At 63.5% G+C, this 50,215-nt stretch carries 51 protein-coding genes and 1 pseudogene; 18 read left to right on the top strand and 34 right to left on the bottom strand.

Annotation, left to right across the window (positions count from 1 at the left end; all coding sequences use genetic code 11):
• Positions 1-162 precede the first annotated feature (162 nt).
• From ACIQ2A_RS11520 to ACIQ2A_RS11495, 6 genes are all read right to left on the bottom strand, one after another.
• Complete coding sequence (locus tag ACIQ2A_RS11520; protein ID WP_398479062.1) at positions 163-2,391, bottom strand: TonB-dependent receptor; 2,229 nt, start codon at positions 2,389-2,391, stop codon at positions 163-165.
• Positions 2,392-2,608: 217 nt separating this feature from the next.
• Positions 2,609-3,619 (bottom strand): hypothetical protein, encoded by a 1,011-nt coding sequence (locus ACIQ2A_RS11515; protein WP_398479060.1) that lies wholly within the window; start codon positions 3,617-3,619, stop codon positions 2,609-2,611.
• A gap of 191 nt (positions 3,620-3,810) precedes the next feature.
• On the bottom strand, positions 3,811-6,777 hold the full coding sequence (locus ACIQ2A_RS11510; RefSeq protein WP_398479058.1) for a bifunctional [glutamine synthetase] adenylyltransferase/[glutamine synthetase]-adenylyl-L-tyrosine phosphorylase: 2,967 nt from the start codon (positions 6,775-6,777) through the stop codon (positions 3,811-3,813).
• Positions 6,774-8,213 (bottom strand): sensor histidine kinase, encoded by a 1,440-nt coding sequence (locus ACIQ2A_RS11505; RefSeq protein ID WP_398479056.1) that lies wholly within the window; start codon positions 8,211-8,213, stop codon positions 6,774-6,776. The genes ACIQ2A_RS11510 and ACIQ2A_RS11505 overlap by 4 nt, the downstream gene beginning before the upstream one ends.
• 116 nt (positions 8,214-8,329) lie before the next feature.
• Positions 8,330-9,070, bottom strand: a complete 741-nt coding sequence (locus tag ACIQ2A_RS11500) for a winged helix-turn-helix domain-containing protein (RefSeq protein ID WP_398479054.1) — start codon at positions 9,068-9,070, stop codon at positions 8,330-8,332.
• A gap of 216 nt (positions 9,071-9,286) precedes the next feature.
• Complete coding sequence (locus ACIQ2A_RS11495; protein WP_398479052.1) at positions 9,287-10,870, bottom strand: Do family serine endopeptidase; 1,584 nt, start codon at positions 10,868-10,870, stop codon at positions 9,287-9,289.
• 302 nt (positions 10,871-11,172) lie between these two features.
• Here ACIQ2A_RS11495 and ACIQ2A_RS11490 point away from each other — a divergent pair, with 302 nt between their 5' ends.
• The 4 genes from ACIQ2A_RS11490 (at position 11,173) to ACIQ2A_RS11475 (ending at position 16,043) form a co-directional block, all read left to right on the top strand.
• Positions 11,173-12,054, top strand: coding sequence for a helix-turn-helix domain-containing protein (locus ACIQ2A_RS11490; protein WP_398479050.1), 882 nt, complete (start codon positions 11,173-11,175; stop codon positions 12,052-12,054).
• Between the two features lie 78 nt (positions 12,055-12,132).
• Positions 12,133-12,783 (top strand): 2Fe-2S iron-sulfur cluster-binding protein, encoded by a 651-nt coding sequence (locus tag ACIQ2A_RS11485; protein WP_398479048.1) that lies wholly within the window; start codon positions 12,133-12,135, stop codon positions 12,781-12,783.
• A 2-nt stretch (positions 12,784-12,785) separates the two neighbouring features.
• Positions 12,786-13,766 carry an FAD binding domain-containing protein gene (locus tag ACIQ2A_RS11480; protein WP_398479046.1) on the top strand — a complete coding sequence of 327 codons (981 nt, stop codon included), beginning with the start codon at positions 12,786-12,788 and terminating at the stop codon, positions 13,764-13,766.
• 9 nt (positions 13,767-13,775) lie between these two features.
• Positions 13,776-16,043: a molybdopterin cofactor-binding domain-containing protein gene (locus tag ACIQ2A_RS11475; RefSeq protein ID WP_398479044.1), complete on the top strand. Its 2,268-nt coding sequence runs from the start codon at positions 13,776-13,778 to the stop codon at positions 16,041-16,043.
• 10 nt (positions 16,044-16,053) lie between these two features.
• Here the strand turns inward: ACIQ2A_RS11475 and ACIQ2A_RS11470 are convergent, their stop codons facing one another.
• The 5 genes from ACIQ2A_RS11470 to ccmI form a co-directional block, all read right to left on the bottom strand.
• The gene (locus tag ACIQ2A_RS11470; RefSeq protein WP_398479041.1) at positions 16,054-17,397 is read right to left on the bottom strand and encodes a methyl-accepting chemotaxis protein; all 1,344 of its coding nucleotides are present in this window, start codon (positions 17,395-17,397) and stop codon (positions 16,054-16,056) included.
• A 131-nt stretch (positions 17,398-17,528) separates the two neighbouring features.
• Positions 17,529-18,011 (bottom strand): cytochrome c-type biogenesis protein, encoded by a 483-nt coding sequence (locus tag ACIQ2A_RS11465; RefSeq protein ID WP_398479039.1) that lies wholly within the window; start codon positions 18,009-18,011, stop codon positions 17,529-17,531.
• Positions 18,012-18,014: 3 nt separating this feature from the next.
• Positions 18,015-19,997 carry a heme lyase CcmF/NrfE family subunit gene (locus ACIQ2A_RS11460; RefSeq protein WP_398479037.1) on the bottom strand — a complete coding sequence of 661 codons (1,983 nt, stop codon included), beginning with the start codon at positions 19,995-19,997 and terminating at the stop codon, positions 18,015-18,017.
• Positions 19,994-20,503, bottom strand: coding sequence for a cytochrome c maturation protein CcmE (ccmE, locus tag ACIQ2A_RS11455; RefSeq protein ID WP_398479035.1), 510 nt, complete (start codon positions 20,501-20,503; stop codon positions 19,994-19,996). The genes ACIQ2A_RS11460 and ccmE overlap by 4 nt, the downstream gene beginning before the upstream one ends.
• A 6-nt stretch (positions 20,504-20,509) precedes the next feature.
• The gene (gene ccmI, locus ACIQ2A_RS11450; protein ID WP_398479033.1) at positions 20,510-21,616 is read right to left on the bottom strand and encodes a c-type cytochrome biogenesis protein CcmI; all 1,107 of its coding nucleotides are present in this window, start codon (positions 21,614-21,616) and stop codon (positions 20,510-20,512) included.
• A 108-nt stretch (positions 21,617-21,724) separates the two neighbouring features.
• Between ccmI and ACIQ2A_RS11445 the strand changes: the two genes are divergently transcribed.
• Positions 21,725-22,087: an iron chelate uptake ABC transporter family permease subunit gene (locus tag ACIQ2A_RS11445; RefSeq protein ID WP_398479075.1), complete on the top strand. Its 363-nt coding sequence runs from the start codon at positions 21,725-21,727 to the stop codon at positions 22,085-22,087.
• On the opposite strand, the gene ACIQ2A_RS11440 is transcribed toward ACIQ2A_RS11445, so the two are convergent.
• From ACIQ2A_RS11440 to ACIQ2A_RS11405, 8 genes and pseudogenes are all read right to left on the bottom strand, one after another.
• On the bottom strand, positions 22,084-23,463 hold the full coding sequence (locus tag ACIQ2A_RS11440) for a hypothetical protein (RefSeq protein WP_398479031.1): 1,380 nt from the start codon (positions 23,461-23,463) through the stop codon (positions 22,084-22,086). The genes ACIQ2A_RS11445 and ACIQ2A_RS11440 overlap by 4 nt on opposite strands.
• Positions 23,464-23,561: 98 nt before the next feature.
• Positions 23,562-24,035, bottom strand: a complete 474-nt coding sequence (locus ACIQ2A_RS11435) for an RT0821/Lpp0805 family surface protein (protein WP_398479029.1) — start codon at positions 24,033-24,035, stop codon at positions 23,562-23,564.
• A 96-nt stretch (positions 24,036-24,131) separates the two neighbouring features.
• Positions 24,132-25,520, bottom strand: a complete 1,389-nt coding sequence (locus ACIQ2A_RS11430) for an ATP-binding protein (RefSeq protein WP_398479027.1) — start codon at positions 25,518-25,520, stop codon at positions 24,132-24,134.
• 180 nt (positions 25,521-25,700) lie between these two features.
• Entirely contained in the window at positions 25,701-26,372 is a 672-nt protein-coding gene (locus tag ACIQ2A_RS11425) for a response regulator transcription factor (RefSeq protein ID WP_233025635.1), read from the bottom strand.
• 78 nt (positions 26,373-26,450) lie between these two features.
• On the bottom strand, positions 26,451-26,975 hold the full coding sequence (locus tag ACIQ2A_RS11420) for a 3TM-type holin (protein ID WP_398479073.1): 525 nt from the start codon (positions 26,973-26,975) through the stop codon (positions 26,451-26,453).
• A gap of 90 nt (positions 26,976-27,065) precedes the next feature.
• A pseudogene (locus ACIQ2A_RS11415) lies at positions 27,066-27,467 on the bottom strand (DUF3168 domain-containing protein); the annotation flags it as partial.
• A gap of 15 nt (positions 27,468-27,482) precedes the next feature.
• Entirely contained in the window at positions 27,483-27,785 is a 303-nt protein-coding gene (locus tag ACIQ2A_RS11410) for a head-tail adaptor protein (RefSeq protein WP_398479024.1), read from the bottom strand.
• Positions 27,786-27,799: 14 nt separating this feature from the next.
• Positions 27,800-28,360, bottom strand: coding sequence for a head-tail connector protein (locus tag ACIQ2A_RS11405; RefSeq protein ID WP_398479022.1), 561 nt, complete (start codon positions 28,358-28,360; stop codon positions 27,800-27,802).
• A 72-nt stretch (positions 28,361-28,432) separates the two neighbouring features.
• Between ACIQ2A_RS11405 and ACIQ2A_RS11400 the strand changes: the two genes are divergently transcribed.
• The 3 genes from ACIQ2A_RS11400 to ACIQ2A_RS11390 all read left to right on the top strand — a co-directional run bounded on the left by ACIQ2A_RS11400 (position 28,433) and on the right by ACIQ2A_RS11390 (position 30,020).
• Positions 28,433-29,203 (top strand): S1 family peptidase, encoded by a 771-nt coding sequence (locus tag ACIQ2A_RS11400; RefSeq protein ID WP_398479021.1) that lies wholly within the window; start codon positions 28,433-28,435, stop codon positions 29,201-29,203.
• Positions 29,204-29,379: 176 nt separating this feature from the next.
• Positions 29,380-29,697, top strand: a complete 318-nt coding sequence (locus ACIQ2A_RS11395) for a hypothetical protein (RefSeq protein ID WP_398479019.1) — start codon at positions 29,380-29,382, stop codon at positions 29,695-29,697.
• Positions 29,698-29,807: 110 nt separating this feature from the next.
• Positions 29,808-30,020 (top strand): hypothetical protein, encoded by a 213-nt coding sequence (locus ACIQ2A_RS11390; protein WP_398479017.1) that lies wholly within the window; start codon positions 29,808-29,810, stop codon positions 30,018-30,020.
• A gap of 28 nt (positions 30,021-30,048) precedes the next feature.
• Here the strand turns inward: ACIQ2A_RS11390 and ACIQ2A_RS11385 are convergent, their stop codons facing one another.
• Together ACIQ2A_RS11385 and ACIQ2A_RS11380 are read right to left on the bottom strand one after the other, a co-directional pair.
• Positions 30,049-30,420: a DUF2019 domain-containing protein gene (locus tag ACIQ2A_RS11385; protein ID WP_398479012.1), complete on the bottom strand. Its 372-nt coding sequence runs from the start codon at positions 30,418-30,420 to the stop codon at positions 30,049-30,051.
• Complete coding sequence (locus ACIQ2A_RS11380; protein ID WP_398479010.1) at positions 30,417-31,364, bottom strand: hypothetical protein; 948 nt, start codon at positions 31,362-31,364, stop codon at positions 30,417-30,419. Before ACIQ2A_RS11380 ends, ACIQ2A_RS11385 begins: the two co-directional genes overlap by 4 nt.
• Positions 31,365-31,409: 45 nt before the next feature.
• Here ACIQ2A_RS11380 and ACIQ2A_RS11375 point away from each other — a divergent pair, with 45 nt between their 5' ends.
• On the top strand, positions 31,410-31,748 hold the full coding sequence (locus ACIQ2A_RS11375; RefSeq protein WP_398479008.1) for a hypothetical protein: 339 nt from the start codon (positions 31,410-31,412) through the stop codon (positions 31,746-31,748).
• 46 nt (positions 31,749-31,794) lie between these two features.
• Here ACIQ2A_RS11375 and ACIQ2A_RS11370 read toward each other — a convergent pair whose 3' ends face one another.
• The 13 genes from ACIQ2A_RS11370 to ACIQ2A_RS11310 all read right to left on the bottom strand — a co-directional run bounded on the left by ACIQ2A_RS11370 (position 31,795) and on the right by ACIQ2A_RS11310 (position 40,534).
• Positions 31,795-33,048, bottom strand: coding sequence for a phage major capsid protein (locus tag ACIQ2A_RS11370; protein WP_398479006.1), 1,254 nt, complete (start codon positions 33,046-33,048; stop codon positions 31,795-31,797).
• Positions 33,049-33,213: 165 nt separating this feature from the next.
• Complete coding sequence (locus ACIQ2A_RS11365; RefSeq protein ID WP_398479004.1) at positions 33,214-33,669, bottom strand: hypothetical protein; 456 nt, start codon at positions 33,667-33,669, stop codon at positions 33,214-33,216.
• 181 nt (positions 33,670-33,850) lie between these two features.
• A complete protein-coding gene (locus ACIQ2A_RS11360) occupies positions 33,851-34,507 on the bottom strand; it encodes an HK97 family phage prohead protease (RefSeq protein WP_398479002.1) in 657 nt (218 codons plus the stop codon).
• 94 nt (positions 34,508-34,601) lie between these two features.
• A complete protein-coding gene (locus ACIQ2A_RS11355) occupies positions 34,602-34,769 on the bottom strand; it encodes a hypothetical protein (protein WP_398479000.1) in 168 nt (55 codons plus the stop codon).
• Between the two features lie 22 nt (positions 34,770-34,791).
• The gene (locus ACIQ2A_RS11350) at positions 34,792-35,016 is read right to left on the bottom strand and encodes a hypothetical protein (protein WP_398479071.1); all 225 of its coding nucleotides are present in this window, start codon (positions 35,014-35,016) and stop codon (positions 34,792-34,794) included.
• Between the two features lie 114 nt (positions 35,017-35,130).
• Positions 35,131-35,787 carry a metallophosphoesterase gene (locus ACIQ2A_RS11345; protein ID WP_398478998.1) on the bottom strand — a complete coding sequence of 219 codons (657 nt, stop codon included), beginning with the start codon at positions 35,785-35,787 and terminating at the stop codon, positions 35,131-35,133.
• Between the two features lie 9 nt (positions 35,788-35,796).
• Positions 35,797-36,972: a phage portal protein gene (locus tag ACIQ2A_RS11340; protein WP_398479069.1), complete on the bottom strand. Its 1,176-nt coding sequence runs from the start codon at positions 36,970-36,972 to the stop codon at positions 35,797-35,799.
• 133 nt (positions 36,973-37,105) lie between these two features.
• On the bottom strand, positions 37,106-38,380 hold the full coding sequence (locus ACIQ2A_RS11335) for a DNA-packaging protein (RefSeq protein ID WP_398479067.1): 1,275 nt from the start codon (positions 38,378-38,380) through the stop codon (positions 37,106-37,108).
• A complete protein-coding gene (locus tag ACIQ2A_RS11330) occupies positions 38,349-39,062 on the bottom strand; it encodes a hypothetical protein (protein ID WP_398478996.1) in 714 nt (237 codons plus the stop codon). The genes ACIQ2A_RS11335 and ACIQ2A_RS11330 overlap by 32 nt, the downstream gene beginning before the upstream one ends.
• Before the next feature lie 34 nt (positions 39,063-39,096).
• On the bottom strand, positions 39,097-39,249 hold the full coding sequence (locus tag ACIQ2A_RS11325) for a hypothetical protein (RefSeq protein WP_398478994.1): 153 nt from the start codon (positions 39,247-39,249) through the stop codon (positions 39,097-39,099).
• A 314-nt stretch (positions 39,250-39,563) separates the two neighbouring features.
• Positions 39,564-39,863 (bottom strand): DUF3551 domain-containing protein, encoded by a 300-nt coding sequence (locus ACIQ2A_RS11320; RefSeq protein ID WP_398478992.1) that lies wholly within the window; start codon positions 39,861-39,863, stop codon positions 39,564-39,566.
• 29 nt (positions 39,864-39,892) lie between these two features.
• Entirely contained in the window at positions 39,893-40,168 is a 276-nt protein-coding gene (locus tag ACIQ2A_RS11315) for a DUF3551 domain-containing protein (protein ID WP_398478990.1), read from the bottom strand.
• Positions 40,169-40,369: 201 nt separating this feature from the next.
• Entirely contained in the window at positions 40,370-40,534 is a 165-nt protein-coding gene (locus ACIQ2A_RS11310) for a Flp family type IVb pilin (RefSeq protein WP_398478988.1), read from the bottom strand.
• Between the two features lie 723 nt (positions 40,535-41,257).
• Between ACIQ2A_RS11310 and ACIQ2A_RS11305 the strand changes: the two genes are divergently transcribed.
• Genes ACIQ2A_RS11305 through ACIQ2A_RS11265 form a run of 9 tightly spaced genes read left to right on the top strand, consistent with a single transcriptional unit; the run spans position 41,258 to position 50,147 of the window.
• Positions 41,258-42,178, top strand: coding sequence for a formylglycine-generating enzyme family protein (locus tag ACIQ2A_RS11305; RefSeq protein WP_398479064.1), 921 nt, complete (start codon positions 41,258-41,260; stop codon positions 42,176-42,178).
• Positions 42,178-43,965 carry an arylsulfatase gene (locus tag ACIQ2A_RS11300; RefSeq protein ID WP_398478986.1) on the top strand — a complete coding sequence of 596 codons (1,788 nt, stop codon included), beginning with the start codon at positions 42,178-42,180 and terminating at the stop codon, positions 43,963-43,965. Before ACIQ2A_RS11305 ends, ACIQ2A_RS11300 begins: the two co-directional genes overlap by 1 nt.
• Positions 43,966-44,016: 51 nt before the next feature.
• Positions 44,017-45,036 carry an HAD family hydrolase gene (locus ACIQ2A_RS11295; RefSeq protein WP_398478984.1) on the top strand — a complete coding sequence of 340 codons (1,020 nt, stop codon included), beginning with the start codon at positions 44,017-44,019 and terminating at the stop codon, positions 45,034-45,036.
• Between the two features lie 29 nt (positions 45,037-45,065).
• The gene (locus ACIQ2A_RS11290; RefSeq protein WP_398478982.1) at positions 45,066-46,079 is read left to right on the top strand and encodes a DUF1254 domain-containing protein; all 1,014 of its coding nucleotides are present in this window, start codon (positions 45,066-45,068) and stop codon (positions 46,077-46,079) included.
• Positions 46,080-46,087: 8 nt separating this feature from the next.
• Positions 46,088-46,327, top strand: coding sequence for a DUF3302 domain-containing protein (locus tag ACIQ2A_RS11285; RefSeq protein ID WP_398478980.1), 240 nt, complete (start codon positions 46,088-46,090; stop codon positions 46,325-46,327).
• Positions 46,324-47,265 carry an HlyD family secretion protein gene (locus tag ACIQ2A_RS11280; RefSeq protein ID WP_398478978.1) on the top strand — a complete coding sequence of 314 codons (942 nt, stop codon included), beginning with the start codon at positions 46,324-46,326 and terminating at the stop codon, positions 47,263-47,265. Before ACIQ2A_RS11285 ends, ACIQ2A_RS11280 begins: the two co-directional genes overlap by 4 nt.
• A gap of 11 nt (positions 47,266-47,276) precedes the next feature.
• Positions 47,277-48,611, top strand: a complete 1,335-nt coding sequence (locus tag ACIQ2A_RS11275) for a DUF1214 domain-containing protein (protein WP_398478976.1) — start codon at positions 47,277-47,279, stop codon at positions 48,609-48,611.
• A 28-nt stretch (positions 48,612-48,639) separates the two neighbouring features.
• Positions 48,640-49,641: a transporter gene (locus ACIQ2A_RS11270; RefSeq protein ID WP_398478974.1), complete on the top strand. Its 1,002-nt coding sequence runs from the start codon at positions 48,640-48,642 to the stop codon at positions 49,639-49,641.
• A 53-nt stretch (positions 49,642-49,694) separates the two neighbouring features.
• Positions 49,695-50,147 carry a hypothetical protein gene (locus ACIQ2A_RS11265; protein ID WP_398478972.1) on the top strand — a complete coding sequence of 151 codons (453 nt, stop codon included), beginning with the start codon at positions 49,695-49,697 and terminating at the stop codon, positions 50,145-50,147.
• Positions 50,148-50,215: the final 68 nt, after the last annotated feature.

Genomic DNA, 50,215 nt, shown 5'->3' with positions numbered 1-50,215 from the left:
CGTTCCTGGAGAAAGAGCTCGATCGCTGGAAGACGGTGGTCGAGGTCGGCAAGGTCAAGCCGGAGCAGTAAGTTCGACGCACGCCTCGTCAATGCAAAGACCGCCGCGACAATGACGCGGCGGTCTGATACTCGGTGATACGCTCCGCTGGGAATGCGGATGTCAGAAATTAAACGTCGTCGACACCATATATGTTCGCGGCGCAGCGAGGATGACGTAGCCGTCATTGGTCGAGGCCTGCCAGTAATTGGTATCGAGCAGGTTCTCGACCGAAAAGCGCACGACTATGGGCTTGGCATTCCAGGGCGATACGAATGTGTAGCGCGCGCCGGCATCGTAGCGGGTCCAGCTCGGGCCGTAGACCTTGTTGGCAGGGTCGGTCCAGTATGATCCCGTATAGATGGCCCGGCCCGTCAGCGTGAAGCCAGGAATGAACGGCACATCCCACTCGCCGCCCAGATTGAGCTGAGTGTCGGGAACGTTGAACGTGCGATTGCCATCATAGGTGCCGTTGTCGGTCCGCTGCTGGCGCGCATCGAGGAACATCACGCCACCCAGCAGGCGGACGCCGTCGGCGACCTCGCCGAATGCATTGAGTTCAACGCCGCGATTGCGGTTCTCGCCGGACTGCGTGAGGATATTCGGCGTGACCGAACGATCGACCAGCTGCATCGGCCGCACAATGTCGAACGCGCTGACGGTGGTCGTGATCCGCCCCCAATCGACTTTCACGCCCATTTCGTGCTGCGTCGTGCGATAAGGCGGCAGCACCTGACCTCGATTTGCATACTGATCGCCGACGATCGTGCCCGCTTCCAGCGCCTCGATATAGTTGGCATAGATCGAGACATTCTCGAGCGGCTTGATCACAAATGCATAGGCCGGCGTGGTCGCAGACGTATCGTAACCGCCGGTCCTCGCTGCGGTACGCATATCGAATGATTCCGATTCCACATATTGGTGCCGCACGCCGACGGTCAGCTGAATGCGTCCGTTCCAGACCGACATGGTATCGGCGACACCAAAGCTGGACAGATTGAACTTGCCAGTCGTGTTGGGGGCGCGAACCGGAACATTCGGCACGGGAGACGGACGGGGGTTGTAGAGGTTCGACGTAAAACGCGTTCCGGTGTCGTTATAGATGCCGGTGTCGGCCCCCGACGCTGATACATTGAAATTGATGGCGTGGTTGACTGGACCGGTATCGACATTCGCCCGGAAGCCACCCTGGGCTGCGACCCGGTCGTGCTCCTGGTTGTTGCGCCGGGGATCGCCGGTGAAATCACCGTTGAGATTGGTGAGCCGGATATCCGAATAGAGGTAGCGCGTGTTGCTCTTGCTGAGTCCAGCTTGCGCATAGGCTGTGAGGTTCTCGGTGATGTCCACCTCACCCTGCACAATGGCGTAACGCGATTCCGACGCCCAGAAGCCCCAACTCGGCATGTAGTTCGCGCGCGCATCGGGCGCCTTCGGGACGGCCGTCAGATTGCCGAGATCGACAAAGCGCGTCATCGCGGTGGCATTGTTGTAATCATAGCCGAGGTCTGCGGACAGGCGTACGCGCTCGCCGCGATAGTCGAGACCGAGGAAGGCGTTGCCGACTTCCTGGCTCTGATTGGCCAGTTCGGTGTTACCGTCCTTGTAGCTGCCATTGAAGCGGACCCCGAATTCCTTGAACTCGCCGAACCGTTGCCCGACATCCAGATGGGTGCCGAATTGGGAGCGCGACGAATAGGTGTTGGTGAGCTGAGCGAATGGTACCTCGCCGGCCCGCTTGGTCACCAGATTGACGCTGCCGCCAACGCCGCCGCCGCTCGGCGGCATGCCGTTGAGCAGGGCCGACGGTCCTTTCAGCACCTCGACCCGTTCGAATGCCCCCAGCGACGATGTCGAGAAAGCCGAGGCGATGCCGTAGAGACCGTTGATCCCGTATCCCGTACTGGACACGCTGAATCCGCGGATATTCACCTGATCGAAGCCGCTGAGACGCGGGACGGTGACGCGCACCGATGGATCATTCGCAAACACGTCGTCGAGCTTGCGCGCCTGCTGATCCTGAATGGTCTGAGCAGTGTAGCTGGTCTGGTTAAACGGCGTGTCCATGACGCCGCGATTGCCGAGCAGGCCGACCTGGCTGCCGGACGCGACCTGGCCGCCGGCATAGGCGGCGGGCAAATTGCCCATGGTGCCGGTCGGTGGTGTGGTCGGCAGACGTGGCGCAACCACGCGCGGCGCTGCCTGCGGCGCGCGCGTGACGCTCGGGCGCGGAACGGCTCTGCGGGTTGCACGCGGCTTCGGCGCATGCACTTCGACGGCAGGAAGTTCACGCGCGGCCTGTGCGGCAGCGTCCCCGCCACCGAGCAGCAGCGCCGTGACGCTGACCGCCGCCATCAGAGAATTTGTATGAAGATTGGACCCGCACGCCATGTGAATTCTTGCCCCATTCCCGGCTGACTTCTGTCAACCAACAAGGGGCGCCTTACAGGATGACACCGTGCGGTCACAATTGCGGTGCGCCTAGATTCTATCTAACTGTTCGCGCCGATCACACCGATACGAGCGGCATGCAACCCGCTTCGGCATTGCGACAGCCGACCTTCCACCGTCGTTATTTACGCTGAGCAGACTGTTCGACACGCCCGACCTGGTTCGCCTGCGACGTGAACCAGATCGTGCCGTTCGGGCCAGTTGTCATTCCGAATGGCTGCGCATTCTCTGTCTTCAGGTCGAAGAACGAGACGACACCAGCCGGCGTGATGCGACCGATCTTGTGCGGCTTGAACGCCGTGAACCACACATTGCCATCGCCGCCGCTCGCGATTCCGATCGGCTTGGTGTCCGCCGGCAGCGGAAATTCCTTGATCTCACCGCTCATCGAAATGCGGCCGATCTGATCCGAGCCGTTCAGCGAAAACCAGAGATGACCATCGGGCCCGACGGTGATGTCGCGCGGTCGCGACTGCGGATTGCTCAGCGCAAATTCCGTGATCTTCCCGGTCCTGATCTCGAGGCGGCCAATCTTTCCCGCGTTGCTTTCCGTGAACCACAGATTTCCGTCTGGTGCCGAGACCACGCCATAGGCCTGCGCATTTTCTGTGGGAATGTCGAATTCCTTGAATTCGCCCGTCAGCGTGATGCGCCCGATCTTGTTTGCCGCCATCTCCGCAAACCAGATCTGGCCATCAGGCCCAACTGTGATCCCGCGCGGCCATGAGCCGGTGTTGAACTTGGTCGGCGTCGTCGCCTGCGACGGAATGACGAACATGCCGTTGAATTCGCCCTTTGGCGAGATTCGCCGGATCGCGTTCTCTTCGCGCGACGTGAACCACAGATTGCCGTCAGGCCCAGCAGTGATGCCCTGCAGAACGCCAACCTTGTCGCCGGGCACACGGAATGCCGTGGCCGTGCCCTCCGGCGTCACGCGAAAAATCTGATGCTTGATGACTTCGGTGACCCACATATTGCCGTCGGGACCGAGAACGACGCCTTGCGGACGCTGTCCTTCGCCCGGCAGCGAGGTCTCGACAAGAGAAATGCTCTCGGCTTTCGCATACGTGGGGGCAACGACTCCGGTCAGGGCCAAAACAACGATGGCGGCGTGAGCGCGTCGAAATGGCATATCGGTTCCTCGATCAGGCAATGAACGCGTCAGCGCGTGCGGCCATCGGGCTGAGCGCGCGACAACATTGCCTGCGTAGAGGAGACGATACAGATGACACAATGGCACGTGTCTGGAATTGATCCAGCCATTCGCGTGCTTGCATTCGCCGACGCTCCGCACAACCGCCCAGGTGCAACAATCCGTCCGCTTCAGCCCTGCACATCCACGATCTGGCGAAACACGTCGCGCACATCGTGCTGGATCTCGCGCACACGCGCTTCCAGCGAGGAGAAATCCGGCTCGTTGCTGACGCGCGCAAGCAGGCGAAGGAGATCGGCGCCTGCGGTCTCGGACTTGAAGCCGTCGCTGACACATAGCCGCAGGATTTGCGTGAGGTCGCTGAACAGCCGCATCGCCCGCCGCAGCACATCGAAATGCTCTGTCTTCAGCACGCCGAGCTTGGCGGCATTTTCCAGCACCTGTTGCGTATTCACGCTCAGGATCGCAGGCTTTTCCGCCGCATGGACGAGCTGCAGATATTGCGCGATGAATTCGATATCGACCATGCCGCCGGCGGCATATTTGATATCCCAGATATCGTCCTCGCCCTTTTCCTCGGCGATGGCCTGGCGCATCTCGGCGACATCATTGGCAATGATGCCATGCTCGCGGGGACGGACCAGCACCTCGCGAATGGCGGCTTCGACCTTGTCGCGAAACGCCGGCGATGCCGAGATGACGCGCGCGCGCGTCAGCGCCATATGCTCCCAGGTCCAGGCTTCGGTCTGCTGATATTCGGAGAAGGAATCGATGCGCGACGCCAGCGGACCCGAGCGCCCCGACGGCCGCAGCCGCATATCGACTTCATACAACACACCGTAATTGGTGCGCGTGGTGAAGGCGCTGATCAGGCGCTGGGTCAGCCGCGCAAAATATTGCGCGCCATGCAGCGAGCGCGGGCCATCGGAATCCGGCGCGTCATGATCGAAGTCGTAGATCAGGATCAGATCGAGATCGGACGACGCCGTCATCTCGCGGCTGCCGAGCCGGCCCATGGCGATGATCGCCGTTTCCTGCCCCTTGATGCGGCCATGCTGGGCGATGAACTGGTCGAGCACGAGGCCGTGCAGCGTCTGTGCGATGCCTTCGGCGACATCGGCAAACGCTGTGCTCGCCTGCGGCGCCGTCACCGTGCCGGACAGGATGCGGGTGCCGATCAGGAACAGGCTCTCCTGCCCGAACAGGCGCAGGCGATCGAGGAATTCTTCGTAAGAGTTGGCGTCTTCGAGTGTCGCCGCCAGGCGCAGCGACAGTTCGCGGCGATCCGGCATCGCGCCAAAGAAGCGCGGATCGATCAGGCCATCGACGAGCTGCGGCTGCCGCGCCAGCATATCCGCAAGCCGCGGCGCCGCACCCAGCACGAGTGCGACGAGTGCCACGAGATCGCGATTCTGGCTGAGCAGCGAGATCAATCGCCCACCGCGCTGAAGCGCCTGCAGGAACCGATCGAAGGCGATCACCGCGCTGTCTGGCTCCTCGGCATCGGCGAGACCGACAATCAGCGTCGGGACGAAATCGAGAAAGGCCTGCCGCGTGGCTTCGACCCGAAGCGCACGATAGTCGTCGTCCAGCATCCAGTGCTGCACCGTCTGCGCCACCATCGCCGGCTTGCGGAAGCCGAGCTTGTTGAGATGTTCGAGCAGGCGTTGATCGGAGGCGCCCGCCTTGTAATCGACCGCCGGGAGATGATTGTCGTCGGTGGCATCGCCTTCGAACAGGCGACCATAGTGCCCCTGCACGCAATTGAGGTGCATCAGGAGATCGCGCACGAAAGCTTCGCGGCTGGCATAGCCGAAGAAGCGTGCGAAGCGTTCGACCGCTTCCACCTCGTCCGGCAGCGCATGCGTCTGCTCGTCGGCGATCATCTGCAGGCGATGTTCGACGCGGCGCAGGAATTCATAGGCGCGCGTGAGTTCGTCGCGCACCTCATCAGTGATCCAGTTATTGGCGGCGAGAATAGTCAACGCATCCAGCGTCGGCCGAACACGCAACTCCGGATGGCGGCCACCCGCGATCAATTGCTGCGTTTGAGCAAAGAATTCGATCTCGCGAATGCCGCCGCGGCCGACCTTCACGTTGTGGCCCTCGACCGAAATCTCGCTTTGGCCGCGATAGGTCTGCATCTGGCGCTTCATGTCATGGACATCGGCCAAAGCTGCGAAATCCAGATGCTTGCGCCAGACGAAGGGGGAGATGTCGGCCAGCATACGCTCGCCGGCCTTGGGATCGCCAGCGCAAGGCAGCGCCTTGATCATCGCCGCGCGTTCCCAGGTGCGGCCCTCGCGCTCGTAATAATACAGCGCGGATGCGGTCGAGACGGCCACCGGCGTCGAGGCCGGATCAGGACGCAATCGCAGATCGACGCGGAACACGTAGCCGTCGCCGGTGCGCTGCTGCAGCAGGCGCGACATGCCCTGGGCGACGCGCACAAAGAATGTGTTCGGTTCGATATCCTCGGCCAGCGTGTGCTGTTCGAGATCGAAATAGACAATGAGGTCGATGTCGCTGGAATAGTTCAGTTCGCCCGCGCCCATCTTGCCCATGGCGAAGACGATCAGGCCGCTCCCCTCTTCTGGCTTGGCCGGATCCGGCGGCAGGATACGTCCGCGGCCGGCCTCCTGCGTCAGCAGATAGTGGATGGCAGCCTGCACCGAGGTGATCGCGAGATCGGTCAGTGCGCGCGTCACGCGCATCACCGGCCACACGCCGCCGATATCGCATAGCGCAATCATCAGTGCCGCTTCGGATTTCATCCGCCGCAGCGCGATCATCACATCGGCTTCGCTGGAGGCTTCGCCCACAAGCTCAACCGCATGCGCGATCAGACCGGGCAGCGCCTGGTCGGGATCACCGTTCAGCACGCGCAGCGCGCGCGCTGCATCGGTGCGGATCAGATCGAAAAGATACGGAGAAGCTTCCGCAATCCCGAACAGAATGGCGCGGGCATATGGATACTGATCGACAATGGCCTGCAATGCGCTGGCCTGATCAGGCGCAATATCCGTGAGCCAATCTGCGAAACGGCGTTCGGCCTCGGTGGCATCGAACAGTTCCGGTCCGCTCACGAATTGCGCGGCCAGCATCGGCTGGCCCTCGCCTCTTTTGACAGAAGTCATGCCGACTTCTGTTGCACATTCGCGCTTTGCCCCGCAAGGGCCTCTCCGGTTGCGGCCGGTAATACCAATGTCACACGCAGGCCGGGATTGTTGTCGCCGAGTCGCAATTCACCATGATGCAGCTTGGCAACGGCCGATGCGAGGCTGAGCCCGAGGCCCGAGCCAGGCAATGTCCGGCTCGCTTCCAGCCGCACAAAACGCTCCACCGCATGTTTGCGATCGGCCTCGGGAATACCCGCACCGTGATCGGAGACGCTGAGCAGCACCTGATCGCCCTCGCGGCGCGCCTCGATCAGAATCTCGGGCGCTGCCGCACCCTCGCCCGTTTCCGGCTTGCCGTATTTGATGGCATTCTCGACGAGATTGGCCAGCGCCTGGCTGACCAATTCGCGATTGCCATGTACGGGCGCGACGGAGGCTTCGACTTTCAAAACGAGATCGGCATCTTCCGCGAGCGGTTCATAAAGTTCGTGGATGCCGGCCGCCACATCCGCCACATCGAACACGTCCATGTTGCCGCGGGCCTGACCGGACTCGGCACGCGCGATCATCAGCAATGCGTTGAAGGTTCGGATCAACCCATCGGATTCCTCGATGGTGCGCTCCAGCGCGGCCCGATATTCCGTCTCGTTGCTGGCGCGTGCGAGTGCTTCCTCGGCGCGATTGCGCAGCCGTGTCAGCGGCGTCTTCAGATCATGCGCGATATTGTCGGAGACCTCCTTCAGGCCACTCATCAGCGCCTCGATGCGCTCCAGCATCGTGTTGAGATTTTCCGCCAGACGGTCCAACTCGTCGCCGCTGCGCCCGACCGGCAGCCGGCCCGACAGATCGCCGGCCATGATGCGCTGGGTGGTGCCGGTGATGGCGTCAATCTTGCGCAGCACGCGGCGCGACACGAAGATGCCGCCGCCAAGGCCGAGCACGACCACGATCAGCACCGACCATTTTGCAGCATCCTCGACCATGTCGAACAGCCGTCGGCGCTCCTCCAGATCGTGACCGATCAACAGACGGAAGCCGCTGGACAGCGACTCGACTTTCACCAGCGCACGATGGTTCGGCGAATCGGGATCGTCGAGCCGGCGATACGGCGTCTCCGACCAGCCGGTCTTCTCCAGAATCCCCGGCGCCAGAGACGACACATTGCCGGCCACGGACTGCCCGGCCGGCGTGGTGATGAGATAGAGATTGGCGCCCGGCCGCAGCGCGCGGTTCTCGATGGCAAAGACGATGCCGCGCAGCCCGCGGCGCTGATAGAGCTCGCTGAGCTCGCTCATCTCGCTGTTCACCGTGGTGGTGATCTGGTCGTTGATGAGCCGGTTCGTATTCCAGGCGAAATAGCCGAGCAAAGCTGTGGCGAAAAACGCGAACAACAGCAGATATGCAAGCGTCAGCCGGAATGCGGTGGTGCGGAAGAGTTTACCGAGGGCGGTCACGAAACGTCTCTTGAGGATACGGACCTGTAGCCCGGGTGAAGCACAGCGTAACCCGGGCCCCTGCGCTTTAACAGTCTCGACATTCCCGGACTGCGCTGCGCTCTATCGGGCTTTGCCTACTTTACCCCGTCGCGCACCATATAACCGGCGCCGCGGATCGTATGCAGCAGCGGGCGGTCAAAACCCTTGTCGATCTTCGAGCGCAGGCGCGAGATGTGGACGTCGATCACATTGGTCTGCGGATCGAAGTGATAGTCCCAGACATTTTCCAGCAGCATGGTGCGCGTCACCACCTGGCCAGCATGTTTCATCAAATATTCGAGCAGGCGAAATTCGCGCGGCTGCAGGATCAGCTCCTGACCACCGCGGGTGACGCCGTGGGACAGCCGGTCGAGTTCGAGATCGCCGACGCGATAGCTCGTCTCTTCGGCAGGCCCTCCCTGGCGGCGCGACAGCACTTCGACGCGGGCGAGTAGCTCGGCGAATGAATACGGTTTTGGCAGATAGTCGTCGCCACCGGCGCGCAGGCCCTTGATGCGGTCATCGACCTGGCCAAGCGCGGAGAGGATCAGAGCCGGCGTGCGATTACCTTTGTCGCGCAACCCGCCGATCACCGAGAGACCATCGCGCTTGGGCAGCATGCGATCGACCACGAGCACGTCGTAATCACCGCTGTCGGCGAGGGCAAAGCCCTCCTCGCCATCGGCGGCATGATCGGCGATGTGGCCGACTTCGCGAAACGCCTTGACGAGATAGTCGGCGGATTCGCGGTCGTCTTCGATGATGAGAAGGCGCATTGCGGGAGCGGCTCTGGACTGGATCGCGTCGGCGCGGATCGATTGAACTTCGGTCACCATGGCGTGCACTCGGCTCTCATGCAAGGCGGCGGAAGGTCCGCCTGAAATGGATGGACGGCGAGGCTGGGGGAAACCTCGCCGCCCACACGCCTTCCGACGGAAGGGGGCACTATCCTTCGGAAGGGAAGAGTGGGAGCGAGCTATTCACTCGCTCCCTGGAAAGCACCGTCAGCGGGGGCGACTATGCCGGCGACACTCTCCGTTTCAGCGCGATGCTCAGCCCTTGGCCAGCGGCACCGCGACGAACTTGGATGAGCCACCCGAGCGAACCCGGATCAGCACGCTGTTCTTCTTGTCGGCATGCGCGGCGACGATCGCCTCGCGCACGTCACCCGGCGTGGTGACATTCTTGCCGGCGACTTCGAGAATGACATCGCCTTCCTTGAAGCCACGCTCGGCCGCGGCACTCTTCGGATCGACGCCGGTGACGACGACGCCTTCCTTGCCGGCACCGGCCACGCTGCTCGATGGCGAGACCGTGAGGCCGAGCTTCGGCACATCGGAGCCGCGCGAGGACGTGTCCTTGTCGCCACCGAAATCAGCCTTGGCTTCCTGCACGCTCGGCATGGTGCCCAGGGTCATGGACAGAACCTTGTCCTCGCCTTTCGACATCACGTTGAGCTTCACGGTGTTACCCGGTGCAAAGCCGCCGATGGTGCGGGCGAGTTCGCGGGCATCCTTCACCGGCTGACCATTCACCTGGGTGATGACGTCACCCGACTTGACGCCGGCCTTCGCCGCCGGACCATCCGACTGCGGCTCGGCGACCAATGCGCCTTCCGCCTTCTTCAGGCCGAGCGAGTCGGCGATATCCTGCGTCACCGGCTGGATCTGGACTCCGATCCAGCCACGCGAGACCGACCCCTTGTCCTTCAGCTGTGCGACAACCGTTTTCACGGTCGATGCGGGGATCGAGAACGCGATGCCGACGCTGCCGCCCGAGGGCGAATAGATCGCGGTGTTGACGCCCATCACTTCACCCGACACGTCGAAAGCGGGACCGCCGGAATTACCCTTGTTCACGGCTGCGTCGATCTGGATGAAATCATCATACGGACCGTTGCCGATATCGCGACCCGAGGCCGAGACGATGCCAGAGGTCACGGTGCCGCCGAGGCCGAACGGATTGCCGACTGCCAGCACCCAGTCACCGATGCGCGGCTTGCCATCAGCGAGCTTGGCGAACGGGAAGTCGGTGCGGCCATCGACCTTGATCAGCGCCAGATCGGTGCGTGGATCGGTGCCGATCACTTTGGCCGAATAGGTCTTGCCGTCATCGGTGTTGACCTCGACCTTGTCGGCGCCATCGACCACGTGATTATTGGTCACGGCATAGCCGTCGGCCGAGATGAAGAAGCCGGAGCCCTGGCCACTGACGACGCCACGGCCACCGCGCGGATTGCCACGCATGCCGGGGGGCACGCCGTTTTCACCGAACCGCTTGAAGAAGCGCTCCATCGGCGAGCCCGGCTGGAAAGGCGAGTCGCTGTTGTCGTCGTCCTTCGACGCGACCTTCTCCTTCATATTGACTTTGACCGAGATCACCGACGGCTTCACGCGCTCGACGATATCGGCAAAGCCCATCGGCTGCGCGGCCTGTGCCTTGACCTGCTTGTCCACCTGCGCATGCGCGGCGGTGGTGAAATTGATGCCATCCTTCGACGGCGAGATGCCATAGGCGGCAACGCCGAGACCGGCGACGACGGAGGCCATCAGCGCAAATTTGCGCACGGACAGCAGCGAACGGCGCGGCGCCTTGTAGGACGGGAGAGAGGAAAAATCGGTGGGACGGTCGGACATCGAAGAAATCTCCAGAGCACGGCGCTGGGGGCAAGGCGCCTTGTGTGATCCGAAGATGGCAGGGCCAACCTTACCGCGCGCTGGCAGGGGGATTAAGGTTTTGTAATTTGGCGAAGATCGGTGCGGCGGGGTGACGCGGCTCCGCACAATCCAGAGACATGATCCCGAAAGGCGCCGAAATCGAGCCGAATCGCCTGAAATTGCACGCATTTCATAGCTGCCACAGATCTTCGTCATCTTGCCGCCCTGCCCGTCCCGTAGGACCTTTGGCTGTCGGCTCACGGAAAGACACAGGGATCAACATGTCACTGGACCCATTGCTCGGCACAGGTCGCATTCAGGCATCAGGCGTGATGGCCAATCCACCGGCCTCGCGGGGATGGCTCGAGAACCGCGTGATTCTGGATCACCGGCGCTGGACATGCCGGGAAGCCGACGTGACATGGTCGGCACCAGCGCATGTGCTCATCCTGACGCGCCAGGGCGGCACAGCCGAGACGCGCATCAACTGTGCCGGCGAAACCAGCTATCGCGGCATGGATCGGCCGGGCTCGCTGTCCTTCGTGCCGGCAAATGTTGTTCGTGATGGCAATTACCGCGACGCCGATCTCGTCTACACCGCGCTCTGGATCGATCCGGACTTCACGACCCGGCTGGGCATTCGCAACGAGACGCTGCCCACTTTGCTCAATCAGCGCGACGCCGCGATCGCTGCTGCGCTGCAGGCCTTTCAGGAAGATCACGCCGCAGGAGTCGAAGTCGAGAACGGCTATGTCGAGCATCTCACCGGCTTCGTGCTGCATCGGATTGCACAACGTGATCGCTGCAAGCGGAGACCCAAGGCGTATGGTCGGTTGAGCGGCGCCGTCCTGCGCCGGGTCGAGGACTTCATCGCCGCTCATCTCGCCGCGGATATCTCGTTGCGACAACTTGCCGATATCGCCAGGCTGCCCGTCGATACATTTGCGCGCCGTTTCAAGGCCAGTACGGGCCTTGCGCCCTATGCCTTCATTCTCGAGCAGCGCGTCCGCCACGCCGAGGTCATTCTGCGCGCTGGCGAGATGCCAATTGCCAATGTCGCAGCACGAACCGGGTTCTGCAGCCAGAGCCACTTTTCCGGCACCTTCAAGCGCCTGCGCGGTATCACGCCCGCGGCCTTCGCACGCGCCGTTCCGGAATCCTGATATCCGCCCCGGGATCATGGAAGACAATCCCGCCCGAAAAACACACATCCCGTGCACCCACGAGACATGGAGTGCGCGATGACTGGTGCGATCGATCCCTTTCTGCCGACACGACGGCAGGTGCTGGAAAGCAGTTCGGCCCTGGCGCTGGCGGTCTCCAGTGGCCTGGCGGAAGCCGCGCCAGCCGCTACAGAAATCACGTCTGCCGCGGCTCACGAGCCCCTCGCTTTCGATCTCACGATCAACGGCAGACCCATGCAGCTGCGGCTCGATACGCGAACCACGCTCCTCGACGCGCTGCGCGAGCATCTCGGCCTCACCGGCTCCAAGAAGGGCTGCGATCACGGCCAATGCGGCGCCTGCACCGTGCTCGTCAATGGGCGCCGCATCAATGCGTGCCTCACGCTCGCCGTTATGCATCAGGGCGACGACGTCACCACCATCGAAGGCCTCGCCAAAGACGACGACCTGCATCCGATGCAGGCCGCCTTCATCGAGCGCGATGGCTTCCAATGCGGCTATTGCACGCCGGGCCAGATCTGCTCCGCCATTGGCATGCTGCAGGAGGCCCGGCTGGGTTGGCCAAGCCATGTGAGCGTCGACGTCGGGGCAAACAGGTTTGCCCTCACCGACGACGAAATCCGCGAACGCATGAGTGGCAATATCTGCCGTTGCTCCGCCTATCCCAACATCGTCGCCGCGATTCGCGACGCAGCCGAGAAGGCGTAGTCATGCAACCCTTCACCTATGAACGCGCCACCACCGTCTCCGGCGCCATCGCATCAGTCGCGAAACATCCGAACGCCAAATTCATCGCTGGCGGCACAAATCTGCTCGACCTGATGAAGCTCGGCATCGAACGGCCGACGCATCTCGTCGATATCAGCCGCCTGCCGCTCAACAGGATCGAAACACAGCCCGATCGCGGCATCCGCATCGGCGCGCAGGTGACAAACAGCGATCTTGCCGCGCATCCGCATGTGCGCGCTCATTTTCCGCTGCTCAGCCAGGCGCTGCTGGCCGGCGCATCCGGCCAACTCCGCAACAAGGCATCGGTGGGCGGAAATCTGCTGCAGCGAACGCGCTGCCCTTATTTCTATAATACGCACACGCCCTGCAACAAACGCGTGCCCGGCTCCGGCTGCGCCGCCATCGGCGGCTTCAATCGCGCCAATGCCATTCTTGGCGCAAGTGAATCCTGCATCGCCGTGCATCCGTCCGACATGGCCGTGGCGATGACCGCGCTTGGTGTCCAGATCGAAACCATCACCGCCACTGGTCAAACACGACAATTCGCGATCGGTGACCTCTATTCCCTGCCCGGCGCCACACCGCAGATCGAAACCTCGCTGGCATCCGGAGAGATGATCGTGGCCGTTCATCTGCCGACGCCACCGCGCGGACAGCAGATCTATCGCAAGGTCCGCGATCGCGCGTCCTATGCCTTCGCGCTGGTGTCGGTGGCCGCCATCGTCGAGCGCCGCAATGGCCGCCTCGCCTCGTCCCGCATCGTCTTTGGTGGCCTGGCGCCGCGGCCATGGCGCGCGGATGCGGCCGAGCAGGTCTTGCGAAATGGCAAAGCCGAAGCTTCCACATTCGATGCAGCGGCCGAGCGCGCACTCGCGGATGCACGGACAGAGGGCAGCGCAGGTTTCAAGCGCGAGCTAGCCAAACGAACCTTGCGCCAGACCCTCGCGGTCGCGGCCAGCTAGGAGCACAGCATGACATCGAACACCACCACTGTTCCGACACCGGGCCGCTTCATCGGCCGCCCCGTCGATCGCGTCGACGGCCGGCTCAAAGTCACCGGCGGCGCGCGCTATGCCTTCGAGCACAGCAATCTCGCCCGCGGCACGACGCCGGCCTATGGCGTGATCCTCGGCGCCGGCATTCCGAAAGGCCGCATCACGACGCTCGACACCACGCGTGCGGAAGCGATTCCAGGCGTGCTCAAAATCCTCACCTATCGCAACATGGCGCCACAGCCTGCCTTCGGCGCGCCAATGCCGCCGAACGTGCCCGACGTCTTCACCCGCGCGCGCCCGATGCTCTCGAGCGACGAGATCCTTTACTACGATCAGCCCGTCGCATTGGTCATCGCGGCCACATGGGAGGCCGCACGCGGCGCCGCGGCGCTGATCGATATCCGCTATATGCAGGAGCCCGGCTTCTACGATCCCCTCGCCGCCCATGCCGAGCGCTACAAGCCCGCGCGCATCAATGCCGGCTTCGCGCCCGACACCGCGCATGGCGATGCCGATGCAGCGCTCGCAGCAGCGTCGATCACCATCGATCAAACCTATCGCCTGCCCTATGAGATCCACGCGCCGATGGAGCCACATGCAACATTGGCGCAATGGGATGGCGAGCGGTTGACCCTGCATACGAGCACGCAGACCATCGCCAATATCCAGAGCAGCGTGGCCGCCTCACTCGCGATACCGCGCGGACATGTCCGCGTCATCAGCCCCTTTGTCGGCGGCGGTTTCGGATCAAAATTGATCCCGCATGCCGAGGCAATCCTCGCCGCTATTGCGGCGCGCGAGATGCAGCGTCCCGTCAAGGTCGCCTTCACGCGGCAGCAGATGTTCGCCAATGCCGGCCACCGCCCGGCGATGGAGCAGCGCATTCGGCTCGCCGCGGACGGCGATGGAAGGCTGACGGCGCTGGTGCATGACGTGACCGCCGCCACCTCGCGCTTCGAGGAATTCGCCGAACAAAGCGGCGTGGTGTCGCGCTCGTTCTATGCATCGGCCACGCGACGCACGACGCATCGCCTCGTTCGCGTCGACACCAATCGCGGCGAATGGATGCGCGCGCCCGGCGAAGCCTCCGGCCTGCTCGCGCTGGAATGCGCGATGGATGAGATGGCCGAGCGGCTGACACTCGATCCGATCGAATTCCGCATCCGCAACGAGCCAGAGCGCGATCCGGAAACCGGCGCGCCATTCTCCAGCCGCAACCTGATCGCCTGCATGCGTGAAGGCGCGCAGCGCTTCGGCTGGGCGCAGCGTTCAGCCACGCCCGGCGCCCGCCGCGAGGGCCGCAAGCTGGTCGGGATCGGCATGGCCGGTGCCATGCGGCCGAACTATATCGGCCCGGCCCAGGCCCGCGTGGCCATCGATCGCAGCGGCCAGGTGACGGTGCAAACCGACATGACCGATATCGGCACCGGCACCTATACGATCCTCGCCCAGATCGCCGCCGAACGCCTCGGCCTGCCGCTGCAGGCGATCACCGTCGAGCTCGGCGACAGCAACCTGCCGCGCAGCCCCGGTTCGGGTGGCTCATGGGGGGCCGCAAGCTCGGGTACGGCGGTTCACAATGCCTGTCTCGCCCTCTGCCAGAAGATCGCTGACGCCGCGCGCTCGCATGCTGCCTCCCCGCTCCGCGGCGCCGATCCGATGCAAGCGAGGTTCGAAGAAGCGAGCCTGACACTCGGCGATCGTTCAGCCCCGCTTGCCGAACTGATCGCCCAGACCTCGCCCGACGGCCTGGACGCTACCGGCTCGGCGGCGCGTGGCGAGACCTACAAGACCTTTTCGCAGCACGCCTTTGGCGCACATTTCGCCGAGGTTGCCGTCGATATCGACACAGGCGAAGTGAGGCTGCGACGCATGCTCGGCGTCTTCGCCGCCGGAAAGATCCTCAATCCGAAGACCGCGCGTTCGCAGATGATCGGCGGCATGATCTGGGGCGTCGGCTCGGCGCTGACGGAAGCCGCGATGCTCGATCCCCGTTACGGCCACTTCGTCAATCACGATCTCGCCGAATATCAGGTGCCGGTGCATGCGGACATTCCTGATATCGATGTCATCTTCCTCGATGAGGACGACGACAAGGGCAATCCGCTGGGCATCAAAGGCATCGGCGAACTCGGCAATTGCGGCGCCAATGCCGCCGTCGTCAACGCCGTCTACAACGCCTGCGGCGTCCGTGTGCGTGAACTGCCGGTGACGCTGGACAAGGTGCTGGCGGGGATGGCGTGAGGACGCGCCCTCACATCGCCTTAACGCGCGCAATGAATCCACCCACTTCGCGCTTCAATATCTCGGCCTGTCGCGCCAGATCGACGGCGGAGTCGCGGGCGTCGTCGGCCAGTCGTCCGGTCTCCGACGACGTGGACGAGATCTGCACGATATGGTTCGAGACATCGAGCGTGCCGCGCGCCGCATCCTGAACGCTGCGCGAGATGTCTTGCGTCGCGTTGCGCTGCTGCGCGGTGTCGATCTCGATGCCGGTCATGATCTCGCTGATCTCGGCGATGGTGTTCGAGATCCCATCGATGGCGTCGCGGGTCTCATTGGTGATGCCCTGGATATTGCCGACCTGCTGGGAAATTTCCTCGGTCGCCCGTCGTGTCTGGTCCGCAAGACTCTTCACCTCGGATGCGACCACCGCAAAACCCTTGCCGGCCTCGCCGGCCCGCGCGGCCTCGATCGTCGCATTCAGCGCCAGCAGATTGGTCTGCGAGGCAATCGCCTGAACCAGTTGCACCACCGCGCCGATCTTGTCGGCCGCTTCGGACAGCGTATGAATGGTGTCGCGGCTTTTGCACGCTTGTGTGGCCACGCCTTCGGCGCGATGTGTCGCGTCGGTCACGCGGCGGCTGATGGTGCCGATGGACGTGGTCATTTCCTCGGTCGAGCCGGCGACCGTCTGCACGCTGCTGCTGGCCTGGCCGGCGGCAGCGGCCACTGCATTCGCCTTCGAGGTCGTATCATTCGCGGCCTGCGACAGGGTTTCGGCATTATGCTGCAGGTGGGTCGCGGATAGCGCCACCGTGTTCACGACATTGGTCACCTGCGTATTGAAGCGTTCGATGGTCTGATCCAGATAGGTCGCGCGCTCGCCCTTGTGCTTGGCGTCCTGCAGTTCCTGTGCCGTCAGCCGCTCGCGCTCGATGCCATTGGTCTTGAAGACCTCCAGTGCGCCGGCCAGCAGGCCGATCTCGTTCGACTTTCCCGAGCCCGGAATGAACGTATCGTATTTCCGGTCGGCCACTTCGCGCATCGCATGCACGATGGCGGCGAGCGGCGCCATGATGCCGTTGCAAACGACGAAGTAGGTCGTGAGACACACGATCGAAGCGAGCACACCGATCGCGGCGCAGGCCATCAGGAAGTAGGAGAACGCGGCCTGCGCCTGATGATAGATCTGCATCGCCTGATCGCGGCTCTCGCCGCTGAGCGCGCCGAATTGCGATGACAGCCGCGTGATCTCGTTGTTGAGATACAGCACGGCGACAAGGCCAGTGCCGCCGCCAAAGGCCAGAAGCACGAGCAAGGCCGCAACGACCGAGATGACGAGGAAGCGGATCGTGAGATTGCTATCAGAAAACATCGGACCGGCCATGATGACGATTGAACGGCCGCAATGTCGCAGAGAAACGTCAAGAACTCATAAAATCATGCATGAAAAGGTGGCATGACTTATGTCAATTGCACGGCACCTTCGCCGACAATGTCGCGCGTTCAGCCTGATTTGTCCTGCGCGCCGAGCAGGCGTTCGATCCGCGCTTCCTCATCCGGGGTGAGTGCTACGATGCCCTCGGCATGACTGCGCTCGTTGCGGCGGCGATTGTGCCACCACAGCGCCACCGCACCCGCAATCAGCACCAGTGGCGTCAGCAACCAAAGCAGCAGCGTGTGCAGCTCCAGCCGCGGCTTGAGGAGAACAAACTCGCCATACCGCGCGACGAGGAAATCCATCACCTGCCTGTCGCTCTCGCCGGTAGCGATACGCTCGCGGACGAGCAAGCGCAGATCGCGCGCCAGCGGCGCATCGGAATCGTCGATGGACTGATTCTGACAGACCATGCAGCGCAGCTCTTTCGACAGATTGCGCGCACGGGATTCCTTTGCAGGGTCCTGCATGATCTCGTCGGGCTGCACCGCGTAAGCGGGCGAGCCGGCAAGCAGCGCGAAAGCCAGGAAACAAGCCGCGATTCGTCGCATCGCTTACTCCGCCGCTTGCAGCGCGCGCGGCGCTTTTGCCGGCTTCGGCGCGCCGACGCGCAAGCGACGATCGGACAACGACAGCACACCGCCCAGCGCCATGAGCACCGGCCCCCACCAGATCATCAGCACCAGCGGCTTGTGATACATCCGCACGGCGACGGCGCCCGTCGTGGTGTCGTCACCAAGCGAGATATAAAGCTGGCTCGCCCCGCGTGACAGCAACGCCGCTTCGGTAGTGGACATCTGGCGCGCCGCAAAATTGCGCTTTGAGGGCACCATCTCGCCGATCTCGTCACCATTTCGGGTAATACGGAAACGCGCGATGCTTTCGCGATAATTCGGCCCCTGGCGCTGGGTGATGTCCTTCAGCGTCAGCTCGTAGCCTGCGAGCTTCGCCACATCATTCGGCTTCAGCGTGCCGATGAATTCGGTATTCCATGTGCTCTCGCAGACGATGCCGATCAGCGCGACACCCAGCCCGGCATGGGCGAAGGCCGTGCCCCATGCCGCGCGCGGCAGGCCGACCCCGCGACGCAGCGATGTCGCCAGCGGCAACCGGAACAGCATGATGCGCTCGGAAATATCGACCACGACGCCGGCGATCACGAACACGGCAAGGCCGATCGCCAGCGGCGCCAGTGCAGCTCCGCCCGTCGTCCAGGCCCAGACCAATGCGATAGCAATCAATGCCGCGATCCCCGCCCCCAGCAGGCGCTGGGCAACACCACGCAGATCGCCGCGCTTCCAGGCCAGCAGCGGGCCGAATGGCACTGCCAGCAGCAGCGGCACGAAGAGCGGGCCAAAGGTGAGATTGAAGAACGGTGCCCCCACCGAGATCTTGTCGCCGGTGAGCATTTCCAGCGCCAGCGGATACAGCGTACCGACGAATACAGTGGCGCAGGCGGTGGTGAGGAACAGATTGTTCAGCACCAGTGCGCCCTCGCGCGAGATCGGGGCGAACAGGCCGCCCTGCTTCAGCGACGATGCCCGCCACAGATACAGCGTCAGGCTGCCGCCGATGAACAGGCAGAGAATGACGAGAATAAACACACCGCGCGACGGATCGGTCGCGAAGGCATGCACGGACGTCAGCACGCCGGAGCGCACCAGGAAGGTGCCGAGCAGCGACAGCGAGAAGGTCAGGATCGCCAACAGCACGGTCCAGACCTTCAGCGCATTGCGCTTCTCCATCACGATGGCGGAGTGCAACAGCGCGGTGCCGGACAGCCACGGCATCAGCGAGGCGTTTTCGACGGGGTCCCAGAACCACCAGCCGCCCCAGCCGAGCTCGTAATAGGCCCAGTAGGAGCCCATCGCGATGCCGAGGGTGATGAAGATCCACGCCACCAGCGTCCACGGCCGGACCCAGCGCGCCCAGGCCGCATCGATACGGCCTTCCATCAGCGCAGCAACGGCGAAAGAGAACGAGATGGAGAAGCCGACATAGCCGAGATAGAGCATCGGCGGATGCACGGCCAAACCGATATCCTGCAGCACCGGATTGAGATCGCGCCCTTCCAGCGGCGCCTGCGCCATGCGGATGAACGGGTTCGAGGTCGCGAGGATGAACAGATAAAACGCTGCGGCGATCCAGCCCTGCACCGCCAGCACATGGGCGCGCAGCGACAGCGGCAGGTTATTGCCGAAGGTCGCCACCAGCGCGCCGAAGAAAGCCAGGATCGCCACCCACAGCAGCATCGAGCCTTCGTGGTTTCCCCACACGCCGGTGATCTTGTAGAGCAGCGGTTTTGCCGAATGCGAATTCTGGAACACATTGGCGACGGAGAAATCCGACACGACATAGAGCGTCGTCAGCGCCAGAAACGACAGACCGCAGAACAGGAACTGCGCCAGCGCGGTCGAGCGCGCGACATTCATCAGTGCGGTGTCGCGCAGATATGCGCCGGCCACCGGCACGGTGGACTGGATCAGCGCCAATGCGAGCGCGAGGATCAGCGCATAATGTCCGGCTTCGGCGATCATTGCGTCATGCTCGGCTTGGCACTCGTCGTATTCGCGCCGGTCGTGTCCTGCGAGACGACGGGCTTGCCGCCCTCGCCTTCCTTCCAGCGGCCCTGCTTCTTCAGCGCGTCGGCCACTTCCTTCGGCATATAGGTCTCGTCATGCTTGGCGAGCACCGTATCAGCCTTGAATACGCCATTGGCATCGAGCGCACCTTCGGCGACGACGCCCTGCCCTTCGCGGAACAGATCCGGCAAGATGCCCTTGAAATTCACGGGCAGCGTCGCGCCGCCGTCGGAGACCTTGAAGCTGACAGCAAGATTGTCGCCGCGCGACAGCGAGCCCTGCTCCACCATGCCGCCGAGACGGAAACGCTTGCCGGCCGGAATCTGCTTTTCCGCGGCCATGGTCGGCGTCGAGAAGAACACGATGCTGTCGCGCAGTGCATTCAGCACGAGGCCGGCCGCGATCGCCAGGATCGCGAGCGCACCGCCAATCATCGTCATTCGTCGCTGCTTGCGTGTCATCGCGAACTATCCATCCAAGCCGGCGTCTTTGAGACCATCATTCAGCTTGCGCAGCCGCTCGGCATCGCTGCCAACAGCCTGCCGCGCATCAGCCAGCGCGCCCTTGGCCTTGTCACGATCGCCGAGCACCAGATAAGCGCGCACAAGACGTAACCAACCCTCGACATCGCTGCCGTCCTGCTTCAGGCGCGTCGCCAACCGATCGACCATGCCCTGGATCATCGCGTTGCGATCATCCGTCGTCATGTCCTGCGCCGCAGCGACGGTCTCCTGTGGCAGCGCCGGCAGATCCGGTCCCTTGCCACCGACACGCGCCAGCGCTGCGCTCACCACCGGGCGCCACGGTGCATCCGCCGGCGCCTTCTCCAGCATCGCGCGCCAGATCGTCGCGGCATCCGCGCGGCGGCCATCCTGCTCGGCAGCGAGCCCGAGGAAATAGCCCGCCTTCACCTCATCGGCATCCTGCGCCACGGCGCGATCGAATTCCGCTTTGGCCTCGGCAGTGATGACGCCATTGGCGGCCATGGTCATCGCCTCGCCGAGATCGGCGCGGTTGGCGGCGCTGTCGCCGCCGAAGGTGATGATGTTGCGATAGGCGCGCACGGCATCGTCGTAACGGCCGATCCGCGCCAGCACCGGCGCCAGCACGGTCCAGCCGCGCGCATCGGTGGGGTTCTTTTCAAGATGCGCCTCAACCTGCGCAATCAGGCTCACGACCGATTGATTGGGATTTGGGTTCTGCTGACGCGACGCCAGCGGCATGTCCGGCATGGCGGGCGAGCCGAGCGGCAGATAGACGCCGACAGCGATCAGCGGCAGCCCGATGAGCGCCACCAGCGACACCGCCTTGCGCATCCCCGGCGCATTGCCCGTCACGCTCTTGCCATCCGCGTCCGCAGCGGCGAGCAGCCGACGGCCGATCTCCACCCGCGCCGCCTCGGCTTCGACCGGACCGATCAGCCCGGCTGCGGCATCGCGTCCGACCTCGGCCAGCTGGTCCTTATAGACCGCTACCTCGGTTCCGCCCGTTGCCGCAGCCTTCCGGCCAAGCGGCAGTAGCACGGCGAAAGTCGCCGCGGCGGTCATTAAAGCGAAGACAAACCATAAGGCCATCAATGGGTTCCGGCATACCCTTGAGTCGATCTAAACGACGCTGAGCCGGTTACACCATGGCCACCACCCCCGCGCAATTGACTTTTATGCCATTGCACCGGGCGGGAGATTGCGCTGGGTCAAGAATGGGGCTGGAAGGCGATATCCGGCTTCATCGCCATTGTCCCGGTCGCGATCTATCACGCGCAGCGCATCAACCTGCTCGAAATGGGCGACGATGCCGCCCGGCAGCTCGGGGGTCCCGTCGAGCGCACGCGGCTGATCATGGTGATGGCGGCCGTCAGTCTCACGGCCATTGCGACCGCGGCCGCAGGCCCGATCGCCTTCATCGCCCTCGCCGGTCCCCAGCTCGCACGACGATTGACGCGATCGTCCGGCGTTCCGCTGGTCTCCGGTGCGCTGATGGGGGCCGTGCTGCTGCTCGGCGACGCCTATCTGCTCTGGCTGCTGACAATGAGCAAGAAGGTCTAGCCCGCCTTCTTCGGCTTCTCGACCACCACCATCGCCTGCTCGGCGGCGCGGGTCATCAGGGCCGCATATTCCTGGCCGAACAGCACATGGCAGAAACGGATCGCCGTCTTCGCCTGCATCTGCCGATAGTTGCGCACGCGCACATCGCCGGCGCGTAGCGACTGCACCAGCGCTTCGGTGGATTTCTCGACATATTGCTGCAGGTCCGAATAGGTCCGCAGCGTCACTTCGTTGATCGCCAGCTCGCTCGCATAGGTGCGGCAGACCGCGACGAACCCGATCATCGCCACGACCTCCTCCACCTCGGAGGGATCGATGGTCGCGGTGGGTGCAATGTCCTTGTCCGGGCGCTGGCGCAGCAGGCGGCGCACGCGGCCCGGCACGCTCTCGATCTCGGACTGCAGTGTCGAGGAAATCTCCACCCGGATCGCCGCCATCTGGCGGCCCCAGGCGCTGTCATTGCGCATGTCGAGTTCGGTGCGCAATCCGCGCACGCCGTCATGGGCGATCTTGAGATGTTCAGGCGCGTTGTCGAACTGGCCCCGCCGAATCTCCGAGCGGAGAATGGCTGCAACGGTGTTGAGATCGGCCAGCGCCATCGTCACCGCCACGCCATACGGCGTCGCCGCCACGCGGATCTCATCATCGGAGGCAGCGATCTTCACCGCGATACGGATGATCTGCCATGGCGCCGCCAGTCGCTGCATCACAAGCGACAAGGCGAAAGGCAAAACCTGCGGCGTGGTCAGCGCCGGCACGTTCAGCGCGCTGTTGACCGATGCCACCTGGGCCTCGCCAAAGCTGCGCAACACGCTGGGCAGCTTGCCGGCAAAAGCATCGAGCTGCTCGCGCGCCTTCAGCGCCGCTCCGATGGCAGGCAGATCCTCCACCGCATGGGTCGGCCCGATGCGCGCTGCCCGGCCCCCGCCATTGCCCGACAGAACATGGGCGATGGCCGCAGCAGCCGCTTGCTGGAATTTCTTCACCGCACGCTCGACGCCGGCAGCATTGTCGCCCGCATCCGCGATCGCCGTTTCGAATTCGCGCACTGCATCGGCCGCATCACGTTCCAGCCATTGCCAGACCGGCAACAGCGACGGGCGGCGGATCTGGCCCGGCCTGATTGCGGCCACGCCATCGACCAGGAACGGCTCCAGCGACCTGAACACCAGGCGGGTCGGGTCCTCGACGCGGGGCCGCACGGCATCCTCGTGTCCGCGCATCACGCCGCGCAACTGGTCGAGCACGAAATGCGCGACCTTGACGTCCTCACCGCGTTCGATCGCGCGCTCATATTCGCGCAGCAGAAGCATCTGCGACTGCTGCGGCAGCTGCGCAAGATAGTCCCGGAGACGATCGATGGAGGTCTTGTTCATAAGGCCCAGAAATCAGCACTCGCCGGCGGGTTCAAGACCGAAAGCGGCCACCTGACCTTGTAGCAGTGGTGTCGTTAAGAACCCGTTGAGGATGTGACTCAAGCAGCCGCCGCCCAAGCGCCTTCGGGGCTCTTGCAGGCCGTGCCGCGCGCCGACTTGATGTCGCCATTGACGGTGATCGTGTGCGAGAAACCGCGGCATTGCAGCCCCTTCTGGCTGTACACCGGTCCCGCGACGATATTGCCGTAACGCCCGTTCTGATCGTTGCGCCACGGCACCGGCGCACCGGGCGCACCACGGTCGAGCGCAGTGAGCTGGGCCTCATAGGCCAGCCGGCGATCCTCATCATTGAGCTGGGCGCCAAGCCGGGCGCCGATCAGGCCGCCAAAAGCCGCATTGGTGACGGCTGCCGCGGCGTTCTCCTCGGATAGGCCAACGGCCGACTTGGTGCTGCTGTAAGCCCGCGCGATCGTCTCGGAGCCCAGGCTGAGGCTGCCATCCGAGGTCGTCATGTCACAACCACCCAGCGCCAGCGCGAGCACGGCAACACAGAGCATGTTGAACTTGACCATGAACGGGAACCTCGCACGCAAAACTGGCCATCAGCAAACGCCAAAGTGGTTACGAACGGGATAATTCAGGCGGGATAAGGGCGCCAGATATGGAACCTACACCCCCGGCAGCACCAACTCGGCCCGCAGCCCGCCGATCGGTGCCTGGCCCAGCGTCAGGCTACCGCCATACAGCGCGGCAAGATCGACCACGATGGACAGGCCGAGGCCGGAGCCCGGCTTGGTCTCATCCAGCCGCTGGCCGCGGCGGGCGACGCGGGCGCGTTCGTCATCGGACAATCCCCGGCCATCGTCATCCACCACGATACGCAGCTTCGGCGAGGGATCTCCGGCCCCCACACGTTCGACTTCGACGGCGATCGTGACGTGATGCTCCGCCCATTTGCAGGCATTGTCGACGAGATTGCCGACCATCTCCTCGAGGTCCTGCTTCTCGCCACGGAATTTCGCCCTCGCATCGGCCTTCAAGTCGATATCGCAGTTGCGATGAATCTTCTCCATGGTCCGGCACAGCGCTTCCAGCGCGGGCGTCACGTCGGTGACGGTGCCGATGATGGTGACCCGTGCCGCGATCCGCGCGCGTTCGAGATGATGGGTGACCTGGTCGCGCATCACATCGGCCTGCTCAAGCACCTTCTCCGCCAATGGATCATCCGTATTGCCATTCGCACGCACGGCGCCGGCTTCGTTGACGATCACCGACAGCGGCGTCTTGATGGCATGGGCGAGATTGCCCACATGGGTGCGCGCGCGCTCGACAATGGCGCGGTTGGCATCGAGCAGCGCATTCATCTCGCGCGCCAGCGGCGCAAGCTCGACGGGATAGGTGCCCTCCAGTCGCTCGGCCTGGCCGGAGCGGATATCGGAAATGGCCTGGGAGAGCCGCTTTAGCGGGACGAGGCCGAAGCGGACCTGGAACAGCGTGGTCAGCGCCAGCACGATGGACAGCGCCGCAAAGGTGCCGCCGAGATAGTAATCGAAGGCACGGGTTTCTTCGGTAATTTCCGTCGCGTCCCCGGCCACGCTGATCCGGAATTTGCCGTCGGCGCCGAGATCGACCGGCCGCTCCACCATGCGCAGATGCTGTCCCTCGGGCCCATCCACATAGCCCAGCCGAACACCGGACGTGGTGAGCTCGGCACCCTGGTCCTCTAGCTTGGGCAGTTTCTTGTCCCACAGCGAGCGCGAGGCGCGGATCTCGGTCTTCTCGCCATCGGTGGGGGCGATTTCCCAATACCAGCCCGACAACGGCAATTCGAACAGCGGCTCGCCGAGCGACGGCGATTGCTGTTCGCCGGGCTCGGGCGGCGACGCCACTTCGGCGACCAGTGTGCGCAGGTAGAGATTGAGCCGGCGATCGAAAGCGCGCTCAGTGGCGCCGCGATAGACCGAGGATAGGACAAAGGCGGTGACGACGAGAATCACCACCACCCAGGCCGTCGCCGTGAGAAACAGGCGGGTGGCGAGCGAATTGGTGCGGGTCATGCGACGCTCCGCCAGCATGGAGCACAAGCAGCCCTGACCCTTCCCTCATCCTGAGGAGCGCGAAGCGCGTCTCGAAGGATGGCCGCATACGCGGAGCCAAGCCATCTCATGGTTCGAGACGGCGCTGCGCGCCTCCTCACCATGAGGGCTGAGCTTTGCGCGCATGTCGGCAGGCCATCATCACGCGCCGGCCTGCGGCGGCGTCAGCAGATAGCCGAGGCCGCGGACGGTCTGGATGATATCCACGCCGAGCTTCTTGCGGATGCGGCCGACGAACACCTCGATCGTGTTGGAGTCGCGATCGAAATCCTGGTCGTAGAGATGCTCCACCAGTTCGGTGCGCGAAATCACGCGGCCGGTGTGGTGCATCAGATAGGACAGCAGCCGATACTCATGCGACGTCATCTTGATCGGATTGCCGGAGACGCTGACGCGACCCGTGCGCGTATCCAGCACCACCGGCCCGCAGCTCAGTTCCGACTGTGCATGGCCGGTCGAGCGCCGCAGCAGCGCACGAATGCGCGCCAGGACTTCCTCGAGATGGAACGGCTTTGCCACGTAATCATCGGCGCCGGCGTCAAAGCCCTGCACCTTGTCGCTCCAGCGATCCCGCGCGGTGAGGATCAGCACCGGCATCACGCGGTGATTACGACGCCAGGCTTCCAGCACCGAGATGCCGTCCATCTTCGGCAGCCCTATATCCAGCACCACGGCGTCATAGGGCTCGCTGTCGCCAAGGAAATGCCCCTCCTCGCCATCGAAGGCGCGATCGACGACATAGCCGGCATCGGTCAGCGCCGTGGTGAGCTGGCGGTTCAGATCGGGATCATCTTCGACGACGAGCAGACGCACGTTTCGTTCTCCACATTCACGCGCCCGAGTGGAGCCCCCGGCGGGTGAACGCCAAATGAATACCGGCGCTTGCCGATATTACTTTTTCTTCACGACCGCCTTGACCAGCTTTTCGATCATCCCGGGCGCATCCTGCCCGGTGACCGCGCTGACCTTTTCGCGGGTGCGGCCGCTGATATAGACGCCTAGCACGCCGAACCGGAACCCCCAATAGGCCACCAGCAGCGCCGTGGCATTGACCAGCGCATTGATGGTCTGGATGTCCCCGGTCCAGAATTCATGCATCAGCACGGCCCACAGCGCCCCGCACTCCACCGTCAATTCCAGCGCGTAAGCCGGCCGCCACCAGCGCTGCAGCGCGTCCTCGCCGGTGAGTTCGGCGCGGATGGTCGCCTGGGTTTCGGCGATCGCGACGCGCTGGGTTTCCGCCTCGGCGCGGATCATCTCCGCCCAGCGCGCTTCGGCTTCCGCGAGCTTGTTGGGATCGGCCGCAGGCAGCGCCGCCCGCACGCTCGCCGGCGTCGATGTCGCCGCACCGACGGTCTTGGCGAGAATCTCCCCGGCAATGCCGCCAAGCGGCCCGCCCAGCGCCGTCCCGAGCATCGGCGCCCCCAGCGAGATCACCTGCTTTGCAAGATCGCCCCATTCCATGATCACGCCCTCCGGAATGCCGCGAGAACAGCGGCAGCTCAGCGGTTCAGTGACGGCGCGAAAGCGCACCACGGCGTGATAGGTGCGCCCATCGCTCTCGCGGCGGATATCGGCGACGGCAAAGCGTAGATTGATCAGCCGATGCCCCGCGGGGCTCAGCGGCGCATCGTCGAGCGCCTGCAGCAGCGCGCCGGCAATGACATGCGCCTCCCTGTGCCCGCCCTGGCGCGACCACGCATGCAGCACGAGCTGATGCTCCTGCACATCGCCATCATCGGTGGAGATATCGGTGAGGCGGGCATCACCCAGCGTCACATAAGGAAACGCCGCATCGCGCGGCACCTCGTCATGCACGCGCGCCCCGCCGAGTACGGCCGCGAGCGCCGTATCAGCCTTCAGCGCCGCATGAACCGCCGCGCGCAGCGCCACATTGGCAGCAGGCATGATGCCCTCCCACGATCAGGTGATGCGATAGTCCGCATGGATCTCGGTGAAGCGCCGGTCCGCGCTCTCGCTCAGCGCGGTGATGCGATAGATCCGCCCGCCATCCACCAGCCGATGCCGCAGCGTCAACGCCAATCCGCTGCGCAACACGATGCGCAATCGCACCACGGCGCCATCCGCATCGGCCTCGCTGCGATGCTGCACGCTGTCCGGCATGACAGCCGCCCAGACAGTCGCCACGGGCAGATAGCCGCGCAGCACGCCGCCCTGCCCGTCATCGCTCTCATCGGGCGCCTCGATCACGAGACGCGTTTTCATCCGGCCCGGATTCTTCATAGCGCCAACATCCGATACGGCGCGAGCAATGCGCTGACGCCGACCGGAACAGCCGCGCCATCCGCCGTCGCCACGCGATTGTCATACCAATGCGCCAGCAGCAGCCGCACCGCCTGGCGCAGATCCGCCGGCACATCGCCGGCATCAGCGCCATAGCCACACAGCACATCGAGCGCGATACCGGCCGTCGCGCGCCCCGGCACCGGCACCGCGAAACACGGCGCCGCGATCACATTCGCCGCACCATCGACGACAAAACTCTCCGCATCGATGTCGCGTGCCGCCCCATCGGCATCGAACACCCGCGCCGCCGTCAGCTCCCGCAACGGCCCGATGCGTGGTGAAAACCGCCCATCCCGAGGCCAGGCATCCAGCACGAAGCGCCAGCTCTGCGCCTGCAGCGCGCGCCGTGTCATCGCTTCGACACGAACCCGCGCCGCCGCGATCAATGCGGCGATGACGTCATCGTCATCCTCATGTTCGACGCGCAAGAACGCCTTCGCCTCGATCAGCGTCAGCGGCTCGATCACCGGCGGTGTCAGCAAGATCGCGGCCATGCAGCCCTCGGCATATGTGATGGGACAAATCGGTGCATTGACATCGGGGTGGCGCGGCGGTGACATCCCGCCATGATTCAGACAGGTCGCGCGCTTGCGCTCACCACTCTCGTGTTGTCACTCTTCGCATCTCCCGCGCATGCGCTGGTCGGCGGCGCGCCCGCAAGCAGTGATGCGCTCGGGCGCAGTGTGCTCACCATTGTCGGCTCGCGCGGCAATTTCTGTTCGGGCGCGCTGATCGCGCCGACGCTGGTGCTCTCCGCCGCGCATTGCGTGACGCCCGGCGCCAGCTACAAGATCGTGCAATATGATGCGCAGCGGCAGCCGCAGCTGATCGCGGTGAAGCGCGTCGCCGATCATCCGCAATTCAATGCGCAGGGCATCAAGGCGCATCGCGCCAGTGCCGATATCGCGCTGCTGCAGCTTACCGAACCGCTGCCCGGCAAGACCGCGCTGCCGCTCGGCATTCCCACCGAGCCGTTCGAGGCCGGCCAGAGCTACACCGTGGCCGGCATCGGCGTCGCCGCGCGCGGCGATGGCAAGAGCGGCGGCACGGTGCGCGCGGCCGCCCTCGTCTCCACCAGCCATCCCGGCAAGTTGCAGATCCGCCTACTCGACCCCGCCACCAACAACGAGCGCCCGGGCCTGGGGGCCTGCACCGGCGACAGCGGCGGCCCCGTGCTGCAGCAGCAGAACGGCCGCAGCGTCGTGATCGGCGTGATCTCCTGGTCCACCGGCGCCAAAAACACCGCGGGCTGCGGCGGCCTCACCGGCGTGACCCCGCTGACGCTGTATCGCGACTGGATTTTGCAGACCGCGAAGACCTGGGGCGCGGGGCTTTAACAGCCCTTGGCTGTCATCGCCCCGCTCGACGGGGCGATCCAGTCAACGACAACCATTCGGTCTCAACCGTGACAGGGGTGTCGACTGGGTTACCCGCTTACCCGGGTCACGACAGAAAGGTGCACGCAACCCCTCGTTAATCTTTGTGAAAGCTTCTCCGCTATCCTTTGCGAATCATGCGCAATCTCGCCTTCATCCTGTTCCTCACCTTCGGCAGCGCCACGGCCGACGCCGCCGATCTCGCCGGCCATAGCCGCCTTGGCGCCGTGTTCGCCGAACCGGCGGCCAAAACCCGCCGCGTGGTGGTGGCGGAGAAGGAAAAGCCGGTCGAGGAACCGATCGTCACATATGCCCCGGAGGTGGACATTCCCTCCATCGTGCATGGCTATTACGGCAAGCCGAATTCGTATTATTATCGCTCCTATTACGGCACCAAGCCGGAGACGATCTTCAGCCGCGCGCCCTATGGCTGCGGCTGGTATGGCTATTGCTAACTGCGGCAGCCTGCGGCGGAATGACCTCCGCCTCGCCGATTTGTGAACAGCCGGATCCGAAACACGTCACCATATGAGGAAGTAGCTTTCACCGCCGGGAGGAAAGCCACTTGGGCCGCCAAGAAAAGACCGAAGCCGAACTGGAAGAGATGATCGCCCAGCGCATCGTCGTGGGCGGCGTCTATGTCTCCGTCCGCCCCGACCCCGTGCTCGGCTGGCGCGCGATGGTCATCACCGCCCCGAAACACGCAACCTATGCGCAGAAGATGGCGGATGATGTGGCGGTGGAGTTGCGAAAGAAGTTTGTGCTGAAGGGGGAGTGACAGCAATCGCAAGCGCCATTCGAGAAAGTCACGTGGGCTTGAATACACCGCGATCAAGATTCCATAGACACATCCCGGCGTCAGCGGAATAGGGAAGCCGCCCCGAAGCCGCCAATACCTCCAACAAAGCTCTCGCTTCTTTCGGCGCGACTGCGAGCGTCAATTTGGCCACCTGTACTCGGACGTGTAAGTTCGCGTGGTCATATAGCGTTAAAAGCTCGGTTCTCTGATCCCCACTTCGGCTCTTCAGCTCGTTCGTGACATCCATCATTATTTTGAACAGGCGATTGTACTTCGCGATCTGTCCACGCAATTCAGCTTCATCCTGGCCGATGGTAACTTCGACGAACCTTTCGATCAGCTCGGCTGAAGTCATCTGATTTACCGACAGCCGCTTCATGGCTTCAATACCTCGTAGAGCTTGAGAGCGCGGAGACCGATGGCGCGGCGTTCGGCTATGCCTTTATCGCTTAAGTATTGCCTTGGTGAAAGACCTCCAAAGTCCGGGTTGGCTTTCTGGAACCAACCCGTAATCTGATAATGCTTCAAGCGGGGAATGCTAACAATGTTCGATTTGTCGTTGATCTCGCTTCGAGTCAGCCCCCATCGCTGCGCCGCCGTCTGCTCGATGATATGGTGGTCATCGTATCCAGGTCTTCCTCGGCCTACGCCGGCCTGCAGTTCTTCAAGAGTTCGCGGCGGATCGCGATAGCTCTCGATCGACGAGTTGTAATACTCAAGCCATTCAGTTCCGTTCAACGCACCGATGAATAGAGCCGCAGGAATGGCTGCCCCCGCCCTCAATGCGGCGCTGATCCATTTAGCCGCCCGTCGCGCGAATGCGGTTCGGTCGGAGCTTGTCGGCGGCTTAATCTCGGGAATTTCTGGTGGATCCTCCCACGAGGGACCACCGTTGCGCGGGTACCCCGAAGATGCGCTGGCCGCAATGAAAAAATCATCCAGGCCGTTGCTACCACCGCCGCCGGCGCCCTCCCCCTCGGCACCGTTATCCCTTGGTGTAGGGATGTAAACGCGGGTCTGGCCATCGTTTGACTGCGCTTCTCCGTCCTGCGCGCCAAATGTAAACTGCCCGCCCCCCTCTTCGCCCGCTTCGATGCGCGGCTGCCCGTCCCACTTTCTCTCAGGCGCGAGATAGCGCGCTACATTTGGTCGCAGATATCGCCCTCCATCCGGACGCATGAACCGACGTTGCTGTTGCTGCAACCAGGCATTCATGCGCGCACCCATGCGAGTGAGTAGTGGAAAGCGAAAAGAAATAATGGCACGCCCGCACACAGCCAGATCAGCTCCGCGCAAGCTTTTTCTGACAATGATGCATTCCATATGCCTCGTCATCGCGCTCGTGCGCGAAAGGGCCTGTCAGAGGGAATGATCGTGATGCTGCGCCCACTCGTCTTTGCCTGCATCGCAGCAACCTTGACGTTACCGGCAGCGGCCGCCGATCTCGGCGGCTATTCGCGCCGAGGCTACGGCGCAGTAGTAGAGCCCGCGCCACTTTCTGGTCGCGGGCGTTTCCTTGAGGTCCAATCCCCGGCGTGGGACAAGATCACCTCTTACTCACCTGCACCAAAAGGCGGGGTACCTTTGCAGGTCCACCGCTATTTCGGCCCGCCGCAGGTGTCCTACTATTACAGCCACTACGGCGCGCCGCAGGAGCTGCTGATCGGCCGGCCGCAATTCGGCTGCAACTATTTCACCTATTGCTGAGTAACCAGGCGTGAGCGACATACATCGCCCACGCCACCGCGATCCCTCAGCTTGCCGCCATCTTCAGCAGCTTGATCGCATCAAAGTCCTGCACGCCGCCGCCGACGCGCTTGGTCGTGTAGAACAGCACATACGGCTTGGCACTGTAGGGATCGCGAAGCACCCGCACGCCGACGCGGTCCACGATCAGATAGCCGCGCTGGAAATCGCCGAATGCCACTGCCAGCGAATTCGCCGCGACATCCGGCATGTCCTCCGCCTCCACGACCGGAAAGGTCATCAGCGTGGCGCGGCCGCCGCTCTGTGCCGGCGGTTGCCACAGATAGGCGCCGGTCGAGTCCTTGAATTTGCGGATGGTCGCCTGGGTCTTGCGATTCATCACGAAGGAGCCGTTCTGGCGATAGCCGGCCTTCAGCGCATAGATCAGATCGACCAGTGTGTCGGACGGATTGGATGCCGCAAAGGCACCGGCCGCACCGGAAGCGAGATAGCCGAGATTACCCCAGCTCCAGGACGCATTCGCCACCGTCGTGTAATTCAGAAAGCCCTTCGGCTTGTTGACGCCGTCGCCGCCGACAAAGGCCGCGCCCTCCTGCATGGCGAAGACGAGCTCGACCTCGGAGGCGATCCACTGGTCGAGGTCGACCGCGCTGTCATCCAGCAGCGTCGCAGTCGCCGCCGGCATCGCATAGAGCTCCATGGCCGGAAACGACAGCGCATCCAGCGTCGGCGATGCCGTCTGCGGCCGCGCATCGGTCTCGCCGACCCAGCCCGTTGCCGGCCCCGCCGTCATGAACGGCTTCTTGTAGACGCTGCTCGAAATCTCACGCACCGACGCGATGCTGCGGATCGGCGAGATCGCCATCAGCCGCTGGCCGATGGTGCGTTCAAGTTCGGGCGGCACCAAGTGCCCGCCATCGGGATTGCTGCCCACCGACATCGCCTTGGTCTCGAGCGCCCGCAGCGCCTCCACATCGCCGGAACGCACATAGGCATCGAAGGCACTCTTGTGCTCGCGCGCACCGCTGTCGCGCTGCGCCCGTGTGCCGCCGATACCAGGCCGCGCACCGCGCAGCACGATATCATCGAGCCGCCGCTGCTGCGCATCAAGCGCGGCATTGATGCGATCGACCTTCTGCTCCAGCAGCACATCGCCGCGCTTGTGCTCGATGCGCGCCAGGCGCTCGTCATTGGCCGTCTTGAAGTCCTCGAAGGTCTGGCGCAGATCGTCGAAGTCTTCGCGCGGCGCGGCAAAGCCGGCCTTGTGTTCGGGGGCGGTATCAGTGAGATCGAAGTTCATGATGGTCTCCGGTTTGAACAACATACGTCGAAAATGCGCGCGCGAACGCTCCGCCGCGGGGGGACGATATCGCTTGCGGAATGAATAGAAGCGTCACGCACCGAGCGCATCACCGCGTGGATCATGCGCTTCGGCGCCGACCGCATCGGGCACCAGCGTTGAACGTTAGCGACGTCGCTTCTGCTGGGTCAGAGCCATCAAATGTCTGACGCGCTCGGCCGCCCGTTCTGTTTCGGCAGCCTGCGTTTCGCCGAACACAACGTCACGAAATCTTGCCGGAAGACAATCGCGGTTCAGATCGTCAATCATGCGGTCGCGATAGATGATGACGCCCATCCCCGGCCACTGGTCTTCCTTGCCGACAACGTCGACCCGTATCGTGATGTACCATTCAGGAAACGGGCGTAACAGGTCCTGCAGGGCATTGAGGATGAGCCCGTCAAACAGATCGAGACTCTGAAATTCGAGCTGCTGAGAGTATCGTCCCCAGTTTTCATCGAGCAGCCAGTAGTCGCCTCGTCTGAGAGGATCTTTCACGCCATACAGATCAAGGACGCCGGTGATGGCATCATGAAGAAGCTGCCAGTCTCGCTGTTGCCTGACGCCCGCATCGATATCCATATCGGAGCCCTGCTCTGTCTGCAGCAGCACGAGTCTGCGCAGGAGACGAACAGAGTCAACATCTCGGTGCGGATTGTGGCTGGCGCCGATACGTGTGCTGCATCCGAACGGATAATCCCTCTGGTGTCTGGTCGCAGATGGCGCGCCTGCAGAGGTGCTGGTCCGTTATGAGCATGATGCGTCATCGCTGTGCTCCGAACGCAAGACTCGCGCTCACGCCGCGCAGCGCCGCTTTCCGAGCGGCGCGGGAGTGCAGTGAGCAAGCCACCACCCTCCCGCGCCGTGCAGGCGGCGGCGGTGCGTCCGCGCCGTCGCCTGAAGAGATCTGACCCGAACCGATAAGCTGCTGCCATTCCCGCTCGGCCGCCGTGCGCAGACGCGACTGCTTCACCGCATCGACGCGGGCGCCGTCCAGCAGCGGGAAGGTGACCAGCGAGATCTCCCAGAGATCGACCTGATGCAACCGACGAATCCGCGTCTTCGAATCGATGGCGCCGTGCCGGGTGCGATAGCCGATCGACAGGCCATCCACCGCGCCCGCTTTGAGCAGCGCGTAAAGCTCGCGCGCCCGCGTGACTTCAGGGATCAGTTTGCCGCGGGCCCACAGTCCGCGAAAATCCTCGCGCAGCTCCAGCCAGATGCCGATCGGCTCCGAGGGATCGTGCTGGAACAGCATCGGAATGCGGCGCAGCCCGCGCTGCTGCAGCGTCAGCTTGAAGGCGCCTGGCATCACCATGTCGCGCGCCTGGTCGACGGCGCCGAACAGCGAGGCATAGCCCTCGATGAGCCCGTCCGGCGTCAGTGCCAGACGTGCAGGCGGAAGCGCGGGCGCAAGCATGGGCGGCCTCGGGGAATGTAGTAACAATGTCGGTGTTGGAGGACTCTCTCCCCTCGTGCGCGGCGAAGCCGTGCGTGGTGGGGAGGGAAAGAAATTACTTCCCGCGCCGTGCCGCCTTCCGCCGCATCGGCGCATGCGCATGCGGCGCCTGGCGTTGCAGCGCATCGAGATGCGCCAGGAATTCGCGGAACACCGTCAGATGATCCTTCGCCGCCTTCGTCTCCGGCCGGATCGAGCGCAGCACGTCATGCAAACTGTCCATCATCGCACTCCTTGAAGCGCGATCATTCGCGATCGCTGTGAGATTCTTCGTCAGCCTTGCGCCCGCGCCGCCGAACGCGGCGATTGAACAGCGCGAGCTGCCGCACGAATTCATCGAACCGCCGCGACGCACCGGCCAGTTCGCGCAGCGCGAACAGCGCCGCCAGGCTCGCCACCGACGCCCACAGGAACAGCGCCAGATGCGCGAGATCGCCGCGGGTGAGAAACGTGTCGATCAGGTCGGAGATCACGGTCATGATGTACACTCGGCCGCAGGCACGCCGGCCCCGTGAGAGGCAGCGTGCTTACGTCGTCCAGTTGTCAGAAAAGACGCCGCCTTGGCGGCGGCGCGATATCGTCGCTTAAAGCGCGATCTCGATCAGCTCCACCGGTCCACCCGGCACATCGTCGTCGAACACGCCGACCACCAGCCGCCCGGTGGCCCAGGCATTGGTGTCGAGATTGCTGCGGTTGTGCAGCAGCAGCGGCCCGTCGGCATGGCGATCATGGCCATGCACCACATGCTTGGGGCCGAGGCCGCAGTCGTCGTCATCGGCATAGCGCTTGGTCAGCAGCACCATCGGATCCTGCTTGCGCAAGGGCCGTGCGGGATCGACGCCGGCATGCACATAGACCCGATGCATATCCTCGTAGAACAACGGCCGCCCGTCGAGCCAGGCGATATCGTGCACCGGCACGTCGGCGGCATCACCGCCGTAAGAGGCAAGCGCGGTATCGCCGCCCTTTTCCAGCCACTCATCCATGGCGATCTCGCCGCGCAGCGCGGCCACCATCAGCGCATCGTGATTGCCCTTCAGCACCGCGGTCCGCCACGGCGCCGGCATCCCTGCCCGCAGCCGCGCGATCACGCCGCGTGTGTCCGGCCCCTTGTCAACGTAGTCCCCGAGCACCACCAGCGTCGCCGCGGCGCCGGCGGCGTGCGCATCGATGCGCGCCAGCGCAAGATCGAGCAGATCACGGCGACCGTGGAGATCGGGGATGACGTAAGTGAGCGGCATGTGGCGATCCTACCCCAACCTGTCCCCGCCCTCCACCGGCGCGTAGCCCACGGCTTCGCGCTTCTCGTTCAGCGTCAGGAACGCCGCGGCGTTCACCCGGTCCCACAGCGCGACGCGATCGCCCGCCAGCGCATCCACGCGGTCGGTGTCGATCTCGACGCGCATGCCCTGGCCATATTCGCCAGCCAGCCACTGCGCCAGCGCATTGCCGGTGCGCGTGGCCAGCGGCAACACGGTCTGGCGGAAGAACACGCGATTGGCCTCGGCGAAATTCGCAAACGTATTGTCGCCGGGAATGCCGAGCAGCATCGGCGGCACGCCGAAGGCCAGCGCGATTTCGCGCGCGGCGGTGTGGCGGGCGTCGAGGAAATCCATATCCTTCGGCGTCAGCGCCATCGGCTTCCAGTCGAGCCCGCCTTCCAGCAGCAGCGGCCGGCCGGCATTGATCGCGCCCTGGTAATTGTTCTCCAGCTCGCGCTTCAGCCGGTCGAATTGCGTATCCGACAGCACCGTATTGTCCGAGCCGGCATAGACCAGCGCGCCGGACGGCCGCGCCGCGTTGTCGAGCAGCGCCTTGTTCCATTTGGCCGAGGCATTGTGCGTGTCGAGCGCCGTCGCCGCGGCGTCGATGGGCGCCAGGCCATAGTGATCGTCGAGCGGATGAAAGAAGGTCAGATGCAGGATCGGCGGCACCTTGGCCGCGGCCTGGTCGAAGCGCAGGCTGCGGCCATTGACATTGTACTCATAGGCCTCGGCCCAGCCATCGCTGCCCGCGATCAGCTTCATGCGATCCGGCCGCAGCGCATAGAGTTCGCGCACGCGCTCATCCAGCGTCACGGATTCGATATAGGCATTGCCGGCCAGCAAAAGATGCGCATAGAGCGCCTCGAAGAACACGCTGCCATCCTGCCGCGGATTGGGCCGCGTCAAAAGCTGCGCCAGCGGATGCGCCTCGCGCTCGTCGGCGCCATCGAACACGATGAAGCGACACGCCGCGGCGTTCTCCGCGATCAGCCGCACCGCGCGATGCACGATGGCATTGGCGATGTAACCTTCGCGCGCCAGCGAAGCGTAGTCCTTCGACGTCCACCGCGCCCGCCCCTCATACTGAAACGCGAGCAGTTTCGCCGTGCGCGACGCCTTCGTCTCCGGCGTTGCGAGATAGGCTTTCAGGCGTTCGAACATCGGCATGTTCCATATTCTTTGACTGTCATCACCCGTGAAAGCGGGTGATCCGGGAGACGCAGGCATCGCGTTGACGTCGAATGGGAGAGTGTCGACTGGATCGCCCGGTCAAGCCGGCGATGACAGTGGAAGATCACAGCGTCCTGATCCGCGGCCCATCCCCGCGCCGTCCGGGCGTCAGCGAGGCCACCGCCCAGACCAGCGCATCCAATCGATCCGGCGATCTTCCGTTCGACAATCCCGAACTCGCAAAGTCGCACATCTCGTCTTCGAGCTCGGGATAGGCACCCACATGTTTGACCCGGCCCTGCTCATAGAGTGCGGCCACCGGCTCGGCGCGCGTCCACTTGCCGCGGGTGGCGCGCACCGGCCTCACCGGCAGGCCGGCTTCGATACCGTCGATCACCGTGCGCACCATATCGCCGCCCTGATTGACCTCCACCACCAGCGCATCCGCCTCGAGCCGGCGCCACAGCGCGATCGCCTTGCTCGCCCAGAGCGTCGGCGTCGCGCCGTTCACGCTGTCGTCGGCGAGCACATAGACGATGCCGCTCTTCGCCAGCCCCGCCGCCACGATGCCGCAGGCATCGGCGCGCTTGGTCGATGACGCCGGTGGATCGATCGCCACGACGATGCGCTGCAGGTCGGGTGCCGCATCCACGCGACACTGTTCCAGCAGCGCCCGCGACCACAGCGCATCCGGCCGGTCCTCGATGATCTCGCCATCCAGCTCCTGCCGCCCCAGCCGCGTGCCGGCATAGCGCGCCATCACATTCTTCAAGAATGTCGGCGCCAGGTGAAACGCATTGGCCGCCGTCGCCGCCCGCGTCACCGCGGTGGCGGGATCGGCGAGCAGGCGCTTCAGCCATGCACTCGGCCGCGCCGTCGTCGTGATCAGCTGGCGTGGCTGCTGGCCGAGCCGCAATCCGAATTGCAGCATGTCGAAGGCCGCTTCCGCCTGTCGCCACTTCGCCATCTCGTCCGACCACGCACAATGAAACTGCGGCCCGCGCAAACTCTCCGGATCCTCCGCCGAAAACACCTCGGCAATTGCGCCATTCGGCCATTCCAGCCGCTTCCGCGACGGCGTCCAGAGCGGTCGCTGATGGCGCGGATGCACGCCGAGAATGCCCGACACGCCCTCGATCATCACCTCGCGCACATCATGTTCGGTTTCGCCCACCAGCGCGATGCGACCGGCGGCACGCTCTGCAAAAGGCCGCTGGCCCAGCGCCTGCGCGCGCACCCATTCGGCCCCGGCACGTGTCTTGCCGGCGCCGCGGCCGCCGATCAAAAGCCAGGTCAGCCACGGCGCGCCACTTGTCGCGACACGCGGCGGCAATTGATGCGGATGCGCGAACAGCTGCCAGCAATCGTCAGTCAGAAAGTCGATCTCCCCCGGCAGCATCGTCTCCCACAGATACAGCCGGTCCGCTTCGGTGCCGTTCTTCCAGACGTCGAGAAAGGCGCTCACGGAGTTCGTCGAGATCGCGGGGGCGATCGGCGTCGCGGGAGTGGCCGGCATCGCGGGCGCTGTCGTCGTCATCGGCGCGTCTCCGCCTGTCGGCTTCCAGTTCCTTGCGCAACTCGGCCGACACGCGCGCAAGCGCCGCCACGGTGCGCGCATGGCGCTCGGCCTCGCCGGGGCCGCCCTCGCCGCGCTTGGGATCGCGGGTGATGGCGTCGATGGCATCGAGCTGGCCGGCGATCGTCTCGGAGATCCGCAGGATGAATTGCGAATGCGTCCGCAATCGCTTGCGCGATGGCCGTACGGCCTCCGCAGCCGTTGTTGAAACGGGCGATGCGTCAGGCGGCGCGGGCTCGGGCGCCGCCGCTGCGGCCGGTTCCGCCGTCGATCGTGTACGCGGTCTTGCGGTCGTCCCCTTCTTCGCGCCCGGTTGCTTCGCACGTTCCGACGCACGCACGCCCACCCCGGCATAGACCATGGTGGAAGCAACAGTCATCTGGCGCAAGGCAATGCCGGCGCGCTTGCGCGCTTCGGCAATATCCGGGTCGATCTCGCCGTCGTCACCTAAAGCAGAAGCCCGCTCCGGCTGGTCTGCCGGGCGGGCGCTTGTCGTGTCGTCCATGATGAAAACTCGCTTGTGACCTTAGATGCTCACGTCACGTCCGGAAGAACACAAACCAAACGATCGCAAGAATGATCACCGCAAGCCCGGTACTCATCGACAGCAGCGCGAGCACCGACGGCCCAGGCTCGGCCTGGCGTGCCTCGGTCGCGGATTCAATGATCTGTCCATTCTGTTTCACTGCCATGGCGTCCTCGCTTTTCTGGTGAGATGAAATGCATCACCGTCGGGCACCTTCAGGCACCGCATGAGATGGGCGCGCACAGGCGCCCTGTCGAAAAGCAACGCGTCATCGGAAGTGATGTTCCGACGCGCAGCGATATCAGGTTGTGGAGGACACTCGGCCGGTTCGAGCCCGGGCGATAACCGCCCGTTTCGGAACCCAGTTGTGGAGCATGCCGTAAACCTATCCGGGCAGCGCAACGCTGTCAAGGCATAAAATCTTAGATCGGATATAATTCTCTCAATCCACCGATCCTGAAGCAACCTCAGCGGGTTGCGTCAGCGCGGCGGCTTCGACCAGTTGGCGCCCGGCGCGCTCCTGATCTCGTAGGGATAATCGATATTGATCACGCAATTGCCGCGCATGTCGGCTGCGGCCTGCAGGCATTGCCGATAGTCGAAGAACTCGCAGATCTGCGGCAGCGGCCACCCGCGCGGCCCGGTGATCAGCACGCAGTAAGGTGGAATGCCGGAGCGCGCGCCTTTCGACGGGCGCGCATCCGCAGGGGTCTGAACACATGCCACGAGTGTCACAGCCAATGCTGCGAGAGAGAGAACTGAAAACCGGCTCGTTGTCATGCCTATCCTTGCCGTGCTGCGCGCGTCTCTCACCGCCTACGACGATTTCCCGGCGCTGGCGATGCGGCGGAATCGCCGCGATATTCGACATTCCCAACGCAATTGCCACGCGATCCGACCGCAGCAACGCTGCATTGCTCATATGTGGAATAAATGCAGTTACCCACATAGGAGCCGGAGCCGTTGGCGCCGCTCTGGGCGATGCAATATTGCGCACCGTTAGCCAATACCGGCGTCGGTGCAGCAAAGAGAAAAGATGCGGAGGCCAGGCCGGCTAACGCCGCTAGTCGCAAATGCAAGGTCATGATGTGCCCCATATGAAAATGCGCGGGCGAATGCCCGCGCAAGATCATATAGGCAGCGTCATCGCGACGGATAGAACGTTCACGACATTGCGTTCCGGCAAGACAGCCACGTCTTTTGCAGGATCACGGAGCGATGACGACACGGCGATGCGGCAGCCAAACGTCCCGAACGATGCCGGAACCGGATTGCCCTCGCCTGTCCTATTTCAATGACGTGTTGACGGCGGCATAGCGGCCGTTGAGCGTGGTGCCGAGCCCCTGCACGGCAGCGATGATCGCCAGGCTGATGCCGCAGGCGATCAGCGCATATTCGATGGCGGTCGCGCCGGACTCATCTTTTGCAAAGTTCGAAATCAAACGCAGCACTTCTGCCTCCTCGCTCCGATGCCGAAATTCTTCCGTCACCGTCCCCAGCAATGGTTGCACCTTACCCGCCAGAAGTTGCGGTCAAGTTCATGAACAGCATCAATTATGAATTAATGATGTGGTAACTATCTACGATGCCCTGAGCCCACGCCTCGATGGCGATATCTCGATGCGATCGCACAACACGACGACGCGATGACATCGCGTCGTATATGCATCGTGTATCCTATGTGTAGTATCGGATTGATCGCATCCATATCGCGTCACTTTTGAAACGACTTGCACGCGTGCAGCGCACGACCGAAAGTTGTTGCCAAGCAATTTGAGCGCGACTAGCTTCATCAGTGACTGGCTACCTTTGATGATCGAATTCGTGCCAGCGTGTTTCATTGACGTGATCTGCTGAAACTCTCCATGGCAGGAAATCTGCCATCCCCCGCGCGCGTCAGCGTCGCGGAGTGCGAGAGCGCGACATCAACGCGCCTCGTTTGGCCAGAACGGCCGAACTGACGTTCAGCTCCACCGGCTTTTCAGCGGTGCCAATTCCGTTCGCCCCGACCGACGCTGATGCGTCGGAACGATCACGCTTGTCTGTCGCATCGATCGCGACAGCAACAGGGATTGATCGAGATGAGAGAGGAATCCGTTCGACCGTTGCAGCGCTCCGATCAGCCTGCTTTGCGCACAGATTCGGATGTGAGCGGGAAAGCGGCGCCTGCCGGCATGATCCGGATCGACGGCGGCACCTTCCGTATGGGCTCCGACCATCACTATCCCGAAGAAGCGCCATCGCATCGCGTTTCGGTGGATGGCTTCTGGATCGATCGCACGCCCGTCACCAATCGCGACTTCAAGATCTTCGTCAACGCGACCGGCTACATCACCACGGCACAGATCATTCCCGACATCAGCGACTATCCGGGCGCACTGCCTTACATGTTGTATGCGGGATCGCTTGTCTTCACGCCGCCGGCGCGTATCGGGAACCACAGTGACTGGCGCCAGTGGTGGCGCTTCATGAAAGGCGCAAACTGGCGCCGCCCCTACGGCCCGAAAAGCAACATCGCGGATTGCGACGACCATCCTGTGGTCCATGTCTCCTATGCCGATGCGCTCGCTTATGCGACCTGGGCCGGCAAGGAGCTGCCCACCGAAGCCGAATGGGAATTCGCCGCACGCGGCGGGCTGGATGACGCGGAGTTCGCCTGGGGCGATACGCTCACGCCGGACGGACGCCACATGGCAAACATCTGGCAAGGCAATTTCCCGCTCACCAATGACGTCGAGGACGGCTTTGCGCGCACCTCGCCGGTGACGGCCTTCCCGCCCAATGGCTATGGCGTGTACGACATGATCGGCAATGTCTGGGAATGGACATCGGACTTCTGGTCGGCGCGTCACGCGGCCGATGCCGCCAAGCCGTGCTGCATTCCACAAAACCCGCGCGGCGGCCCGGAGGCCGCAAGCTACGACCTCTGCCAGCCCGCCATCCGCATTCCACGAAAGGTTCTGAAAGGCGGCTCGCATCTGTGCGCGCCGAATTACTGCCGGCGCTATCGCCCAGCGGCACGCCATGCCGAGCCTGTCGACACGTCCACCAGTCATGTCGGTTTCAGATGCGTCCTTAGAAATGGGAGTCAGTGATGAGTGACAACAAGCAGCCGCTTCCCGACCGTCGCAGCATCCTTCTCGGCGGTACGGCGCTCGTCGCCGCGGCCACCAGCGCCTTCGCGCAATCACAAAAGGCTGCACCTGCACCCGCAGCAGCGCCGCCGCCGACCCCACCGCCTGCATCTGCATCAGGCCGCAAGCCGAACATTCTCGTCATCTGGGGCGACGATATCGGCATCACCAATATCAGTGCCTATTCCAATGGGCTGATGGGTTACGAGACGCCGAATATCGATCGCATCGCCCGCGAGGGCATCAAGTTTCAGCACTATTACGGCGAACAGTCCTGCACCGCAGGCCGCGCGGCCTTCCTGACGGGACAGCACGGCATCCGTACCGGCCTCACCAAGGTCGGCTTCCCCGGCGCCCCCATGGGCATGAGCCAGCTCGATCCATCCATCGGCGGGCTGATGAAAAATCTCGGCTATGCCACCGGCCAGTTCGGCAAGAACCATGTGGGCGATCGCAATGAGTCCTTGCCCACGGTAAACGGCTTCGACGAATTCTTCGGCAATCTCTATCACCTGAATGCCGAAGAAGAGCCGGAGCTGCCGGATTATCCCAAGGATCCTGCCTATCGCGCCAAGTTCGGTCCGCGCGGCGTCCTGCGCTGCAAGGCCTCGGATCGCGACGATCCGACAGTCGATCAGCGCTTCGGCAAGATCGGCAAGCAGACCATCGAGGACACCGGCGCGCTGACGAAGAAGCGTATGGAAACCATCGACGACGAAACCTCGGCCGCCGCCATCGACTACATGAAGCGGCAACAGTCGGCAGGCAAGCCGTTCTTCGTCTGGTTCAACTCCACGCGCATGCATCTGCGCACCCATGTCCGCTCCGGCCATCGCGGCCGCTATCCGCATGGCGACAGCGAATATATCGACGGCATGATCGAGCATGACGATACGGTCGGCGCCCTGCTGAAGTCGCTCGACGAGATGGGCATCGCGAATGACACCATCGTCGTCTATTCCACCGACAACGGCCCGCATATGAACACCTGGCCCGACGGCGCCATGACCTGGTTTCGCAGCGAGAAGAACACCAATTGGGAAGGCGCCTTCCGCGTCCCCTGCCTGGTGCGCTGGCCCGGCGTGATCCAGCCGGGCACGGTGACCAACCAGCTCATGAGCCACAATGACTGGATTCCGACACTCGCCTCCATCGCCGGCGAGCCGGATATCGTCAACAAGCTGAAGGCCGGCTACACGGCCAACGGCATCACCTACAAGGTCCATCTCGACGGCTACGACCAGTCGGCCTTCCTGCGCAATGTGAACGGCAGTGCTGCGAACAATAACGGCACCAGGAGCGCCCGCACAAAGTTCTTCTATACCGACGATGACGGACTGTTGGTCGGCTTCCGGTCCGGCGACTACAAATACGTGTTCTCGGAACAGCGCCTGCAGGGCACGATGGGCGTCTGGGCGGAGCCGCTGACCACGCTGCGCATGCAGAAGACGTTCAACCTGATGCAGGATCCGTTCGAGCGCGCGGACATCACCTCGAACACCTATTGGGACTATTTCGTCAATCACGCCGGACAGGCCTACGGCATGTTCGACGAGGTCTCCGAATTCGTGGTGAGCTTCAAGGACTTTCCGCCGCGCTCGTTCCCGCCGAGCTTCAACCCCGCCAATATCATGGAGGGCGTGATGGACGGCATCAAACAGAAACGCGCCCTCACCGAAGGCGTCGATCTCGACCGGGTGCGCGGCGGCCTCAACCGGATCATCCGCGAACAGATGCAAAATCGCTGACGACCGCGTCCCCGGCCCATCGATGGGCCGGGGACCACCGAAGACAAGCGGATGGTGGTCATGATTACGCTGTTATCCTGCGCGCGACGTCTCGCCGTTGTCGTTTTGGTGATGCTGGTCTGCATCGCCACCGACGCGCGTGCGCAATCCGATCCTTTGCCATCATGGAATGACGGTGCGGCGAAACAGGCCATTCTCGATTTCGTCGCCCGCGTGACGCGCGACGGCGGACCGGACCATGTGCCGACCGCCGCGCGCATCGCCGTGTTCGACAATGACGGCACGCTCTGGGCCGAACAGCCCGTCTATGTCCAGGCCGTCTTCGCCCTCGATCGCATCAAGGCACTCGCGCCTCAGCATCCCGAATGGAAAAAGACGCAGCCCTATAAAGGCGTGGTCGAGGGCGACGCCAAGGCGATTGCAGACACCGGCGAAAAAGGCATCGCCGAGCTCCTCGCCGTCAGCCATGCCGGCATGACCACCGAAGCCTTCGCCAAGACCGTCGCCGACTGGCTCGCCACCGCGCGCCACCCGCGCTTCCGGCAATCCTACGACAAGCTCGCCTATCAGCCGCAAATCGAACTGCTCGCTTATCTCCGCGCCCATCAATTCAAGACCTTCATCGTCTCCGGCGGCGGCGTCGAATTCATGCGCGTCTTTGCCGAGACGACCTATGGCATTCCGCCCGAACAGGTGGTCGGCTCCTCCGGCGTGGTGAGTTTCGAGCTCGGCGCCGACGGCACGCCCCAACTCGTCAAGCAGCCCAAAATCGAATTCGTCGATGACGGCCCCGGCAAACCTGTCGGCATCAACCGCTTCATCGGCCGCCGTCCCATCCTCGCCTTTGGCAATTCCGACGGCGACCACCAGATGCTGCAATATGTGATGGCCGGCCCCGGCGCCCGCTTCGCCGGCATCGTGCACCACACCGACAGCACCCGCGAATACGCCTATGACCGCTCCTCGAAAATCGGACAGCTCGACAAGGCGTGGGACGAGGCAACAGCTAAAGGCTGGACCATCGTCGACATGAAACGCGACTGGCGCAAGGTGTTCGCCTTCGAACCATAGCGGCCACAGCATCAAGGGAGGAGATCATCATGAAGACCATCGCCATCGCCGCTCTCCTGCTCGCCTCGACGATCTCGCAAGCCCATGCGCAACCGACCGTCCCCGTCACCGTGGATAATTTCATCCGCGCCGAGACCGACACCTACTTCGCCAATTCCGTGCGCGACGGCGGCTTCGGAAGATTTCATCACAACCGCGCGCCGTTCCCCATCGACCACCAGAGCGTGATCCGCGGCAATCGCGACACGCTGTATTCGTCCGGCGTGTTCGATCTCGATGCCGGCCCGGTCACCATCACCCTGCCCGATGCCGGCAAGCGCTATATGTCCGTGCAGGTCATCGACGAGGATCACTACACCACCACCGCCTATGGCCGCGGCCCGCATGTCGTGGACAAAGCGAAACTCGGCACCCGCTATGCCATCGTCGGCATCCGCACACTGCTAGACCCCAACGATCCCGACGACGTCAAGCGCGTCCATGCCTTGCAGGATGCCATCGTCACCGCGCAGCCGGGCGGCCCCGGCACATTCGCAGTTCCGAACTGGGACAAAGCGAGCCTGAAGAAAGTGCGCGACGCGTTGCTCGTGCTTGCCAGCACCGTCTCCGATACCCGCCGCGCCTTTGGCAGCAAAAGCGAGGTCGATCCGATCCAGCATCTGATCGGCACGGCATCGGCCTGGGGCGCCAATGCACCGCGGGACGCCATCTATCTCACCACCGTGCCCGACAAGAATGACGGGCAGACACCCTACACGCTGAAGATCGGCGATGTGCCCGTCGATGGGTTCTGGTCGGTCAGCGTCTACAATGCCGACGGCTATTACGAAGCCAATCCAGCCAATGCCTACACGCTGAACAACATCACGGCGCAGAAGGACAATGACGGTGCGATCACCGTGCAGTTCGGCGGCTGCGGTGAAAAGGCGGCAAACTGCCTGCCGATCATGAAGGGCTGGAACTACATGACCCGCCTGTATCGGCCCCGGCGCGAGATTCTCGACGGCAGCTGGACATTCCCGGCCGCCAAACCTGCAAGTTGAAAGCCATCATGAGCGGTCTCGATCTTTTTGCCTGGGCCGTGCTGATCATCCTGATCGCGGTGATCGTGCTCGTGATCTGGCTGCTGGGATCGACGCCTGGCCACGTGGCCCGGCGGCGCCATCATCCATGGGCCGAGGCCGTCAGCGTCGCCGGATGGGTGACGCTGATCTTCGGCTTCGCGCTGTGGCCGCTGGCGATGATCTGGGCCTATGTCGATGCGCCCAAACGCCGGGAGCAGCGGCCATGATGATCGCGCTCATGGCCCTTTATCTGGCGCTGCTGTTCTCGCTGGTGTGGCTCGGCGCCATCCGCTTCAACACGTTCTGGAAGGCATCGCCCTTCATCGTGCTGTTGCTGCTCAACCTGCTGCTGTTCATTCCCATGGGCTGGGGCGCGCCGCAAGGCCATGCCATCGTGTTCCGCAACGCCGTCGCCATCGTGCCCAATGTGGCCGGCGAAGTCGTCGATGTGCCGGTCGCGCCCAACACCGCCCTCAAGCATGGCGATGTCCTGTTCAGGATCGATCCGCTGCCTTACGCGGCACAGGTGAAGGCGATCGAAGCGCAGCTCAAGCTTTCCACCACCCGCCTCACCCAGATGGCCACGCTCTATGAGCGCGATGCCGGCCGCGCTTTCGATGTGGAACAGCGGCAATCCGAAGTCGATCAGTTGCAGGCGCAGCTCGACAATGCGCGCTGGAATCTCGACAAGGCCACCGTGCGCGCACCCGCCGATGGCTATGTCACCAATGTCGCCCTGCGCAGCGGCGCCCGTGTCGGCAATCTGCCGGTCGCCCCAGCGATGGCCTTCATCGACACATCCACCACCAGCGTTGCTGTCGAGATCGCCCAGATCGACGCACGCTATGTCGCGCCCGGCCAGAGCGTCGAGATCGCCTTCAAATTCGTGCCCGGCCGCGTCGTCACTGGCAAGGTCGAGAGCGTGCTGCAAGCCGTGGCGACCGGCCAGACACAGGTCTCGGGCGAAGCCGTGATGCCGAAGACCATCGCCACCGTACCCTTCATTGCGCGCATCGCACTCGACGACAGCGTTTTCGCCAACACGCTGCCTGCCGGCGCCACCGGCACGGCGGCGATCTTCACCGATCACGTCAAAGCCAGCCATGTCATCCGCCGCGTCCTGCTCCGGCAGATCGCGATCCTGAACTATGTGATTCCATTCTGAGGAGGCGCGTTGTGGGATTTTTCCGAACGGCTTCATGGTTGACGGCGCTGTCGATCGCCATCGGCGCCCTCACCTCCACATCGGCCGCGCAGGCGCAAGGCAAGCCGATCACCGATCAGGATGTCTCCGATGCCTGGATCTATCTGTTTGCGCGCCTGCTGATGCTGCGGCAGCAGCAGCTCGATTTCAAGGACGGTTTCAAGTGGAACGAACTCGTCCACCGCAAGCCCGGCGCGGTCGACTGGCCCAATCCCAATCTCGACGTCGCCTATTCCGAAGCCTGGGTCGCAGCGGATGAGACAAGCTGCACCATCGTGACGGTGCCGAAGATCACTGGGCGCTATTACACGGTGCAGTTCCTGAATGGCTGGGGCGAGACCCTCGCCAACCTCAGCGAACGCCTGTTCCCCAGCAAACCCGACGGCGATTTCGCCATCTGCCTGCGTGGTGCGAAGGTCGATCTGCCGCAAAGCACCAAGCGTGTCGATTTCCCCGTCAAATATTCGCGCGTTCTGCTGCGTGTCGAACTCGGTGATGACTGGAACGAGGCCGTCCGCCTGCAGCGTCAATTCACCATGCACGCGACAGGCACGCCCCGCCTCCCCGCCATTCCCGTGACCCCAGCATTCGATTTGGAGAAGCTTCCGGGCGTCGAAGCCTTCGACTCCGCCGATGTCGCATTGAGCAGCGAACCCGATCTCAATCCCGGTCTCGACTCCTACGCAGCCAATGCGCGTGCAATCCAGCAGGCGATCAGGGATCCTGCGATCCGCGAACGTCTTGCGACAGTGGTCCGCGAAAAGGCCCACCCCGATTTCGGCCGATACGGTCCGCCGATCGGCCACGGTGTTGTCGTTAATGGCTGGGCCCGCCCTGCCGTGGTCGGCACCTATGACATCGACTATGTCACACGCAGCCTCGTCAATTACGGGGGCATCTGGGCCAATATCATGCCCGAGGTGCTGTATTATCGCGCCAGCGTGGACGGCGCCGGCGCAACACTATCCGGCGATAACAGCTACAGCATCACCTTCCCGAAGGACCAGCTCCCGCAATCCTTCGCCAGATATTTCTGGTCGGTCATCGCGGTGGACACGACGCATTTCCGCGTGCTGCCCAATCCGAAGCAGCGCTATCTGCTCAATCGCGAAACCAGGCCCGAAACCAGCAGCGACGGCTCGCTGACTTTGTACTTCGCCGCCGACAAGCCCGCCAATGCACCGGACGGCAACTGGCTGCCCACACTGCGCGGCTCGGCCTATCGCCTCACCTTCCGCTTTTACGGACCACTCGATGGCGTCGCCAACGGCACCTATTTCCCGCCGCCGCTGGTGAAGCAGCAATAGCGCACCCGATGAAAATGGAGGGGACGGCATGACAAGAACAAACATTTGGGGCGCAGCAGGACTCGGCCTGCTCCTGTGCTTTACCAGCAGCAAGCCCGCGGCGGCAGATGAAGGCGGATTGAGCTTCTGGTTGCCCGGCCAGTTCGGAAGCCTCGCCGCCACACCTGTCACGCCTGGCTGGTCATGGGCAACCATCTATATTCACACCAGCGTCGCCTCCGGCGCGGGCCAGCAGTTTCCGCGCGGCGGTCGCGTCGATGTGGGCATCAGCGGTCGCGGTGATCTCGTCGCCTATGGCCCGACCTATGTCTTCGCCACGCCCATACTCGGCGCCCAGGCGTCAGTCAGCGTGCTCGGCATCGCTGGCCGCAATCATGCCTCCGCCGATCTGTCGCTCACCGGTCCGCTCGGCAACACCATCGCCGTCAACCGCTCGCAGGATCTCACCTCCTATGGCGATGTCATCGCGCAGGTGGCGCTGAAGTGGAATATGGGGGTGCACAACATCATCGCCTATGGCATGGGCGACATTCCGGTCGGCGACTATGATTCCAACCGGCTCGCCAATCTCGGCATCGGCCACGGCGCCATCGATTTCGGCGGCGGCTACACCTATTTCAATCCGCACACCGGCAACGAATTCTCCGCCGTCGCCGGCATGACCTACAATTTCAAGAACACATCGACGCAGTATCAGAACGGCATCGACGTCCATCTCGATTGGGGCGCCTCGCACTTCATCACCAAGCAGGTGCAACTCGGCCTTGTCGGCTACTATTTCCAGCAGATCACCGATGATTTTGGCGCGCCTGCAGCGCTTGGCGGCTTTCGCTCGCGCGTGGCCGGCATCGGTCCGCAGATCGGCTTCCTGTTTCCCGTCGGCGACATGCAGGGCTATCTGAACATCAAGGCTTACGGCGAATTCGCAGCACAGAACCGGCCGGAGGGATTCAACACCTGGCTCACTTTTGCGCTGTCGCCAAAAGCACCGGAGCACACGCCAGCGCCGCCCCGCTTACATCGAAAATAGATGCCTCCGCGAAGAATGAAAGCAACAGCAGTTCAAACCAGGGAGCAAACGAGATGAAATCACATGTCACACTGAGCGTCGCGACTGCGATCGTCCTTGCATCACTTGCCACCATCGATGCCGCGGCCGCGCCGCTGACAGTCGCCCCGCGCGCGAGCGATATCGTCATGCAGGAAAATGTTGTCGCCGAAGTCGCCTATCGCCGCGGCGGTGCCGTGCGTCGGCGCACCGTCGTCGGTCCGCGCGGCGGCGTCTATCACAGCCGCACCGCCGTGCGTGGCGCCGCCGTGGTGCGACCGGGCTGGCACGGTGGCGGCACACGCTGGGTCAGGCCGGGCAACTACTGGTGGCCGGTGGGTGGAGCCGTCGCAGCCGGTGCTGCCATCGGCTTTGCCAGTGCCGCGACCGCCGCCGCCTGGGCCGGCCCACCACCGGCGCCGGGCTATTGCTGGTACTACACCGATGCGAGCAAGACGCAGGGATTCTGGGACGCGTGCCCGCGATAGACCGTGTTTCGCTGTTTCGTAGGATGGGTTGAGCGAAGCGATACCCATCGCCGCCAGCGCTTGTGGTG

This window comes from Tardiphaga sp., assembly GCF_044336785.1.
In the GTDB taxonomy this organism is placed as follows: domain Bacteria; phylum Pseudomonadota; class Alphaproteobacteria; order Rhizobiales; family Xanthobacteraceae; genus Tardiphaga.
Note: the sequence above shows the minus strand (reverse complement) of the source record. Positions and strands in the feature narration are given on the sequence as shown.

Excerpts from the sequence above, each read along its gene's own strand:
- ACIQ2A_RS11520 (WP_398479062.1), bottom strand. The coding sequence starts at position 2,391 with ATGGCGGCGGTCAGCGTCACGGCGCTGCTGCTCGGTGGCGGGGACGCT.
- ACIQ2A_RS11515 (WP_398479060.1), bottom strand. The coding sequence starts at position 3,619 with ATGCCATTTCGACGCGCTCACGCCGCCATCGTTGTTTTGGCCCTGACC.
- ACIQ2A_RS11510 (WP_398479058.1), bottom strand. The coding sequence starts at position 6,777 with ATGACTTCTGTCAAAAGAGGCGAGGGCCAGCCGATGCTGGCCGCGCAA.
- ACIQ2A_RS11500 (WP_398479054.1), bottom strand. The coding sequence starts at position 9,070 with ATGGTGACCGAAGTTCAATCGATCCGCGCCGACGCGATCCAGTCCAGA.
- ACIQ2A_RS11495 (WP_398479052.1), bottom strand. The coding sequence starts at position 10,870 with ATGTCCGACCGTCCCACCGATTTTTCCTCTCTCCCGTCCTACAAGGCG.
- ACIQ2A_RS11490 (WP_398479050.1), top strand. The coding sequence starts at position 11,173 with ATGTCACTGGACCCATTGCTCGGCACAGGTCGCATTCAGGCATCAGGC.
- ACIQ2A_RS11485 (WP_398479048.1), top strand. The coding sequence starts at position 12,133 with ATGACTGGTGCGATCGATCCCTTTCTGCCGACACGACGGCAGGTGCTG.
- ACIQ2A_RS11480 (WP_398479046.1), top strand. The coding sequence starts at position 12,786 with ATGCAACCCTTCACCTATGAACGCGCCACCACCGTCTCCGGCGCCATC.
- ACIQ2A_RS11475 (WP_398479044.1), top strand. The coding sequence starts at position 13,776 with ATGACATCGAACACCACCACTGTTCCGACACCGGGCCGCTTCATCGGC.
- ACIQ2A_RS11470 (WP_398479041.1), bottom strand. The coding sequence starts at position 17,397 with ATGTTTTCTGATAGCAATCTCACGATCCGCTTCCTCGTCATCTCGGTC.
- ACIQ2A_RS11465 (WP_398479039.1), bottom strand. The coding sequence starts at position 18,011 with ATGCGACGAATCGCGGCTTGTTTCCTGGCTTTCGCGCTGCTTGCCGGC.
- ACIQ2A_RS11460 (WP_398479037.1), bottom strand. The coding sequence starts at position 19,997 with ATGATCGCCGAAGCCGGACATTATGCGCTGATCCTCGCGCTCGCATTG.
- ccmE (WP_398479035.1), bottom strand. The coding sequence starts at position 20,503 with ATGACACGCAAGCAGCGACGAATGACGATGATTGGCGGTGCGCTCGCG.
- ccmI (WP_398479033.1), bottom strand. The coding sequence starts at position 21,616 with ATGGCCTTATGGTTTGTCTTCGCTTTAATGACCGCCGCGGCGACTTTC.
- ACIQ2A_RS11440 (WP_398479031.1), bottom strand. The coding sequence starts at position 23,463 with ATGAACAAGACCTCCATCGATCGTCTCCGGGACTATCTTGCGCAGCTG.
- ACIQ2A_RS11435 (WP_398479029.1), bottom strand. The coding sequence starts at position 24,035 with ATGGTCAAGTTCAACATGCTCTGTGTTGCCGTGCTCGCGCTGGCGCTG.
- ACIQ2A_RS11430 (WP_398479027.1), bottom strand. The coding sequence starts at position 25,520 with ATGACCCGCACCAATTCGCTCGCCACCCGCCTGTTTCTCACGGCGACG.
- ACIQ2A_RS11420 (WP_398479073.1), bottom strand. The coding sequence starts at position 26,975 with ATGCTCGGGACGGCGCTGGGCGGGCCGCTTGGCGGCATTGCCGGGGAG.
- ACIQ2A_RS11410 (WP_398479024.1), bottom strand. The coding sequence starts at position 27,785 with ATGAAAACGCGTCTCGTGATCGAGGCGCCCGATGAGAGCGATGACGGG.
- ACIQ2A_RS11405 (WP_398479022.1), bottom strand. The coding sequence starts at position 28,360 with ATGGCCGCGATCTTGCTGACACCGCCGGTGATCGAGCCGCTGACGCTG.
- ACIQ2A_RS11400 (WP_398479021.1), top strand. The coding sequence starts at position 28,433 with ATGATTCAGACAGGTCGCGCGCTTGCGCTCACCACTCTCGTGTTGTCA.
- ACIQ2A_RS11395 (WP_398479019.1), top strand. The coding sequence starts at position 29,380 with ATGCGCAATCTCGCCTTCATCCTGTTCCTCACCTTCGGCAGCGCCACG.
- ACIQ2A_RS11385 (WP_398479012.1), bottom strand. The coding sequence starts at position 30,420 with ATGAAGCGGCTGTCGGTAAATCAGATGACTTCAGCCGAGCTGATCGAA.
- ACIQ2A_RS11380 (WP_398479010.1), bottom strand. The coding sequence starts at position 31,364 with ATGGAATGCATCATTGTCAGAAAAAGCTTGCGCGGAGCTGATCTGGCT.
- ACIQ2A_RS11375 (WP_398479008.1), top strand. The coding sequence starts at position 31,410 with ATGATCGTGATGCTGCGCCCACTCGTCTTTGCCTGCATCGCAGCAACC.
- ACIQ2A_RS11370 (WP_398479006.1), bottom strand. The coding sequence starts at position 33,048 with ATGAACTTCGATCTCACTGATACCGCCCCCGAACACAAGGCCGGCTTT.
- ACIQ2A_RS11365 (WP_398479004.1), bottom strand. The coding sequence starts at position 33,669 with ATGGATATCGATGCGGGCGTCAGGCAACAGCGAGACTGGCAGCTTCTT.
- ACIQ2A_RS11360 (WP_398479002.1), bottom strand. The coding sequence starts at position 34,507 with ATGCTTGCGCCCGCGCTTCCGCCTGCACGTCTGGCACTGACGCCGGAC.
- ACIQ2A_RS11355 (WP_398479000.1), bottom strand. The coding sequence starts at position 34,769 with ATGGACAGTTTGCATGACGTGCTGCGCTCGATCCGGCCGGAGACGAAG.
- ACIQ2A_RS11345 (WP_398478998.1), bottom strand. The coding sequence starts at position 35,787 with ATGCCGCTCACTTACGTCATCCCCGATCTCCACGGTCGCCGTGATCTG.
- ACIQ2A_RS11340 (WP_398479069.1), bottom strand. The coding sequence starts at position 36,972 with ATGTTCGAACGCCTGAAAGCCTATCTCGCAACGCCGGAGACGAAGGCG.
- ACIQ2A_RS11335 (WP_398479067.1), bottom strand. The coding sequence starts at position 38,380 with ATGCTGCCGGGGGAGATCGACTTTCTGACTGACGATTGCTGGCAGCTG.
- ACIQ2A_RS11330 (WP_398478996.1), bottom strand. The coding sequence starts at position 39,062 with ATGGACGACACGACAAGCGCCCGCCCGGCAGACCAGCCGGAGCGGGCT.
- ACIQ2A_RS11325 (WP_398478994.1), bottom strand. The coding sequence starts at position 39,249 with ATGGCAGTGAAACAGAATGGACAGATCATTGAATCCGCGACCGAGGCA.
- ACIQ2A_RS11320 (WP_398478992.1), bottom strand. The coding sequence starts at position 39,863 with ATGACAACGAGCCGGTTTTCAGTTCTCTCTCTCGCAGCATTGGCTGTG.
- ACIQ2A_RS11315 (WP_398478990.1), bottom strand. The coding sequence starts at position 40,168 with ATGACCTTGCATTTGCGACTAGCGGCGTTAGCCGGCCTGGCCTCCGCA.
- ACIQ2A_RS11305 (WP_398479064.1), top strand. The coding sequence starts at position 41,258 with ATGATCCGGATCGACGGCGGCACCTTCCGTATGGGCTCCGACCATCAC.
- ACIQ2A_RS11300 (WP_398478986.1), top strand. The coding sequence starts at position 42,178 with ATGAGTGACAACAAGCAGCCGCTTCCCGACCGTCGCAGCATCCTTCTC.
- ACIQ2A_RS11295 (WP_398478984.1), top strand. The coding sequence starts at position 44,017 with ATGGTGGTCATGATTACGCTGTTATCCTGCGCGCGACGTCTCGCCGTT.
- ACIQ2A_RS11290 (WP_398478982.1), top strand. The coding sequence starts at position 45,066 with ATGAAGACCATCGCCATCGCCGCTCTCCTGCTCGCCTCGACGATCTCG.
- ACIQ2A_RS11285 (WP_398478980.1), top strand. The coding sequence starts at position 46,088 with ATGAGCGGTCTCGATCTTTTTGCCTGGGCCGTGCTGATCATCCTGATC.
- ACIQ2A_RS11280 (WP_398478978.1), top strand. The coding sequence starts at position 46,324 with ATGATGATCGCGCTCATGGCCCTTTATCTGGCGCTGCTGTTCTCGCTG.
- ACIQ2A_RS11270 (WP_398478974.1), top strand. The coding sequence starts at position 48,640 with ATGACAAGAACAAACATTTGGGGCGCAGCAGGACTCGGCCTGCTCCTG.
- ACIQ2A_RS11265 (WP_398478972.1), top strand. The coding sequence starts at position 49,695 with ATGAAATCACATGTCACACTGAGCGTCGCGACTGCGATCGTCCTTGCA.